This window comes from Mesorhizobium sp. WSM4828, from assembly GCF_055811175.1.
In genome coordinates, this window is sequence record NZ_JBVVQK010000004.1 from 1 (window position 1) to 56,051 (window position 56,051).

At 61.4% G+C, this 56,051-nt stretch carries 56 protein-coding genes and 3 pseudogenes (1 of these 59 running past the window's edge); 36 read left to right on the top strand and 23 right to left on the bottom strand.

Annotated features, from left to right (window positions below):
• The 3 genes from AC0L2X_RS06355 to AC0L2X_RS06365 form a co-directional block, all read right to left on the bottom strand.
• The coding region (locus tag AC0L2X_RS06355) for a helix-turn-helix domain-containing protein (RefSeq protein WP_473599551.1) at positions 1-144 on the bottom strand (144 nt) is incomplete at its 3' end.
• Between the two features lie 53 nt (positions 145-197).
• A complete protein-coding gene (locus AC0L2X_RS06360; RefSeq protein WP_473558725.1) occupies positions 198-587 on the bottom strand; it encodes a hypothetical protein in 390 nt (129 codons plus the stop codon).
• Positions 588-683: 96 nt separating this feature from the next.
• Positions 684-926, bottom strand: a complete 243-nt coding sequence (locus AC0L2X_RS06365; RefSeq protein WP_473558934.1) for a recombinase zinc beta ribbon domain-containing protein — start codon at positions 924-926, stop codon at positions 684-686.
• A gap of 525 nt (positions 927-1,451) precedes the next feature.
• On the opposite strand from AC0L2X_RS06365, the gene AC0L2X_RS06370 reads away from it, so the two are divergent.
• On the top strand, positions 1,452-2,396 hold the full coding sequence (locus AC0L2X_RS06370; protein WP_473558727.1) for a tetratricopeptide repeat protein: 945 nt from the start codon (positions 1,452-1,454) through the stop codon (positions 2,394-2,396).
• A gap of 396 nt (positions 2,397-2,792) precedes the next feature.
• Here AC0L2X_RS06370 and AC0L2X_RS06375 read toward each other — a convergent pair whose 3' ends face one another.
• Complete coding sequence (locus tag AC0L2X_RS06375; RefSeq protein ID WP_473558729.1) at positions 2,793-3,734, bottom strand: DUF4268 domain-containing protein; 942 nt, start codon at positions 3,732-3,734, stop codon at positions 2,793-2,795.
• 111 nt (positions 3,735-3,845) lie between these two features.
• Here AC0L2X_RS06375 and AC0L2X_RS06380 point away from each other — a divergent pair, with 111 nt between their 5' ends.
• Positions 3,846-4,514 carry a hypothetical protein gene (locus AC0L2X_RS06380; RefSeq protein ID WP_473558731.1) on the top strand — a complete coding sequence of 223 codons (669 nt, stop codon included), beginning with the start codon at positions 3,846-3,848 and terminating at the stop codon, positions 4,512-4,514.
• 436 nt (positions 4,515-4,950) lie between these two features.
• Here AC0L2X_RS06380 and AC0L2X_RS06385 read toward each other — a convergent pair whose 3' ends face one another.
• Positions 4,951-5,250, bottom strand: coding sequence for a hypothetical protein (locus tag AC0L2X_RS06385; RefSeq protein WP_473558733.1), 300 nt, complete (start codon positions 5,248-5,250; stop codon positions 4,951-4,953).
• A gap of 178 nt (positions 5,251-5,428) precedes the next feature.
• On the bottom strand, positions 5,429-5,824 hold the full coding sequence (locus AC0L2X_RS06390) for a VOC family protein (RefSeq protein WP_352488917.1): 396 nt from the start codon (positions 5,822-5,824) through the stop codon (positions 5,429-5,431).
• 219 nt (positions 5,825-6,043) lie between these two features.
• Here AC0L2X_RS06390 and AC0L2X_RS06395 point away from each other — a divergent pair, with 219 nt between their 5' ends.
• The 3 genes from AC0L2X_RS06395 (at position 6,044) to AC0L2X_RS06405 (ending at position 9,177) form a co-directional block, all read left to right on the top strand.
• Complete coding sequence (locus AC0L2X_RS06395; protein ID WP_473558736.1) at positions 6,044-6,349, top strand: ribbon-helix-helix domain-containing protein; 306 nt, start codon at positions 6,044-6,046, stop codon at positions 6,347-6,349.
• A 126-nt stretch (positions 6,350-6,475) separates the two neighbouring features.
• The gene (locus tag AC0L2X_RS06400; RefSeq protein ID WP_376703437.1) at positions 6,476-7,003 is read left to right on the top strand and encodes a hypothetical protein; all 528 of its coding nucleotides are present in this window, start codon (positions 6,476-6,478) and stop codon (positions 7,001-7,003) included.
• A gap of 161 nt (positions 7,004-7,164) precedes the next feature.
• Entirely contained in the window at positions 7,165-9,177 is a 2,013-nt protein-coding gene (locus AC0L2X_RS06405) for a sigma-54-dependent Fis family transcriptional regulator (protein WP_473558738.1), read from the top strand.
• A gap of 102 nt (positions 9,178-9,279) precedes the next feature.
• On the opposite strand, the gene AC0L2X_RS06410 is transcribed toward AC0L2X_RS06405, so the two are convergent.
• The 9 genes from AC0L2X_RS06410 to AC0L2X_RS06450 form a co-directional block, all read right to left on the bottom strand.
• Complete coding sequence (locus tag AC0L2X_RS06410) at positions 9,280-9,864, bottom strand: DUF1097 domain-containing protein (protein ID WP_473558741.1); 585 nt, start codon at positions 9,862-9,864, stop codon at positions 9,280-9,282.
• A 93-nt stretch (positions 9,865-9,957) separates the two neighbouring features.
• Positions 9,958-11,001, bottom strand: coding sequence for an NAD(P)-dependent alcohol dehydrogenase (locus tag AC0L2X_RS06415; RefSeq protein WP_023760304.1), 1,044 nt, complete (start codon positions 10,999-11,001; stop codon positions 9,958-9,960).
• Positions 11,002-11,037: 36 nt separating this feature from the next.
• On the bottom strand, positions 11,038-12,669 hold the full coding sequence (gene groEL, locus AC0L2X_RS06420; RefSeq protein WP_473599438.1) for a chaperonin GroEL: 1,632 nt from the start codon (positions 12,667-12,669) through the stop codon (positions 11,038-11,040).
• 76 nt (positions 12,670-12,745) lie between these two features.
• Positions 12,746-13,540: an iron-sulfur cluster assembly protein gene (locus tag AC0L2X_RS06425; protein WP_352488910.1), complete on the bottom strand. Its 795-nt coding sequence runs from the start codon at positions 13,538-13,540 to the stop codon at positions 12,746-12,748.
• 5 nt (positions 13,541-13,545) lie between these two features.
• Positions 13,546-14,568: an amidohydrolase family protein gene (locus tag AC0L2X_RS06430; RefSeq protein ID WP_352488909.1), complete on the bottom strand. Its 1,023-nt coding sequence runs from the start codon at positions 14,566-14,568 to the stop codon at positions 13,546-13,548.
• Between the two features lie 73 nt (positions 14,569-14,641).
• Complete coding sequence (locus AC0L2X_RS06435; RefSeq protein ID WP_236388125.1) at positions 14,642-15,013, bottom strand: MmoB/DmpM family protein; 372 nt, start codon at positions 15,011-15,013, stop codon at positions 14,642-14,644.
• A gap of 17 nt (positions 15,014-15,030) precedes the next feature.
• The gene (locus tag AC0L2X_RS06440) at positions 15,031-16,089 is read right to left on the bottom strand and encodes an aromatic/alkene monooxygenase hydroxylase subunit beta (protein WP_473558745.1); all 1,059 of its coding nucleotides are present in this window, start codon (positions 16,087-16,089) and stop codon (positions 15,031-15,033) included.
• Between the two features lie 50 nt (positions 16,090-16,139).
• The gene (locus tag AC0L2X_RS06445) at positions 16,140-17,201 is read right to left on the bottom strand and encodes a 2Fe-2S iron-sulfur cluster-binding protein (RefSeq protein WP_473558748.1); all 1,062 of its coding nucleotides are present in this window, start codon (positions 17,199-17,201) and stop codon (positions 16,140-16,142) included.
• Between the two features lie 52 nt (positions 17,202-17,253).
• Positions 17,254-18,927, bottom strand: a complete 1,674-nt coding sequence (locus tag AC0L2X_RS06450) for an aromatic/alkene/methane monooxygenase hydroxylase/oxygenase subunit alpha (RefSeq protein WP_473558750.1) — start codon at positions 18,925-18,927, stop codon at positions 17,254-17,256.
• Between the two features lie 464 nt (positions 18,928-19,391).
• Here AC0L2X_RS06450 and AC0L2X_RS06455 point away from each other — a divergent pair, with 464 nt between their 5' ends.
• The 4 genes from AC0L2X_RS06455 to AC0L2X_RS06470 are packed head-to-tail and all read left to right on the top strand — an operon-like array spanning position 19,392 to position 21,642.
• Positions 19,392-19,970, top strand: coding sequence for a hypothetical protein (locus AC0L2X_RS06455; protein ID WP_473558754.1), 579 nt, complete (start codon positions 19,392-19,394; stop codon positions 19,968-19,970).
• Positions 19,971-19,982: 12 nt separating this feature from the next.
• Entirely contained in the window at positions 19,983-20,294 is a 312-nt protein-coding gene (locus AC0L2X_RS06460; RefSeq protein WP_352488904.1) for a hypothetical protein, read from the top strand.
• A gap of 44 nt (positions 20,295-20,338) precedes the next feature.
• Positions 20,339-21,436, top strand: coding sequence for a WD40 repeat domain-containing protein (locus AC0L2X_RS06465; protein WP_473599439.1), 1,098 nt, complete (start codon positions 20,339-20,341; stop codon positions 21,434-21,436).
• Positions 21,437-21,468: 32 nt separating this feature from the next.
• A complete protein-coding gene (locus AC0L2X_RS06470; protein ID WP_352488902.1) occupies positions 21,469-21,642 on the top strand; it encodes a hypothetical protein in 174 nt (57 codons plus the stop codon).
• Between the two features lie 505 nt (positions 21,643-22,147).
• On the opposite strand, the gene AC0L2X_RS06475 is transcribed toward AC0L2X_RS06470, so the two are convergent.
• Together AC0L2X_RS06475 and AC0L2X_RS06480 are read right to left on the bottom strand one after the other, a co-directional pair.
• Positions 22,148-23,434 carry a D-tagatose-bisphosphate aldolase, class II, non-catalytic subunit gene (locus AC0L2X_RS06475; protein WP_352488901.1) on the bottom strand — a complete coding sequence of 429 codons (1,287 nt, stop codon included), beginning with the start codon at positions 23,432-23,434 and terminating at the stop codon, positions 22,148-22,150.
• The gene (locus AC0L2X_RS06480) at positions 23,431-24,381 is read right to left on the bottom strand and encodes a sugar kinase (RefSeq protein ID WP_352488900.1); all 951 of its coding nucleotides are present in this window, start codon (positions 24,379-24,381) and stop codon (positions 23,431-23,433) included. The genes AC0L2X_RS06475 and AC0L2X_RS06480 overlap by 4 nt, the downstream gene beginning before the upstream one ends.
• A gap of 263 nt (positions 24,382-24,644) precedes the next feature.
• On the opposite strand from AC0L2X_RS06480, the gene AC0L2X_RS06485 reads away from it, so the two are divergent.
• Positions 24,645-25,667 (top strand): LacI family DNA-binding transcriptional regulator, encoded by a 1,023-nt coding sequence (locus tag AC0L2X_RS06485; protein WP_352488899.1) that lies wholly within the window; start codon positions 24,645-24,647, stop codon positions 25,665-25,667.
• On the opposite strand, the gene AC0L2X_RS06490 is transcribed toward AC0L2X_RS06485, so the two are convergent.
• From AC0L2X_RS06490 to AC0L2X_RS06500, 3 genes are all read right to left on the bottom strand, one after another.
• A complete protein-coding gene (locus AC0L2X_RS06490) occupies positions 25,655-26,644 on the bottom strand; it encodes an alpha/beta hydrolase (protein WP_473599440.1) in 990 nt (329 codons plus the stop codon). The two genes, AC0L2X_RS06485 and AC0L2X_RS06490, sit on opposite strands and share 13 nt — an antisense overlap.
• Positions 26,645-26,657: 13 nt before the next feature.
• Positions 26,658-27,806, bottom strand: coding sequence for a Gfo/Idh/MocA family protein (locus AC0L2X_RS06495; protein WP_473599441.1), 1,149 nt, complete (start codon positions 27,804-27,806; stop codon positions 26,658-26,660).
• Positions 27,807-28,073: 267 nt separating this feature from the next.
• Positions 28,074-28,835, bottom strand: a complete 762-nt coding sequence (locus AC0L2X_RS06500) for a DeoR/GlpR family DNA-binding transcription regulator (protein ID WP_352565166.1) — start codon at positions 28,833-28,835, stop codon at positions 28,074-28,076.
• 162 nt (positions 28,836-28,997) lie between these two features.
• On the opposite strand from AC0L2X_RS06500, the gene AC0L2X_RS06505 reads away from it, so the two are divergent.
• The 13 genes and pseudogenes from AC0L2X_RS06505 to AC0L2X_RS06565 all read left to right on the top strand — a co-directional run.
• On the top strand, positions 28,998-29,798 hold the full coding sequence (locus AC0L2X_RS06505) for a class I fructose-bisphosphate aldolase (protein ID WP_352488896.1): 801 nt from the start codon (positions 28,998-29,000) through the stop codon (positions 29,796-29,798).
• A gap of 3 nt (positions 29,799-29,801) precedes the next feature.
• The gene (locus tag AC0L2X_RS06510; RefSeq protein WP_473599442.1) at positions 29,802-30,752 is read left to right on the top strand and encodes a PfkB family carbohydrate kinase; all 951 of its coding nucleotides are present in this window, start codon (positions 29,802-29,804) and stop codon (positions 30,750-30,752) included.
• A gap of 89 nt (positions 30,753-30,841) precedes the next feature.
• Positions 30,842-31,986 (top strand): annotated as a pseudogene (locus AC0L2X_RS06515) (ABC transporter ATP-binding protein).
• A gap of 123 nt (positions 31,987-32,109) precedes the next feature.
• A complete protein-coding gene (locus AC0L2X_RS06520) occupies positions 32,110-33,354 on the top strand; it encodes an ABC transporter substrate-binding protein (RefSeq protein ID WP_473599443.1) in 1,245 nt (414 codons plus the stop codon).
• A gap of 108 nt (positions 33,355-33,462) precedes the next feature.
• Positions 33,463-34,359 carry a carbohydrate ABC transporter permease gene (locus AC0L2X_RS06525; protein ID WP_473558772.1) on the top strand — a complete coding sequence of 299 codons (897 nt, stop codon included), beginning with the start codon at positions 33,463-33,465 and terminating at the stop codon, positions 34,357-34,359.
• A 5-nt stretch (positions 34,360-34,364) separates the two neighbouring features.
• Positions 34,365-35,207 carry a carbohydrate ABC transporter permease gene (locus tag AC0L2X_RS06530; protein WP_023797144.1) on the top strand — a complete coding sequence of 281 codons (843 nt, stop codon included), beginning with the start codon at positions 34,365-34,367 and terminating at the stop codon, positions 35,205-35,207.
• A 185-nt stretch (positions 35,208-35,392) separates the two neighbouring features.
• The gene (locus AC0L2X_RS06535) at positions 35,393-36,214 is read left to right on the top strand and encodes a sugar phosphate isomerase/epimerase family protein (RefSeq protein WP_473599444.1); all 822 of its coding nucleotides are present in this window, start codon (positions 35,393-35,395) and stop codon (positions 36,212-36,214) included.
• A 4-nt stretch (positions 36,215-36,218) separates the two neighbouring features.
• Entirely contained in the window at positions 36,219-37,295 is a 1,077-nt protein-coding gene (locus AC0L2X_RS06540) for a Gfo/Idh/MocA family protein (protein ID WP_473558778.1), read from the top strand.
• Positions 37,295-38,113 carry a sugar phosphate isomerase/epimerase family protein gene (locus AC0L2X_RS06545; RefSeq protein ID WP_473599445.1) on the top strand — a complete coding sequence of 273 codons (819 nt, stop codon included), beginning with the start codon at positions 37,295-37,297 and terminating at the stop codon, positions 38,111-38,113. The genes AC0L2X_RS06540 and AC0L2X_RS06545 overlap by 1 nt, the downstream gene beginning before the upstream one ends.
• Entirely contained in the window at positions 38,113-38,946 is an 834-nt protein-coding gene (locus AC0L2X_RS06550) for an alpha/beta hydrolase (RefSeq protein WP_473558783.1), read from the top strand. The genes AC0L2X_RS06545 and AC0L2X_RS06550 overlap by 1 nt, the downstream gene beginning before the upstream one ends.
• Positions 38,943-39,665 carry a ribulose-phosphate 3-epimerase gene (locus AC0L2X_RS06555; RefSeq protein ID WP_473599446.1) on the top strand — a complete coding sequence of 241 codons (723 nt, stop codon included), beginning with the start codon at positions 38,943-38,945 and terminating at the stop codon, positions 39,663-39,665. The genes AC0L2X_RS06550 and AC0L2X_RS06555 overlap by 4 nt, the downstream gene beginning before the upstream one ends.
• Positions 39,665-40,684 carry an ROK family protein gene (locus tag AC0L2X_RS06560; RefSeq protein WP_352488886.1) on the top strand — a complete coding sequence of 340 codons (1,020 nt, stop codon included), beginning with the start codon at positions 39,665-39,667 and terminating at the stop codon, positions 40,682-40,684. The genes AC0L2X_RS06555 and AC0L2X_RS06560 overlap by 1 nt, the downstream gene beginning before the upstream one ends.
• Positions 40,685-40,691: 7 nt before the next feature.
• A pseudogene (locus AC0L2X_RS06565) lies at positions 40,692-41,009 on the top strand (ATP-binding cassette domain-containing protein); the annotation flags it as partial.
• A gap of 680 nt (positions 41,010-41,689) precedes the next feature.
• Here AC0L2X_RS06565 and AC0L2X_RS06570 read toward each other — a convergent pair.
• The 3 genes from AC0L2X_RS06570 to AC0L2X_RS06580 all read right to left on the bottom strand — a co-directional run bounded on the left by AC0L2X_RS06570 (position 41,690) and on the right by AC0L2X_RS06580 (position 43,756).
• Positions 41,690-42,127: a hypothetical protein gene (locus AC0L2X_RS06570; RefSeq protein ID WP_352488885.1), complete on the bottom strand. Its 438-nt coding sequence runs from the start codon at positions 42,125-42,127 to the stop codon at positions 41,690-41,692.
• Between the two features lie 665 nt (positions 42,128-42,792).
• On the bottom strand, positions 42,793-43,467 hold the full coding sequence (locus tag AC0L2X_RS06575; RefSeq protein WP_352488884.1) for a protein-L-isoaspartate(D-aspartate) O-methyltransferase: 675 nt from the start codon (positions 43,465-43,467) through the stop codon (positions 42,793-42,795).
• Between the two features lie 118 nt (positions 43,468-43,585).
• Positions 43,586-43,756, bottom strand: coding sequence for a hypothetical protein (locus AC0L2X_RS06580; RefSeq protein WP_473599447.1), 171 nt, complete (start codon positions 43,754-43,756; stop codon positions 43,586-43,588).
• A 600-nt stretch (positions 43,757-44,356) separates the two neighbouring features.
• Here AC0L2X_RS06580 and AC0L2X_RS06585 point away from each other — a divergent pair.
• From AC0L2X_RS06585 to AC0L2X_RS06645, 13 genes and pseudogenes are all read left to right on the top strand, one after another.
• Positions 44,357-45,559: an ABC transporter substrate-binding protein gene (locus AC0L2X_RS06585; RefSeq protein ID WP_473599448.1), complete on the top strand. Its 1,203-nt coding sequence runs from the start codon at positions 44,357-44,359 to the stop codon at positions 45,557-45,559.
• 76 nt (positions 45,560-45,635) lie between these two features.
• A complete protein-coding gene (locus AC0L2X_RS06590) occupies positions 45,636-46,502 on the top strand; it encodes a branched-chain amino acid ABC transporter permease (protein WP_352466754.1) in 867 nt (288 codons plus the stop codon).
• A 5-nt stretch (positions 46,503-46,507) separates the two neighbouring features.
• Positions 46,508-47,482, top strand: a complete 975-nt coding sequence (locus AC0L2X_RS06595; RefSeq protein ID WP_292659991.1) for a branched-chain amino acid ABC transporter permease — start codon at positions 46,508-46,510, stop codon at positions 47,480-47,482.
• 4 nt (positions 47,483-47,486) lie between these two features.
• Positions 47,487-48,266 (top strand): ABC transporter ATP-binding protein, encoded by a 780-nt coding sequence (locus AC0L2X_RS06600; protein ID WP_352488882.1) that lies wholly within the window; start codon positions 47,487-47,489, stop codon positions 48,264-48,266.
• Between the two features lie 2 nt (positions 48,267-48,268).
• Positions 48,269-48,991 carry an ABC transporter ATP-binding protein gene (locus AC0L2X_RS06605; RefSeq protein WP_352466752.1) on the top strand — a complete coding sequence of 241 codons (723 nt, stop codon included), beginning with the start codon at positions 48,269-48,271 and terminating at the stop codon, positions 48,989-48,991.
• 8 nt (positions 48,992-48,999) lie between these two features.
• On the top strand, positions 49,000-49,740 hold the full coding sequence (locus tag AC0L2X_RS06610; RefSeq protein WP_023722329.1) for an aspartate/glutamate racemase family protein: 741 nt from the start codon (positions 49,000-49,002) through the stop codon (positions 49,738-49,740).
• 102 nt (positions 49,741-49,842) lie between these two features.
• Complete coding sequence (locus AC0L2X_RS06615) at positions 49,843-50,547, top strand: GntR family transcriptional regulator (RefSeq protein ID WP_473558937.1); 705 nt, start codon at positions 49,843-49,845, stop codon at positions 50,545-50,547.
• A 423-nt stretch (positions 50,548-50,970) separates the two neighbouring features.
• Complete coding sequence (locus AC0L2X_RS06620; RefSeq protein WP_352488880.1) at positions 50,971-51,243, top strand: helix-turn-helix domain-containing protein; 273 nt, start codon at positions 50,971-50,973, stop codon at positions 51,241-51,243.
• Positions 51,244-51,358: 115 nt separating this feature from the next.
• Positions 51,359-52,126, top strand: a pseudogene (locus tag AC0L2X_RS06625) (YoaK family protein); the annotation flags it as partial.
• A gap of 377 nt (positions 52,127-52,503) precedes the next feature.
• Complete coding sequence (locus AC0L2X_RS06630) at positions 52,504-52,818, top strand: helix-turn-helix domain-containing protein (RefSeq protein ID WP_023675522.1); 315 nt, start codon at positions 52,504-52,506, stop codon at positions 52,816-52,818.
• Positions 52,815-54,836, top strand: a complete 2,022-nt coding sequence (hyfB, locus tag AC0L2X_RS06635) for a hydrogenase 4 subunit B (protein WP_473599449.1) — start codon at positions 52,815-52,817, stop codon at positions 54,834-54,836. The genes AC0L2X_RS06630 and hyfB overlap by 4 nt, the downstream gene beginning before the upstream one ends.
• Positions 54,827-55,783, top strand: a complete 957-nt coding sequence (locus tag AC0L2X_RS06640; RefSeq protein WP_352488879.1) for a respiratory chain complex I subunit 1 family protein — start codon at positions 54,827-54,829, stop codon at positions 55,781-55,783. The genes hyfB and AC0L2X_RS06640 overlap by 10 nt, the downstream gene beginning before the upstream one ends.
• Positions 55,783-56,051 carry the 5' end (the start) of a hydrogenase-4 component E gene (locus AC0L2X_RS06645; protein WP_352488877.1) on the top strand. Its footprint extends 394 nt past the window's final position, so the window shows 269 of its 663 coding nt (coding positions 1-269); its start codon is at positions 55,783-55,785; the stop codon falls past the right edge of the window. Before AC0L2X_RS06640 ends, AC0L2X_RS06645 begins: the two co-directional genes overlap by 1 nt.

The window sequence follows — 56,051 nt, forward strand, 5'->3', positions numbered from 1 at the left end:
ATCCTTGTAGCGATTGAAGATCTTGTAGCCCGTCTTGCGCGAGATGCCGAACTCCCGGCACACATCGCTCATGCCTTGCCCGTCGAGAAGGCGAGCGACAAAACGAAGACGTTCCTCCATCACCGAACACTCTTTCCACGGCATCAACACCTCCGGCCAAAAGCCAAAAGTGTTACCCATGTGTCCGGTACAAAACGTCACCTATGTCTCGGGTCGCTCACACTGACGAATGTACTCCTGCCTTCGTCAGCGGGCCGTGTGGTGAGAAGGCCGTTCAGATAGCCTTTGACCTCCACCTCAACACCCGTCCCGTCATCCTTGCGGAACAGCGTTGCGGTCGAAATGATCTCCCGAAGGAAGTCAGCGCTCTCCGCGATGCCGGCGAGTCCTCCGGTCCTGAATGCTTCGTGCAAATCGCGCATTGCTCGCTCAAACCGCAGTTGCGCAGCGGGAAGAGACGACACCGTTTTCTCCGGCTCCGGCTGCACTGCCAGTTCGGCCTCTATAGCTTTTCGCCTGTCTCTCAGCGGCGGTAATTCCTTGGCAAGTTCAACGTCCTCGATCATGCCTTCGCGCGCCAACTTCATAGTGCGCGTCCACTCCCGTTCGACAATCTCTAAGTCTCGCTCCAACCTGATACGCTTCGCCGCCTTATCCCCAATCAGGCGCTGGCGTTCTCCCTGCTAGGCCGAGATGTAGGCGGTCAGATTTTCCGGTGACCGGAGCTTCGCTACGAGGCTTCCGACGACAAGTTGCTCAACCGTATCGAGGTAGAATGTTTTAGGGTCCGGGCACGTCCCGCTTTCGTGGTGGCCTGAACAGCGGAGTCGCGTCCGGCCGCTCTTGTCCTTCCCGGCCGTAGACATTCCCGCACCGCAAGCACCGCACTTAAGGAGACCTGTCAGCAGGTGCTTTGCCTTCCGCATTTTTGATGCGATGGCCGGCGTCACCTTCTCGCGGCGATGGGCCTGTGCGACCTCCCAGAGATCATCCGAGACGATGCGCAACTCTGGCACTGGAGTGCGCTTCCATTCGCTTTCCGGCTTTGACCTATCCAATCGATTGTTCGGCAAAATGCTTGGTAATTACCGGATTTGCACTATTTCGCATTCTGCGAGTTCTTCCCCACCAAAAATCATACCCTGCATGGAACAAAGTTCCTGCCCGGCGCAATTCGTACGCCGGGGCAAAAAAGCAGTAGGCTATGTGGGACAATGAAAGCGACCGGCCGGAGCACAGCTTTGTCCGGCATCTCGTACGTCAGACAGGCATTAGGGAGATCGAGGCGCGCAAACTCGTTGAGGCGATCGGCACCGAGTGGCGGTTACTCGTTCGGGAGGCTCGGAAGCTAAGCCGCACAAAATGGCTGCGCAGCCGTTCCGGTGGGCAGCAGCCCTGCTACGCCGTGAACTCACAAATACGGAATGACCGGGACGGGGTGGCAAGCGGAAATGGCCGCTTTCGGGGGGCAGCGCAAAAAAGCCGTCGCTCATGAGGCTTCTGCTGAAACGAATTGCCAATTAAGTTTCATATTGTTAGTGCCATCCGTGAAAGCCGATGGTACGCATCTCTACAAAAACTGGGAGAGGAAGAATATTGCCGTGCTGAAGCGTATTCTTGCCGGGTTCATCGTCGTTATAATGCTAGTCGGTCCGACGATTGCCGGGCCATTCGAGGATGGCGTTGCTGCTGATAAGCATGGCGATTATGCCGAGGCGGCAAAGTCGTATCGTCTAGCAGCCGACCAAGGCCATGCCCATGCCCAATTCAACCTCGGTCATATGTACGCCACCGGCCGAGGCGTCCCGAAGGACTATGTTGAGGCGATGAAGTGGTTTCGTCTGGCAGCCGGCCAAGGTCATCTGAAGGCCATTGCCAGCTTAGGCATCCTGTATGCCCAAGGCCATGGCGCCCCGCAGGACTATGCCGAGGCGGCAAAGTGGTGTCGTCTGGCGGCCGAACAAGGCAATGCCGAGGCCCAATACTTGCTCGGTTACATGACCGCCACCGGCCAAGGCGTCCCGCAGGACCGTGCCGAGGCGGCAAAGTGGTATCGTCTGGCGGCCGAACAAGGCAATGCCGAGGCCCAATACTTCCTCGGTTACATGGTCGCCAACGGTCAAGCCGTCCCGCAGGACTATGCCGAGGCGGCAAAGTTATATCGACTGGCGGCCGGACAAGGCCATGTCTATGCTCAGTTCGAACTCGGATTTTTGTATGCTACCGGCCAAGGCGTCCCGCAGGACTACGTGCTTGCATACATGTGGTCCAATTTAGCGGCGGCGCAGGGGCACGAGGTTGCGGTTCTGAACAGGGATGGGGCCGCCAGAAAAATGTCTCCCGACCAGATCGCCGAAGCACAGCGCCTGGCGCGAGATTGGAAACCCACGAACTGACAAGGCCTCTCCCGCTTCCACAAAGGCGTCGCATCGCAAGTCGATATGACAAGCTGGCAGAAAACTACCTCGCTGCCCTCAAACTCGTCTCCGTCCGAATTACGCGGTAATGCTTCTACCTCCCTGAATGCAGCGCCGCCTTCCCGATCAGAAACTTTGAGCTTAAAGGTGCTCAAATGCATGACGACGACACAGACCGGCAAGAGGCTGACTACGCCCGGCATCTTGCACGGCAGATCGGAATCTCGGAAACCGATGCACGGCATCTGGTTGACATGCTTGGTCCTAATTGGCCGCCGCTCATACGTGAGGCACGGGATATCAAAGCCTGCCGTAACTCGCCGGAAAGCCGTGAACCAGTGCATTGATCTCGTGACCCGCTGTGGGGCACGATGCTCATGAACCGATGTTGAGCTTCTTGATATACGGCTGAAGTGCAGCATTGAGGCGGTTCATTGCTGCAACTAGCGCTTTCTGAATACCCTCCCAATCCGCATCGGGAGAACGGTAGCCCCCCGCGATGTTGGCTCGTATGCGGCTACCGTGCTTTCCATCCAGCCGCTCCCAGCTAAGCGGGCCACCAAAAGCCGCTTCGATCTCAGATTTGTGTGCGGCAAGCTGATCAAAGATGGCTTTGTTGGCGGCCTCCGAACTCTTGCCACGATAGATGAAGAGTTCGGCCCCGGCATTGTCCTGGGTAACTACGTAGTTCAAGCTCAGACCACGGACGCCGGATGAGGCCGCGATCCAGGTCGTTTGGTTTGGCGTGAGATGCGCATGCAACTTTGCCTCAGGAAGCGCCAGCAAGCGGCTCCACCAATCGTGTCGAATGTTATGGCGCTCCGCGATTTCTTTCTTGGTACGCCCAATGTCCTTCGTCTCTTCCGAGGGACCTACGATAACTGTGAGCAACGGCGCGGCTGGTGAGACTCCTATGCGAACAGCCTCCACCTTGACCAAATAAAAATTGGCGCTGCTTGCCTCGTTGAGCCATGTGATTGCTGCGACGTGTTCTGGTCTCGGCTCCGACACAATCCACACGGCTGTCTTAGCCCCCATGGCCGTCAGATACGTGATCACCTTGCCAAGGTGGTCGTGATTGCTCTTCTCTAATTGGTTTTCAATGATGACGGTCGCCCCGAATTCGTCTTCGCCCACAAGATCGATGCTGAATGACCCGGCTGCCCGTTCGCGCTCCAGAGAGACCAGATTGAGGTCCATGACATCGTTGAGCACGTCGATGTTTTGCTGGAGCCATTGCGTGAAGTCATAGGCTTCGTGTTTCCAGACTTCGCGGAGCGCCACGCGTTCAAGTCGGCCGATACCTAGGTGATCCATAACTGCCCCTACGATGTAACAACGGCAGCACTATGGAGGCGATCCGTAAACGAACCGATCACGTTACTGGCGTAATTATTCGCAATCGAATGAACAATGCGGAGCAGTATCATGACGCGTGTGCAGCAGCCGGCGGGCCAAAGAGGTAGCCTGAAATGGATACAGCTTGCCATAAATCAGCACGCCCAAATCCTCGATCATCAAATCACGGCATTGATGGGCGAAACAGGGCCGATCACATGGCTATCGCCTCGGAGTGATGACGCCTACGCCGAATACCGCGATAGCGCGTTTCTCGACCTCATTGATCATGGAGGTCTCCGCGATCGGCTGTCGGAATTTTGGCCCCGGCATGGACCTCAATGGGACGCGCTCGGCAGGACAGCGTCCGGCTGCATCTTACTTGTTGAAGCCAAAGCGCACGTCGATGAAATCTGTTCGCCGGGGTCCAGCGCCAGCCAGTTAACGCGCTCGCTGATCGAGAAGTCGTTGGCAGCTACGGCAGTCCACATGGGTGCGAAGCCGCGAGCGACGTGGATCGACACTTTCTATCAACTCGCCAATCGCTATGCATATCTGCACTTCTTGCGCGCGAACGGTGTCGATGCCCGGCTGGTCCTTGTCAATTTCATCGACGACACCGAAAGAAAAGGCCCGACGAGTGTGGCAGAGTGGCAAGCTGTTTATCAGATCGTGGACCACGTCATGGGCGTGCCAAAGCGGCACCCGCTGGGCAAGTTCGTGCTGCACGTTTATCCGTCTGTTGCCGGATGGATGTAGTGGGCCGCGCATCTTGCGAAGGCAAATGAGAGTATGTGTCAGTCGTCGTGGGGACGTAACAACTGATCGTCAATTTGGCGGATGCGCCTCCGAATGACACCGACCTCGGAGAGGACGACGGCCGCCAACGCTTTACGCCAAGCAAGCAACACCGCCGTTACGAAGATGAACACGCTAACGAAGACGATAGCCGTCGAATTGCCCCGCACCGCATCCCCCCATGGCTGCCCCGCTAAGACCTAGCCCCAAGCTTCCACGGATGCGAGGCGCTTCTGACTAGGATGCTGCCCGATATGTGAACGGAACGCTTTCGGAGCGTTGGCTTTGGCTGTAGCGGCCACCCGATACCATCGGTCCCCATGTGTTTCTTCCCGGTTTGTTCGCTGTGGGGAACGCTTGTAGCGGTCTCCCGCTACCACCATTCCCCCCACTCCTTTTACGCCATGGGGAAGGCACCCTCGCCCAAGAGTGCCGTTAGACGTCCGGCGATTTCGACTTCGATTCCGCCGATCCTCGAAGGATCTCGAAACACCGTGACGGTTTCGATCAACTCCCGCATCGCTTCTGCGGACTCGGGATCGCCTGCCTCAAGGCCCTTGGCAAGCCCTGCTCGAAGTTGGTTTACTTGTTCCTCGTAGCGTGCCAGCACTGCAGGATGCAGCGCGATCACGCCGGTCGCCGCGGGCGCCTGATCCAGCTCAGCCACAATGCACTTGCGCTCTTCATTGAGCGTCATTGATTGCGGTCCCAACACGGTTGGGTCGCCATGGCCCTTGGCGATGGCGCTTGTTGGGCGCAGATCTGCCTGCAGGGGTCGTCATTGTTGTTCGGCTCTACCGCAGCGGCGCGTGGAGAGATTCACCAAAGCCACGATAGTCATAGGCGAGAACACCAATTCCGCTTGCCGCAGCCCTCTATTTGTAGCGGCCGTGGCGCTGCAGCACTTCGATCTGGTAACCGTCGGGGTCGCCCACGAAAAAGAACCGCGCAAACAGCCCGCCTTCGTGGTTGAACTCGACAATTTTTCGCGGATTGAGGCCTGCCGCCGCCAAGCGCTCGTGTTCTGCCTCTAGGTTGTCAACGCAAAGGGCGATGTGGCCATAGCCGTCGCCCAGCGAGTAAGGTTCTTCCCTGCCCTTGTTGATCGTCAGTTCGAGTTCGAAATCGGCTTCCGCATTGCGCAGGTAAACCAGTGTGAACGTGTCGAAATCCAACCGGTCCGCAACATCTAGTCCGAATGCGCTTCTGTAGAAATTGACCGACAGGTTCTCTTCCAGCACCCTGATCATCGAATGAATTACTTTCGCCAAAGGAGCCTCCGGTCTGCCGAGCGGTTTCGCATACAGTAGACCGTGGCCTATTGGCCGGAAAAAGGGTGGCAGCCGGTTAGCACGTCGAAAAATTGAGGCGTAAGGGCGGTTCACTCACGAAAGTCCGATTGCAGTCACCGCAAATTGAGCGGAAAATGCGCTGGTGGTCCCACGAATGGGTGCAGAAACTGCGCTTTCGCCAAAATGGGAGGTTTTCGCGTGTGTAAAGTCTTTGCGGGGCAGGATCCGGAAGGGTACCGGCTAATCAATCGCTCAGTTCGAATAGCTGGCCATTCGACAAGCATCCAGCTCGAGGCCGCCTTTTGGACGCTGTTGGACGAGATCGCCCACGGACAGGGGATGACGGCGCCGAAATTCCTCTCGACGCTTTACGACGAAGCACTGGAGATCAATGGCCATATCCCGAACTTTGCATCCATGCTGCGCACCACGTGCACACTCTACCTGCGCGACAGGCAACCGCTCGACAATGAATCCTCGGAACGCACGAACAAGGCAGCCTGACACGCGGCCATTACGTTCGAATGCCCGAAATCCCGTGTAGCAGCCGCCTGCTACCAGCGACCCGCATTTTGGCGCTATCTAATATCAATGGCGGATCTGGCGGGGGCGGTGTAGGCTTCGCCTCACATGAAGAAGAACGAGCCGTGTCAACGGCAACGCCGAGCGAATCTGGGAGGATTCATGGTCGAGATTATCTCCAAGCGGGATGGGCCGCGGCGCGAGGACGTACAGGTCAAAAGACTGATAGAGCAGAACCGCTCGACCATCGTTCGCCTTGCCGACCAGATTAGCGGCGGCGGCTATTCGGCTTCGAGGAAACCACGCCAGCAACCGAAAGCGGAAGGTCTGATCATCCATATTGGCGGCAGCGCGGCGCCTGTGGCCGAACCCAAGCCGTCCATCCAAGTCACCATGAACGGCCGTGTGATCTCCAAAGATCAGAACACAGGCCGCCAACTTCATCACATCGGCGATATCCGCAACCGGGACGGAGACCAGGTCTTCGTACTGGCGACGAAGCAGAATGGCTTCTTCTCGCCGGTCAACGAAACCGTCGCCGCAGCGCTTGCCGAGTTAGACGGATTCCGCCTCGCCGCCACCTACACCGAAGAACAGCTTGCCGCCGACATCGGGGCGAAACTCGGCATCTACTAACGGGAAGACACTTGGACGAAGCTTCTGTACGTCCAGGCCGCGACAGCTACAGCAATGGCATGCCCCAAAGGTTCCGTGATCGCTGAATGAAACGCGTGACAGGCCCTAATCAGATGAAGATAGATGCTCTTCCAGCGCGTGCGTCGGTGGCTGCTGGGCAGATGATTCTGGGCAACATCGACTATGATGAGCGTGCTACCATGCGCGCCTGGGAAAGTTTTCTGGCCGACGAGCCCACATGTGCGCGCGATCCAGTCCACCCACGCCACGTCCGCTCCCTCATTCACGATTCCTGGTACCGCAGCGCCACCGGCGGCATCAATGCTCAAGGAATTGAAGCGCCGCTGAGCAGCGATCGCGACGAGATAGAATACCTGACGCGGGCCAATGCAGAACTTCTTTCAGCGGCGCGGCGGTCGTTCGCCTCCCTTGGCCAGCTACTGGACGGCACAGGCGCGATGCTGGTTCTGGCCGACAGCGACGGCGTGTTGATCGACACCATCGGCGACAAGAAGACCCTGCATGACGGCATGGATATCCACCTCGCCATCGGCGGTAAGTGGAACGAAGAAGCCGTCGGCACCAACGGCATCGGCACTGCGCTGTGGACCGGCGAGCCAACTTTCGTCCATGCGGCAGAGCATTTCTGCGCCGGCATCAAATCCTGGACCTGTGCCGGCGCACCGATTCGCGATCCGCTGGACGGCAAGATCATCGGTGTGGTCGACCTGTCAGGCTATTCGCCGATCTTCCGGCCGCACAACACCGCGCTCGTTGCCGCCACGGCCCGGCAGATCGAAAAGGCGTTGGCCGAACAGCAGCAGGAACAGCGCACGCGCCTGCTCGAAGCCTTCATCTCGTCGGCTCCCAGCTACCGCCGAAAGGACGGCTTGGTCATCGTCGATCATCGCGGCCGTGCCATCTTCTGCAACAACGTGCCTGACGGCGAGACCACCGAGATGATGGACGGCCCGATGGAGCCGGGCCGTGGCCGCTGGCTGATGAACCTCCCGTCGTCCGGTTCCGACGCGGACCTCGCCAGGGCGCTACCGGCGCATCTGCGATCGTGCCACATCACGCCGCTCAAGCTCGATGGCGACCTCCGCGGCGCGGCGTTGGTATTCCCCCCTGTGCCAGCAGTCTCCAGCGTGGCGGTGGTCCACCGGGAAGTGAACAAACACCTTCAGGATGCTGTCGCTATGATCGTCGGTGAAAGCGAAGCGCTGGAGGCTGCCATCGACGTCACCTGCCGCGTCGCCCGGTCGACCAGCGTTGCATCGCTGTTGATCGAAGGCGAAACAGGTGTCGGGAAAGAATTGTTTGCGCGGCTTGTCCATGCCGGCAGCCGGCGCACAGCAAACGACCCGTTCATTGCGATGAATTGCGGGGCGATCACCAGGGATCTGTTCGGCAGCGAATTGTTCGGTCACGTCGCAGGCGCCTTTACCGGCGCCTCGCGTGAAGGCAAACCGGGCGTTTTCGAGCTCGCCAATGGCGGCGTCCTCAGTCTGGACGAGATCGGCGAATTGCCACTCGAGATCCAGCCGTTTCTGCTGCGCATCCTGGAAGAGCGCGTGGTCAACCGCATTGGCGACAGCCGCGGTCGCCCGGTGGATGTGCGCCTGGTCGCCTCGACCAATCGCGATCTCAAGCAGGAAGTTGCGGCAGGCCGCTTCCGTCGTGATCTCTATTACCGAATTGGCGCGGTTTCGATCACTGTCCCGCCGCTGCGCGAGCGCGGCGACGATGTGCTGCTGCTGATCGAACACTTCAACCGGCAGATCGCCACCGCATCAGGCGAGGACCCGCTGGAATTCTCGCACCAAGCGCTGGACGCGTTGCTCGCCTATCGTTGGCCAGGCAATGTGCGCGAACTGAAGAACCTCATGGCGCGGTTGCACATCTTGGCGCGCGGTGGGGCTGTCGGCGTCCAGGATCTTCCGGGGGAAATCAGTGCCGGCAATCGCCACAATGTGACCCTGCACAGCGATCATCCCGCAGCCATGCTCGAAGCCCCGGTGTGCACATTCGAAGATGCAGAATGCCAGGCGATCAAGAACGCGCTTGCCGCAGAGAGTGGCAATCTCAGCAAGGTCGCCCTGAGGCTCGGTATTTCGCGGCCGACGCTCTATCGCAAGCTGGGGCAATACGGCATCCGGCGCGGTTTCATTTAGACCCAGGTCCGTTCACCGGCACAAAAAACCCGCGGCATTCGCGCCGCGGGGTTGGGAGATTCGTCAACCGAGTTTGCCCTCAGGCAGCGGTCGCGGGCATGATCAGGCTTTTACGACAGCACCCGTCACTTTCTCGGAGACGTAGCCGAGGATGTTGCCGAGGATCAGCGAGATAACCACGGCGGCCGCAACCTTGGTGATGCCGCCGATGCCTTCGCCATAAGCGGCGGCACCAAGTAGAAAAAGGGCGGCAGTCGTTGCATAGCCATAGACTGCTGACGGAATGGCGCTCAGCAATGGCAGCTTGGCGGCGAGTATCAGGACGACGATTGAAATGCCGACGCAAAGCCCGGCCATGATCGCCGTAGCACCAATGGACGTCAGTGCTATCAGTGCGCCGGCGGCGCAGACCGCTCCCCAGAGGTTTGCAACCGCCGAATTCTTGAAACCGGCTTCCTTGCCGCCACAGTGATAAAAACTCCCCCAGCCTACAAACACCGCCCAGATCAGCAAATAGGGGTTGCCGATGGTGATGGCCGTCCACGTTGCAATGCCGCCCATAATGCCGATGACGACAGCCAACCCTGTGATAAGATCCAAATTGTCCTCCCGTTTTTCCAAAGCTCGAAGCAAACAAACTCGTTTCAGGATCGCGCTTCGCTGACGTCCCGACACGCAAATCGCCATGGCATCAGCCACACGGCTCAGGAAGAAAAGCTTGCCGGGTCAGGCAAGCAATCAGGCCGGCTGAGCCGCCGGTTCGCTCGTGTCCCCAATGTTTCAGGGAACGATGACGCCACGTCCGGTGAACCGCCGGTTCTTGAAATCATCAAGCGCGGTGTTGATGCTGGCGAGGTTGTATTCGGTGTAGTGCATCTTCACCTTGCCGTCGGCGTTGAGCTCCATCAGTTCGACCAGCTCGGTAAAATTTCCGACCAGGCTGCCGCCAATGTTGATCTCCTCGATGACCAGATGCGCGGTCGGCACGTTGATGTTGCCGCCATAGCCGACGACGAACAGTTGCCCGCCCTTGCGCACCATCTTCCAGCAGATGTTCTCGACGCCGAGTTCGCCAACGAAATCGATCACCACATGTGCACCGCCACCGGTGATCTGGGCGACCTCCTCGACGACGTTCGGCCCGCCATCGAGGATGAAGTCGGCGCCCAGATCCTTGGCCAGCACGCGCGCCGCCGGCTCGCGATCGACGGCGATGATGCGGCAGCCCGAAATCGCGTGCAGCGATTGCAGCGCGATGTGACCTAGCCCGCCAATGCCGAGCAGCACGCAGTAACTCCCCGGGCGAAGGAGTTTTGCCGCGCGCTTGGCGGCGCGGTAAGCGGTGATGCCGGCATCGGCCAGCGGCGCCACCTCGATCGGCGTGATGTTGGCGTTGAGTTTGATCAACGAGCGTTCGCTGGTGATGAAATATTCGGCAAAGCCGCCATTCATGCCAAGGCCGGGAAACTGGCCGTTGTCGCAGTACATATCCTCGCCGTGCCGACAGTTTAAGCAGATGCCGCAAGAGCGGAACGGATGGCAGATCACGGCGTCGCCGCGCTTGACCGATCGGACGCCGCTGCCGACCTCCTCGACCCAGCCGGCATTTTCATGGCCCATGATGTAAGGCAACAGCGTGCCTTCGGGATCCATGGTCGGCTTCCACACGCCTTCGATGATGTGCAGGTCGGTGCGGCAAAGGCCGGCGGCACCGACCCGTACGATCACTTCGTCGGGGGCGGTGATCGTCGGTGCCTTGACCTCCTCGATCCTGAGCTGGACGTTCATCTTCGGATCGTATTCGTACAGTCTGGCAGCTTTCATCGTCCTATCCTTTCACGTCGAGATTGTTCGGATTGCTCAGGCGCGGCCGAGCTTCTCAGAGCCGCCGCCGCGAGCCGGTCCGGCCGTCGGGTCCTCATCCTCGGCGAGATGGCCAATCAGCGTTTCGGTGGTCAGGATCAGCGTCGCCACCGAAGCCGCGTTGGCGAGCGCTGTGTAGGTGACGCGGACCGGATCGATGATCCCCGCCTCGAACATGTTCTGGTAGCTGCCGGCAGACGCGTTGTAGCCGTAGCCGCCGTTGATGCGCGTGACTTCGGCCACGACTGCTTCGGGATCGGCGCCGGCGTTGGCGGCGATGCGCCAGAGCGGCCTCGACAGCACCGACCGCACTAGGCGCACGCCTTCGGCGACATCGCCCTCGACGCCGTTCGCCACCTTGTCGAGCAGCGGCGCAATCTGGGCAAGAGCTGAGCCGCCGCCGGCGACCACGCCCTCTTCGGATGCGGCGCGTACGGCATTTAGCGAATCCTCGATAAGCTGGATGGTTCGCTTCTGCTCCACTGGCGTGACACCGCCGGCATAAAGAATCGCGGTGCCGCCGGACAGCTTGGCCAGGCGTTCGCGCAGCTTGTCCTGATCGATGTTCGGCGGCGAGGCTTCATACTGCCGCTGCACCTGGGCGCGGCGCGATGCGATCGCCGCATGATTGCCGCCGCCGCGAATGATCGAGGTGGAGGACGAACTGGTCTTCACCCGGTCAGCCGTCCCGAGATCGTCAGCGGTGATGTCTTCCAGCCGGCCGCCGAGGTCGCGTGCGATCACCTTGCCGCCGGTGATGATCGCCAAATCCTCCATCATCGCCTTGCGCCAATGGCCATATTCCGGCGGATGGACAACGAGGTATTTTCCAGGTCCCTGCTTGCCGAGCAGCGTCACCACCACTTCCGGCGACATTTCCTCGGACACGACCAGCAACGGCCGACCACTCTGGTCGACAATGCGGCGAACCGCATCGAGCTGCTCGGGCTCCTTGATCTTGAGATCGGTCATCAGGATATAGGGCCGTTCGAGAACCGCCTCCATCTTCTCCTGATCGGTCACCATGTGATGAGAGAGATAACCGCGGTCGAAGGACATGCCCTCGACCACATCGAGCGTGGTCTCTGTGGTGACGCTGAAGTCTGTGGTGATGACACCTTCGGCTCCCACGCGCTGATGGGCTTCCGCCACCAGTGCGCCAAGCTTGGCATCGGTCGCCGCGATGTTGGCGACCGAAGCGAGAATGCCGTTGCCCTTGGCGGGCTTGGCCGAAGCCTTGAGCGCGGCCACGACCGCCGCCACGGCAAGGTCGATGCCCTTGCACAGATCGACGGATTTCACCCCGCGTTCATTCGCGTCCACGCCACCCTGGATAAGAGCGTTGGCGAGCACGATGGCAGTCGTAGTACCGTCGCCGGCCACCTCGTTGGTCTGCATCGAGACCTCGCGGACCACCTGTGCGCCCATGTTTTCGAAACGGTCGTGCAGTTCGATCTCGGAGGCGATGCTGACACCGTCACGGGTCACCATCGGCGTGCCGATCGGCCGGTCGATCATGGCGTTCATGCCCTTGGGGCCGAGTGTCGGCTCGACGGCGGCGGCCAGGCGAAAGACGCCGCGGGCGAGAGCACGGCGGGCTTCCGAGTTGTGAAGCATTATTTTGGGCATGATTCCTCCTTCCGCCTTACGGGCGGGTTGTTGGTTCGGGGCCTCGTGCAAGGGAGGCCGTTGTGTCAGCTCTGCTTCAGGCGGTCGGCGCAGTTCGTGCCGGCACGCGATCCATGATGAAGTCGACCAGCGTCGGCTCGCCGTCGACCACATCCAGTTCCTTGTATCTCGTCTGCTTGAGCCCACGGCACAGCGCGCCGTTGAACTCCATGTTGACGCGCACGCCGCGCAGTTCGGCGAGATGGGCACCGAGCGCGGTGGGCAATATGTGTTGCCCTTCCCATGTCACGAAGACAGGATCATCCACCCGGCGGTCGGGAAAGCGTTCAAGAAGAGCCGCCCTGTATCTCGGCTTCTGGTTGGCCGCTTCGCCCGGTTCGAACCGCGCGACGTCGTATGCCGGCAGGTCCATATCGAGCATTTCCCGATCTGTCAGACCGTGCTGCCGCAGCCCGCGCAAGACCGCCTCCTGGCGGCGCTTGAATGCCTTCATGCTGAAGGTTTCGCGCAAGGCGCCGAGATCCTGATCGGCGGCAAGCTCGGCGAATATATCACCGAACGTCTTGCCGGCTTCCATGCCACGATTGACCTCTTCCGCGAACATGTGATCGTGCAGCTTGACGCTATAGGCGGGCGACCACGATAGCTGGTCGAGCGCCTTGCGGACGCCATCCAGCATGAGGAACGCGAAGTTGGGCGAGCACCAGTAGGTCGGCAGGCGGAAGTCGATCTCCACGCTGCCATCGCTCCTAACCTCGGCCCGTTCGACAAAGCCCATCTCGGTCACCGGTTCGTCGAGTTCCGGGTCATTGACCTCGGTCAGCCGCCGCCAGACCTCTGCCTGGCGGCTTGGTATTCTGGCGGCGCCCATCGTGGTTACTCCGCTGCGATGCTGAAGGGGGAGCCCGCGAGTGCCTTCTTCTTGGCATCGATGTCGATGTCATAAAGACGCGCGGCGTTGAGGCCGAGGATCTTCTCCTTGATCTCGTCGGTGAGTTGAACTCCGCGTTCGGCAGCGATGTCGTCGGGGATCTGATAGGCCCAAAATTTCTCGACAAGCCAGCGCGGCGTCCAGATCGCGTAATCGGAACCGAACAGGATCTTCTCCGGCCCGAGCCAGAAGAGCAGTTCGGCGATGACCTCGCCGAAATAGCGCGGGCGGGAATGGATGAAAGGCAGCGCTACCGCGAGCCCACCGTAGACGTTGGTTTCCTGCGTCGCGATCCAGCAGAAATCGTCGAGGCGCGGCAGGCCGCAATGCTCGATGATCCAGTTGAGGCCCTGGAAGTCCGTCGCCGCGTGATCGACGTCATGTACGTCGAAGGCATCCTTGCTGAGCGGCAGGATCGTCGGGCCCTTGTGGACGTGGATATTCCTGATGCCGAGCTTGTCGCAGAGTTCGAAGCATTTGTAGGCATCGGGGTCGGTGAGCTTCCAGCCCTTGGAGGCGCCGTTCCATTCGGCCGTGTACATCTTCACGCCCTTGACGTCGTATGTCTCCTTGAGGAAGTGGATGTACTCAAGCGCCTTTTCACCATCGCGCGGATCGAAGGCCCCATTGACGATGAATCGCTCGGGATAGAGCTTGGCCACCCCGGCGTTGCGCTCGATCGTGTTGAAACCGTTCTTGTAGAAGTCCTTGAGATAGGTCGACTGGACGATCGCCACATCATCGGGACCATCGATGAACAGATCGCGATAGAGATCGTCGGCACTGTATTTCTCGAACTTGCTCTTCTCCCACAGCTGGTCTTTGGGGCTCAGCCCCGTGTGATAGGCGTAGAAGCAATCAATGAACTGCTTGCCGTGGACATTCTTCTGGTTCTCCGGGCTGCCGTCCCAGAAATGGGTGTGGCCGTCGACCACGAAAATGTCCTTGCCTTCCGGTGTCCTAAACATTCTTTCCTCCGCAAGATGCGTGTTGATCGGTTGGGCGTGCCGCAAACAGGCGGCACGCCTGATTTTTTGCCGGCTATTCGATGTATTCGAACATCTCGTCCATGTTGCCGAACAGGATCACGGTGTTGTCGTCGATGCGCACCATCCTCCCGTAGTGGGTGGAACTGTTGACCTCGAAGGTTTCCGCCGTCATCTCGCGGCCGAGATACTCGCTGATTTCGTCCATCTTGAAGATCAGCTTGCCGGTTCCATCGATCCGGATCATCGCCGGTTGGTAGGTTACGATCACGTTCGGCTTCAGGCCCATGAATTCGGCGATGGCTCTGGCCTCGACCGAGTCGTTCATGGTGACGCCGCACTGATGCGAAATCGTTTGTTCGAAGGTGATATCCTTCATCGACCTGAAGATGTTGGATTGCGATGCGTCGCGTGCTGCAGTTGACATGACGGTTTCTCCCTGTGTCAGCGCTTGAGGCCGAGTTCGCCGAGGATCTGGCCAATCCGCTCTTCGGATTTGGCGCGGACGTCCGCGAACGCGACTGGCTTGGAATGCGGCATCGACCAGATCGGCTGCAGGCCGGTGGCTGCCTTGTCGGCGAGCGCGCCGTGCTTCTTGACCCAGCCCTGGAAGAGCTTCTTGTTGGCGGCGCCATGCTTCTCGTCATTGGCGAGCAGGTGCATGAGGTCGATCGTGTTGGCGAGGTTGCGCTCATAGTCGGCCTCGGCCGCCGAAATCACCGCCGGCGTGATGAAGTCATGGTTGGCGGCTGCGATCTGCATCAGGAAGCCGGAGCGGAACACTTCGCCCACCAGCGGCTCGAAGATGATGTTGATGGCAAAATACTGCTCGAGATAGTCGGTCGCGCCCATAATGGTCTCGACCGCTTCGCGCGTGCCTTGCCAGTTCTTGTCCTCGAGCCAGGCCTTCTTGCCGAGCTCGTCGTCCCAGTCGGGAAGATCCATGCCGATCTCGGCAAGGTAGAGCGTGATGTCCTGGGCAAGCCGCAGCTTGTAGGACGAGTTGGTCAGCGTCGCGTTGTTGATCATCTGGGTGTAGCCGTAACGCTGCGCCTGCATCAGCGAGGTGCCGAGCCCGAATTCGGCATGTTTCCAGGCGCCGAGCTGTCTCTGCAGGATCTTGACCCAGGCCTTGTCGAAGGTCTTCGGGGTGCCCGACTTGCGCGCGTTGTTGATGACGCTCTGCACCATCGTCTCGATCTTTGACTGGCGCTGGTAGTGCGTGCGCTCCCACTCCTGGTCGGGGGCGCGGAAGGCATGCCAGTTGGAGCTCTGCGCGGCGGTGTTCTGCTTGACATAGGCGCCCTTGCCGTCAGCGAAGGAGATGATCCAGTCCTGGATCAGGTAGCGTTCCGGGTCGGGCTGCACGTCGACCGTCATGTCCTCGTAGTGAGTGGCGCGCTGGCCTTTCGGGTCGAAATACCGGTACTTCCGGCTGTCGGAGTCGGCGAAGACCGCCGCGCCGGCGGCTCCGGATCCGACTGAACTCGAGGTTGCAGGCATAGTCTCTCTCCCTTGTTGCAGTTGTCGTTGGCCGTGCGTCGGCCGCCCCCTCAATGGGCCGGCGTTGCACCTGCCGATGTGGTGAACTTGTCGAAGAAGATCCGCTCGGTTTCGAAGCCGTTCATAAACAGGACCGGCTGCAGCGCATCGATCATCGGCGGCGGACCACAGGCATGGACATCGCCCTGCCCGTCGACCGCCAGTTGCTTGAGCTTGGCGTCGACACTCTGGTGCACGAAGCCACGTTCGCCTTGCCATTCGGCGTCGTCATTCGCGTGCGACAGCACAGGGATGAACGTGACCTCCGAATGCTGGCCGACCAGCTCGGCGATCCTGTCGAGATAGAACAGGTCGTTGCGGGTGCGGGCGCCGTAGAAGAAATAGACCGGACGCTTCTCGCCGCTCTTCAGATGGTCGTTGAGGATCGACCAGATCGGCGACATGCCCGAGCCGGCGCCGACCAGGATCAGGGGTCCTTGCCGTTCGTCGCGGCGGAAACAGGTTCCGTAAGGTCCGACGACGGTGACTTCGGCTCCGGCTTCGATGCCCCCGGAATCGAGTTGTCCGGAAAACTTTCCCTCAGGGTATTTTTTGATGATGAAGGAGAGTTTTTCGGTTTGGTCCGGCGTATTTGCCATGGAGAACGAGCGCGTAATCGTCTCCCCTTTTTGCGTGGTAACCGTGATGTCGACATATTGCCCCGCCCAGAACTTCATCGGCGAGCCGAGTGCGATCTCGATGCCGCGAATGTCGTGGGTCAGGTGCTCGATCCGAGCAATCCGGCCCTTGTACGTCTTCACGGCGATCGCTTTCGCCAGAATCTCCTCGTCGTAGTTGAGAAGCTCGACTTCCAGGTCGGAGAAGGCGATGCAGCGGCACAACAGCACGTGCCCGCTCTCCTTCTCCATGTCGTTCAGCGCGAAGGTCGAGTATTTCAGCATGTCGACTTCGCCGTCGAGCAACACGCTTTTGCAGGCCGAGCATTGCCCTTCCTTGCAGCCGTGCGGCAGGGCAATGCCCTGGCGGAACGCGGCGTTGAGCACCGTTTCCCCATGCTCGACATCGAACTCGACGCCGACCGGGCTGAGCCTGACCGTGTGGGTTTCCGACATGCGGGACCTCCAGTGAAAGCAAGGGGCGGGACGAACCCGCCCCTTGGCCTGATCAGTTGCAGGGGGCGATGGTGAAGCCCTTGGCGTATTCCGCCAAGTGCTTCTCGCGGTCCGCGGGCGACATGGCACGCAGCGCGTTGAGCGGCGATCCGAGCGTGTTTCCGCGCACATCGTCGAGCGTCCACATCTCCTTGTCGTCGAAGCGCAGATGCGGCTGCGGAACCAGCGTCTTGCCGTCGGAACGAACGAAGTTCAGATCCTTGATCGCATCGGCCAGATCCCAGCCGTCATAGAGCGTCTCCCACTCGCGCTTGCCGCTGAAGCGGCCCATCGCGGGCGTCGGACGGCCCTGATACTCGTCAGCGAAGGCGACCGTTGCGGTCCACTTGTCGAGTTCGTGGGCGAAGGTGTGCAACTGGCCATCGATCTCGCCGACAACCATGTCCTCGCGGATCAGGCAGGGTACGAGGCAGGACCAGCAGCGGTGCGGGTAGACGTAGCCGACGTCGCTGTTGAACAGCAGCACCTTCTCGCCCTTGTGGCTAAGCTTGGCGTACCATTTCCAGAAGTCGCCGAACTCAGCGTACCAGCCTGGATACTTGTGCTCGAACCACTCGAAGTCCTTGTCGGTCTGGGCCTCGATGCGCCAGAAATTGACTGGCCAGCCGACTGCGAAGAACTGTCCGACCTTGTGGACATAGTTCTTCTTGGTGATGCGCTCCCAGGCCGCCTGGACGTCGTCGTGATGGACCTTGATGCCGTATTTCTCGAGCGGCAGCATGTAGGTGCGGTAGTAGTCCTCATAAATCCAGCGGTGCCACATTTCCGCGTACGATTCCTTGTTCTTGTCGCGGTTGGTGGTGCCGTATTCAATGAAGGTGCCGATGGCGGCGTCGACGATCGCATGGTTCTGCCAGAAGGCGTATCGCAGGTCGCGCTCAAGCAAGAGGTGGTTCTCCGGCTCCTTGAGCGCCGCCATCAGCAGCGAATGGCCATTGCCGATATGCCGGCTCTCGTCCGACTGCACCGACAGGAAGACGGTCGGCAGCGCATAGTCGCCGTTGCGGGCGGCTTCCGAAGGCATGGCGACGAACAGCGTGTTGGTGAAGGCGGTCTCGGCGACCACGGTCAGGTACATGCAGGCGGCGGTCATCGTGTCGCCGGTGATGAAGCCTTCCGCGAACTGCCGGCCGATGGTCGTGGCATAGCATTTTCCGAAGGCTTCCTCGGTGATGTCGAAGCCGGCCGGATCGATGTAGTTCTCCATGTACCATTTCTTCAAATTCATCTGGATCGTCGAGTGGCGGAACTCGTCGATCATCTGCATGGTGAACCCGGTCCTGAGTTCCTCGCCCGGCGCGATACGGGCGACCATCGCCATCGAGCGCGCGGCCGAGATTTCCGGGAAGGGGATGATAGCCAGGAAGAGCTTCATCCACTCGACCCAGCGCGGCTCGACGTTGCGGAACATGTCACCGCGCAGCGCCGCATCAAGCGCGCCGTAGACCCGGTTGTCCTTCTCTTCCTGCATTGGAAAATAGGACCGCAGAACCTGCTTCATCGGGTCGCGCGGCGTCTTGTTGATCTTGTAGTCCGTCGGAAACGTCATCGCCTCCTGCACGTAGGAAGGATTCCAGCCGAGATCGGCAATCTTCTTGGTCGCCTCGCCGACGGAGATTCCGCGTTGCGAGGTAATCTTGTTGAGCGTCAGAGACGTCATGGTCATAAGCCTCCACCAGGTTGAGCCGCAGGTCCTTGACCCCGGCATGAAGCGGCGCACAGCACCGCAAGTGAGAGTGCGAATGGCACGGCAAAGGGTTGCGCAGTCAGGCGCGACTCATGGTCCGGCCATTCAAGTGGATCGCGGCAAAGGTTTTAGAGGCGTCTGGCAGGGATCCCCGGAGCCGACCGAATGTGCGATAGGCGTCTCGAAGCGGACGTGACTGGTTCCCTGCTTCCTCCGTTCCCTCGTTCTTTTGGCACCGCGTTGAAAGCGCGATGGGCTTCTTATGGGATTTACAAAGCAAGTGCCGTGCCAATTCAAAAATGACGTCCATGTCCGGCATTAAAACAAAAACTGCGCGCTTTCGTTGAGGGATATAATTTCCAACTGTAACGTTCTTTTACAATTGTAACGTACGGATGTAATAGTTGATATCTATTCGCAATTGCGATATATCTAGTTAGCAGATGCAGCAAATACGAAAAGCGCACGTCATCTATTTAATTTATCTCCTTTCTCTATTATTTAAGGGCGATGGCTCACGGGCGGGGCCTGCACTGGAGAAAGACGTGGCAAACGACAGTGACAGCAGGCGGCCGCCTGGGCCGATGTCCAACCGGGCCGACGGCGTCACAGGTGATCTTGTCAGGCTGATGCCCCGCGACCTGGTCTTTGTCATGCGCTTCCTGGGAGAGAGCCAATATCGCCTGCAGAGCCATTTCCAGGACTTCATCCGGGCTGAGCTTGCCGCCGGCGGCGTCACCACGGACACACATCCGATGATCCATCTGTTCATCGAGAACCATGCGACCCTGTTACGAGACTTCGTGTTTTCTGGCGTTTCGCTGTCCCGCCAGTTCCGCGTCGACGAGATCGAGCGCCTCACCGGCGATACGACATCGATGATCCGCGTCGACATCTGGGATCAGCTCAAGAGCCACATCGAAACGGCCGAACAGCAGTTCCATTCGCAGGCCGGCACATTGCCCAAATTGCTGTCGGCTTTTGAAAAACCTCCCGGACCGATGACTGGGAGCGAAAAATGACAGGAGGACAAGATGGGCCATCCTGCCAGGCGTGACGTGCTGCTCGCTCGCCGGCTCGACCTTGTCGCCAATGTCTCCGCGCTCACCGCCGAGGCGCTGCGGCTCAATCAGAAGCGCGCCGGCATTGAGATGGATGTGTTGCGCCTGGAGCTCGAAATCGGCAGAAGCGCCGCCAGCGCGCAACTGGTGCAGGACTTGCATGAAGCCGAGGAGAGAGCCGCTGCCATCATGCAAGCATGCGCGGCGTGCGAGGAACGCATCGTCGCTGCGGAAGGCGAGGTCGAGGACGTCGATCGCAGCCTCGCGGCGACGGATGGGAATTGAAGGAGGAACCAGCCATGAACCAGCACGCGATACAGAACCTGACCTTGTTCGACCTGCTGGCGCGAAGCTGGCGTCGTCTGTCGGCGATCGCTGATCTGCGCTTCAGCACCGACGGCATGGCTGTTGCGTTCACGTGCGTGGACGGAACGGTCGCAATCGCCGCAATCGCTGACAATGAACCACCGGAGACGCGGATCAGAGTGAGCGGCGATCTCGGCCAGACGACGATCCGGCCTCGGGAAAGGTTACCGGCGCCGTTGATCGCCACCGTCACATTGGGAGATGGCGATCTCCCGCTCGCCAGCTACCTTCGGTCCAGCTTCCTCGTGGGAACGGCGGCAGGCGAAGCAGTGCATCTGACCGCGGACGGCAACACGATGGAAACGTTGGTCACGGTTGACGGACCGATCGTCGCCATCGACCACAGCCCCCGGACGGCCATGACTGCCGTCAGCAACGGACAGGATATCTTCCTGTCACGCGGCCACAGCGATGCGGGGAGGCTGCGACACGGCACGACATCGTCCACGGAAGCGATTGCCTTCTCGCCAGACGGACGGCACCTCGCCTGCGGCTTCGATGATCGACTGTCGATCTGGGCGTTGGAAGACCGCGCTACCCCGATGCGCGACATTTCCCTTCCGGCGCGTCCGGTGTCCATACGCTGGAGTGACGACGGCACGCGGCTGGCCTGCGGACTCGAAACCGGAGGCTTTGCCCTGGTCAGGATGATGGAGGGCCGCGCCGATGTCGTCGCGGGATTTCCATCTCCGGTCCGGACAGTGTGCTGGAGCCTGCCGGGAAACGCGCTGTTTGCCTCTGGCGCCTTCCGGATCGCCGGCTGGTCGATGGTCGCCCCGCCGCTTGACGGCGAAACCTCGGGCGCGCTTGAGACAGGTCGCGCTGGGCTGGTCCTAGTTGAGGCGGTAGCGGCGCATCCGGAGAAAAAACTGATTGCGGCCGGCTATGCCAACGGACGGATCACCATCGCCGGGATCGGCGCGCGAGACGAACTCCTTGTCAGACCTTTGGGGAGTGCGGTCACCGCGCTCGCATGGTCCGGCGACGGACGGCATCTGGCGGTAGGCGCTGTCGACGGCACCGCCGCGATCGTTACCTTTCCCGCGCAGATGTTCAAATAGCGAACGCAATCCGTATGAAACAGGAGGATGAAATGCAGACCGAACTCACCGTGGAGGACGAGAGCAAGGACGAATTTTTCGAACGGCTGGCCAAGCTGTCGGAAGAGATGGTGGCCAAGCATGGCAAGGACTTTAGCATGGGCGCGCTGGTACTTGCCGCCCGCTGGATCGCTGAAAATCGCGTTGGCAAGCTGAAGACCAACTAGACTCGCAGCCAACCAATTGAGCTCGCAGGCCACAGTTCCGAAGGAGATCCAGGCGACGGTGTAGCCAGCGTCGCCTTGATCTGAAAATCGATCCAGGACAATCAGAATACCAGGTCAATGATGACGATGCGGTGGCCGCCCTGCAGGCAGCGCTCGATGCTGGCGTCTTCAGCCATGGCCGCACGTGAGCTACGTGTGAAAGGTGCCTTGAGAAGGAGAAAATCGAGACGAGGCCCAAATCATTTCCTTCAAAACTTGCTGACTTGTCCGTCGACGCTCAATTCAGTGTTGAACAAGTGGACGTAGCGAAGGGACCGTTCCGTATGGTTCCGCGATGCTCTCACCATCGAATTGGCTATGCCCTGCTTCTATTAGTCCAACAGCAGCCCACCTTCGAAGGTCCGGCATAGCCTCCGCGTGTGTCGGCTGAGCGCACATCTTAGATCACGCGCGCGTCCTCCGGGCGCGGCTCGACCCTGCAACGGTGAATGTAGGACGATCCGCGCTACTGTAACGTCGCACGCCCATAGGAATCGAGGACACGGGTGATGCTGCCAATCAGCAGGTCATGCGCAACGGGCTCGATCCGACCTGCCGCAACGTCGGCATCGAGTTGCCCCAGATACTGGCTGACCAAAGGGCGGGGAATGTCCCTGTCGCCCAGAAAATCCAGCAGCGTCTGTGTCGCGTGTTGTGCGTCGGGCGTCGGCCAGTAGTAACGGATGCGGTCGCTGAAGGAGAAGTGCCGCTGCACGCGCTGCTCGTCCGGCGGACCCGGATAGTATTTCTGCCAATTGTCCGGCGAGGCCAGCATGACGCGCTCCATCGCCGCCGGCAGGCTTTCACGGGACGGGTCTGGCGCAAGCACGTCGGCGACGTGGCTCAGCCCGTACAACGCCTCGCGCAGCGCGAAGGTGAGCCAGGGGCCAACCTTGAGGATGGCGAAGCCGTCGCGCACCAGAGCCCCAAGCGCCTCGTTTGGCTGGTAGTCGGTCGAATGCGCCTCGAAGACGAATTGCGGCATGCGCCCGAGCACGGCGACCAGCTGCGTCGCCTTCCGCGGCGCGTACGCGATGATCTCGGCATTGCCGAATTCGACGCCCGGCTGGACGACGACGCCGACCGCACGGGCAAAGGCAGCGTCGAGGCCGGCGCGCGAAAATGCCTGTCGGTGGATCTCGACGGTGCGCAGGGCGTCATCGGGTTCGGTGACATGCATATGGTCGAGCGCTTCGAGCGCGCCGCCCGGCACCGGAACTTCGGTGCCGATGATGTAGACCGGTTTCTCGCCGCCAATGCGTTCGACCGCCGCCTCGGCGACGGCCGCAAGCGCGGCGGCGCGGGCAGCGATGGTCTCGTCGGCAAGCTGGGCGGGATCGTCGGCGCAAGCCATGCTGGTGTCGAGATGCAGCTTGGTGAAGCCAGCGCCGGCATAGGCGTCGATCATCGCCTTCGCCTTCGTCATCGCCTCGGCGGAAGGAAGATGCTTCCACGGATTGGGACCGAGATGGTCGCCGCCGAGGATCAGGCGATCGAGCGGAAAGCCGGCCCTTTTCGCATGGCCCTCGACGAAGCTGCGGAAGCCGGCGGGCGTCATGCCGGTGTAGCCGCCTTCGTGATTGACCTGGTTGCAGGTCGCCTCGATCAGCACATCGGAACCGCGCGACGCGCCGTGGCGGAGCGCGGCCTCGATCACCAGCGGATGCGCCGAACAGATCGAGGCGATGCCGCCTTTCTCACCCGCGGCGCGCTTCACCGCGATGTTGGCAAATCTCTGCGTCGCGGCGCTCATGGCTGGCCCTTTCCGGCGGTGGTTGCGAAAGCCTCAACCTCGGCCAGCGGAAAGATACCTTCCATTGGCCCCTTGCGAGTAACGGCTAGCGCGCCACAGGCATTGGCGATCCTGAGCGCCTGGGCGGGTGCAGCACCACGAAGCCAGAACGAGACGAAGGCAGCGCCGAAACAGTCGCCGGCACCGGTCGGATCGACCTCGTTAACGGCAAAGCCCGGCAAGGCCACCGTGCCGTGACGGTCGTGGTAGGCGGCGCCGTCGGCGCCCTTCTTGAGGACGACGCAGGAAACGCCGCGCTGCAGGAGTTCGTCGACCGCGCCCTTTTCGTCGCCGGCCGACGAAAACAGGAACAGTTCGTTGCCGCTCGGCAGGAAGACATCGGTTTGCTTGAGCACTTGGTCGAGCGCTTCGCGCATGCCGGAGGCCTGCATGATCTCGCGGCGAATGTTGGGGTCGAAGGACACCGTCCCGCCCTTGGCCTTCACCGTTTGGATCGCCGACAACGCGACATCGGTGGCGCGGTCGGAGAATAGTGACGAGCCCATGAGATGGACATGGTCGGTGCCGGCCAGCATGCTTGTCGCAGCAGCATCGATCCCGACCAGGCCGGCGGCGCTGTTGCGGATGTTGAAGACAAAGTGCCGGCTGCCGTCCGCCCGGTAGGTGACGAAGGCGGTGCCCGTCGCATGGCCCTTGTGAACCGCGATCGCCGACACGTCAGCTCCCAGGTTCCGCAGCCGCTCGATGTTCAACTGGCCGAAATCGTCCTCGCCGACCGCGCCGATCAGGCCGGCGGGTTGGCCGAGCGCTGCGGCCTGGCCGATGAAGATGGCGGGCGCGCCGGACGGATAAGGCCCCAGCAGCGGGCCCGGCTCGAGAAAGCTCTGGCCGATACGCTCGGCCATGATCTCGACGAGGATCTCGCCGGCTGAGACCAGCTTCTTCATCGCGGAATTCCTCCCGGCGTGTCGCTCCAGTCCGACTGCGGACTTCAGTCGCGCACAATTGTGCCTGGCGGCAACCGACATCCAGAGTCAATACGGCTTGCACTTTTTGCGCCAATTAACAAATTTACGCGTGGAATAATTTTATTATACGCGTTGAAACAGCTGGAGTTTTCTGTAAAATTTTGTCTTGCGGTTGCACGCCGGCGCACCGTAAGTAGGTGCCGGGCAGCACAAGGAACGAGGTTTCCGGAAGGCGGAAATCGGTGGCGATGAAGCACAAGACGATGGAGGATTTCGCCCGCTCCTGTGGCGTCTCCAGGCCGACCTTGTCGAAATATTTCGACGATCCGACCAGCGTCAAGCCGGCGACGCGAAAGCGCATCGAGGAAGCGCTGCGCTCGTCCGACTACCAGCCCAATTTGTTCGCGCGCAACCTCAACCGCAAGCGTACCCGCAGCATCGGCATCATGGTGCCGACGGTGGCCGATCCCTTCTATTCGGAGATGGTCAGCCGCATAGAACTCCGGCTGCGCGACGAGGGCTACTGGCCGATCGTGATCTCCTCGCACGGCTCGCGCGAACTCGAAGTTGAGGCAACGCGAACGATCCTGTCGCTGAAAGTCTCCGGCGCGCTGATCGCGCCGCTCGGCGTGCGCTCGGACCACCGCACGCTGGAGAAGCTGACGCAGGCGATCCCGGTCGTCTATTTCGACACCTATCTCGAAGGCGGGACGCCGTTCGTCGGCAACAACAACGCACAGAGCGTCTCGACCATCGTCGATTATCTTTGCCGGTCCGGCGGCGCCCCGGTCTATTTCGACATCCCGCATGTCAACCACAACTCGCCGGAACGGCTGGAGAGCTATGTCGCCTCGATGAAGCGGCTCGGGCATGAGCCGGTCGTCATCGGCAACACCGAGGACTACACTTGGGATTTCGAACGGATCGGCTACGAGCAGACGGAAACGATGCTCGACAATGGCGGCCTGGCGGGAAAGACCATCCTGTGCAACAACGACCGCTTGGCCTTTGGCGTGATGGCCGCCGCCTATGCGCGCGGACTCAAGATCGGCCGCAAGGGCGATTGCGACCTGCGGGTAGCCGCCCATGACGATCATCCACTGAGCCGCTACACCTGCCCCGGCCTCACCACCATGGCGCAGGACTTCGCCTCGATGGCCGGGCGCAGCGTCGAGACGCTGCTGGCGCTGCTTGAGGAGGACGACACGGCGGTCGCACCCAAAGTCAGTCTCGATGCGACGCTGGTGATGCGTCAGTCGGCCTGATCTTTCCCAAAAGCCGGATCGAAGCCGCGCCATGCGGCGACCGCAGCGCCAACGGCCTGTCGCGCTGCCGCGCCATGGCGGCCCATGGAAACAAAACCATGGATCTGGCCTGGCCAACGCCGCAGCACGACCGGCACACCGTCATCTTGCAGACGCCCGGCGTAGGCCTCGCCTTCATCTGCGAGGATGTCATGACCGGCGATGGCGACGAAGGCTGGCGCCGCGCCGGCGAGGCTCTCCGCCCTGAGTGGCGAGGCGCGCCAGTCGTCGATGTCGGCGGCATAGCGGACATAGTGATCGCGAAGCCAGGCCATGGTCGAGGCGGTCAGGCCAAAACCTTCGGCGAAGCGGCGATAGCTGTCCGCCGTCTGCGCGGCATCAGTGTTGGGATAGAACAGCAGCTGCGCGGTCAACGCAATAGGATCGCCCCGCGCGAGAAGACTGAGCACCGTGGCGAGATTGCCGCCGGCGCTGTCGCCGGCAACGGCAATGCGCCGAGCGTCGATGCCGAGATCGCCAGGCGCCTCTTGCATGAAGGAGAGCACGGCGCGGCAATCCTCGACCGCGGCCGGGAATTTGTGCTCCGGCGCCAGCCGGTAGGCGGGCGAAACGACGACGCAAGCCGCCATATTGGCGAACCAGCGGCAGATCTCGTCATGGGAATCGAGATTGCCGATCACCCAGCCGCCGCCATGCAGGTAAAGCAGCGCCGGGGCAGTTGCATCAGGCGCGTCCTGCCCGCGATAGATCCTGAGCGTCAGCGAACCGCCGGGTCCAATGATGGCGCGCTCAGTGACCGAAGCCACCGGCTCGCGCTCACCCTGCTGGTCCGGAAGGCCTTCTTCGTAGGCACGGCGTGCCTGTTGCGGTGTACCGGTCTCGAATGGCAAGGCGTCGGCCTGCCGGCCGAGCTCGAGCACATGCCGGGCTTCCGGGTCGAGTGGGGACAGGGACGGCGCTGAAGGCGATGTCATCATGGATCTCTCTCCGTCAGGCAAGCAGACCTGCCGCCTCGTCCTCTTCGAGCAGCGGCGGCTGGTCGACGGTCCCATTGACGGCAATTGAGCCGCGGCTTTCGCCCGAAGCGAGGATCGCCTCCATGATCTCCAGAACATGCAGCGCCAGATCGCCGGAGGCGCGGGGCTTGCGCCCATCGGCCAGCGCCCGCGCAAGATCGGCGACGCCTAGCATGCGGTAGTTGGCGCGGTCGGGTGCGGCATAGGGCCAGTTGCGCACACCGTAGAGTTCGGCCTCGCTAGCGAAATCGGCCCAGTCGTCGCCGCGCGCCGAGAGCGAGACTGTGCCGCCGAATGTGTCGGGATCGGGCAATCGCAGCGAGCCTTCGGTGCCGTGCAGTTCGATCGGATGGTTGGAGTGCTTGAACACGTCCCAGGAGGCGCCGAAGGTGACGGTGGCGCCGGAGCGGAACTCCAGCAGCGACAGAATGTTGGTCGCCGTGCCGACTTTGAAGCTGGTGTTCTTGTAAGGACCTTCGGCTGATATCAGCCGTTCCTCCTGGCCGCGCGTCGCCATCGCCATGACACGCTCGACCGGGCCGAGCAGGTTGACCAGCATCGTCAGGTAGTAAGGGCCCATGTCGAAGACCGGGCCGCCGCCGGGCTGATAGTAGAATTGCGGATTGGGATGCCAGTGCTCCATGCCGCGCCCCATCATGAAGGCGGTGCCGGTCACAGCCCGGCCGATCGCACCCTCGTCCATCAGCCGGCGCGCCCGCCGTCCGGCAGCGCCGAGGAAGGTGTCGGGAGCCGAGCCGAGCTGCAACCCGCGCGCCCTCGCCTCTTCGACCAGCCGGCGGCCGTCGGCGGCCGACGTCGCCAGAGGCTTTTCGGTAAAGACGTGCTTTCCCGCCGAAAGCGCCGAAAGCGAAATGTCGAAATGCGCCGCCGGTATCGTCAAATTGAGAACAAGGTCGATGTCCTGGTCGGCCAGCAGCGCGTCGACGCCGAGTGCGCGGATGCCATACTCCCTGGCGCGCAGCGCAGCCATATCGGCCGAAATGTCGGAGCAGGCGCTGAGCTCTACCCCGCCGAACAGAGCCGCATTGCGCAAATAGGTCATCGAGATGTTGCCGCATCCGATGACGCCGATGCCGAGCTTTGTCTTTGATTTTCCGTGCATTTCAGATCGTACCTCCCAACGCGGTCATGGCCTGGCTGCACCCTTGCGTCAGCAACGGTTCATAGTCGAAAGCCGCTATACAACATTTTAAATCTTGACGCGCGTAAAATTCTTATAGAGCATGTGAAAACGCTGGCGCAGCATTGGAGGCCGCCAGCCTTGAGGAGGAGAACATGACTGACATGAAAACCGGCCAACGGCCGATGCGAATCCCGTGGCTCATGCGCGCACTGGATCTTTCCGTCGCGGCCAGGGACCGAGACGGGTTCAGGCATAGATCACCTTGACCCTGGTCCTATCAAGCTGGCTGCGTATTGGACCGGGCAGGCCATCGTCGGTGATCACCACATCGACGGCCGACAGCGAAAATGCCTTGGAGGTCCCGCTGACGCCCCATTTGCTCGAATCGGCAAGGAGGACAACGCGCCGCGCCATGCGAACGAGGTTTCGCTTCGTTCGCGCCATGTCTTCGTTCACGTCGACCACATCCAGTGACGAGTCTATCGCATGCGCTCCAACAAAGACCTGATGCGCTACCAAGCCGCCGAGAGCCGTATCGGCATCGGTGATCAGTGTGCTCACCGTGTCGGGATAGACCCGGCCGCCGATCATATGAACGTCGAGCCCGGGACGATGCATAAGATGCTGCACGATATTCATGGCCGTGGCCGCGACCACGACATTGCTGAGCGGCGGTAACTGCATGGCAAGCTGCATCAATGTCGAGCCGCCGTCGAAGATGACCGATTGGTTGTCCTCGAACAGGTCTACCGCCGCCCGGGCGATGCGCTTCTTTGCGTCGAGGTTCGTTTGCATCCGCCGGGCGAACGCGGCCGTAGTCGAATCGGTGGTACGGGTCACCGCCCCTCCACGGGTCTTGGTCAGTAGTCCCTTTCGGTCCAGTATCTCGAGGTCGGAGCGCACCGTGACTTCCGACACGCCGAACCCGTCTGACAGGTCCTTCGTGCGAACCTGTCCGCTGCGTTGCACCTCGCCCAAGATCGATTGGCGTCTCTGCTCCGACAACATTGCCCTGCCCTTGCCTCCCTGCGTCAAGCAACCGCTCTGGCCGCGGCTCACCTTACCAAAAATACGCGAATTCGAAAGCTTTCGAAAGATTGTTTTTCTTGTTTCTTTCGGAAACACTGGATCCTGGATTTTGAAATCAAACGATTGGGGAATTTTGCACTCATGAGCCTAGGAACCAAGGTGCGTCTTGCGCGCCTCTTCTCGCATCCATCGGGGAAGCTTTTTGGCGGCGCGGTCGACCACTTCGTCGGCTATGGCGACGTGCGCAAAGGCGGCCTTGCCGACCTGCCGGGTGCGCTTGCACGCGTCATGGCGGGCAGACCCGACTACGTCAGCATCCAGCCTGGCACCGCGCGCCATCTGTGGCCGCAATATGCGGGCAAGGCTTCCCTGGTGATTCAGGCGGGCTGCTTCACTCCGGACGATCGCATCAGCGAGTTGATCGCAACGCCCGAGGATGCGGTGCGCGCCGGGGCCGATGCGTTGGCCGTCGCCATTCCGGTGCGCGGCGCGACCGAGGGCAAATACATACGCTGGCTCACTGATTCGGTAAATGCAGCGGCGCGCTACGGCATGCCTGTGGTGGCACATATCTACCCACGCGATTTCACTGACGGAGCAAAAATCGTCTTCACCCCCGACGAGATCGCCTATGCGGCGCGCATCGGCTACGAGTCCGGCGTCGACGTGATCAAGATCGGCTACACGGGCGATTTCGAGTCGTTCCGAGAGACCGTCCGGACTTGCCCGGTGCCGGTTGTGATCGCGGGTGGTCCGAAGACCGATACGCTGCTCGGCGCGCTTCAGCAGACGGCGGACGCCATCCGTGCTGGCGCACGCGGTGCCGTGGTGGGCCGCAATCTCTGGGGGCATGGCGATCCGGAGAAGGCAGCGCTTGCCTTTCGCGGCGTCATCCATGACGGCCTTTCGGCGCAAGACGCCTTGGCGAAGGCGGGTGCCTGAACGATGCCCGCCGTCCCCTCGATCCTCGGCTTCGGCGCTATTGCGATCGACGACATCGTCTATGTCGATCAGCCGTTGTCGGCGGGCAAGGGGAAGGTCCTGCAAAATGCCCGCGCTTTTGGGGGAAATATCGCGACGGCGCTGGCCGCAGTCGTGCGGCTCGGCGGAACAGCCGGGTTCGTCGGATGGCTGGGCAGTGCGGCGGACGACGCCGTGCTGCGCGATCTCGTTGCGAGCGGTGTTGAAACCGCATTCGCGCCGCGCCATCCCGACGCGCGCCCGGTGCGCTCACGGATCACCGTCGGCTCGGACGGGGAACGGTTCATCGCGTATGACGACGATGCGATGCTGGGCACCGCTCCCGACTTTCCGGACGATATCCTCAGCCGCGCGACCGTCCTCATCGTCGATAGCTACGCGATCCGGTCGCTGGATGTCGTGGCTCGGGCTCGCGATCTCGGCCTTGGGATTCTCGGCGATATCGAATGGAGCAGCGGCCCAGCCACGGAGCGGCTGATCGCGCTCTGCGACCATCTCATTCTTCCACTCGGCTTTGCGCGGACTGCCACGGGGTGCCGATCGCCTGCCGAGATGCTCGAGGCATTATGGTTGCCGTCGCGGTCCGCCGTGGTTCTGACCGATGGTGGCAGGGGCGTGTACTATCGCGGGCGTGAAGAGACAGGTCTCTGGCACTTGCCCCCGCACCGGGTTGTGGTCGTCGACTCGACCGGCGCGGGTGACTGCTTTCATGGCGCCTATGCCCTTGCGTTGACGCGCGGAGCCGACACCGCAGGCCGGGTGGCATTCGCGGCCGCGGCGGCGGCCCTTTCGATAACGGGGCGTGGCGGGCGCGAGGCGCTTCCGACCGACGACCAGGTCACGGAACTCCTGGCATCGACGAACGCGCCGTCAGCAGTCGAACTGAAAAATGCGCATGTCGATACTGGAACATAGCCTGAAGCTATCGGAGGAAATATTTCGGACGTGAACATAAGCCGAGAACAATTATAAAATCAGCGGCTTATACTTGTGGAGGGAGGAAGATGGCAGAAGTCATTCTTGAGAGTATCTGCAAAACCTACGGGAACAATTTTCGCGCAATCGACCAATTGAACCTATCGGTCGAGAACGGCGAGTTCTTGATTCTCGTCGGGCCGTCCGGCTGCGGCAAATCCACCGCATTGCGAATGATCGCGGGATTGGAGGACATCAGCAGCGGCAGCCTTCGGATCGGCGGAGTCGACGTCGTCGACATGCCGCCCAAGGACCGCGACATAGCGATGGTCTTCCAGAGCTACGCGCTCTACCCACATATGACGGTGTTCGAAAACATCGCCTTTTCGATGCGGCTGGCAGGCAAGCCGAAGGCCGAGCGCAAGAAGCGCGTGGACGAGATCGCCAAAACCCTTCAGCTGACGTCTTTGCTGGACAGCAACCCGCGAACCTTTCAGGCGGACAGCGTCAACGGGTTGCCATGGGCCGCGCTATGGTGCGCGAGCCGGCCGCCTTTCTCATGGACGAACCCCTTTCCAATCTGGACGCGAAACTGCGCGTGCAAATGCGCGCCGAAATCACCCGTCTGCAAAAGCAACTCGGCGTCACGACCATATACGTGACCCACGACCAGACCGAAGCGATGACGATGGGGGACAGGGTCGCGGTGTTGAAAGGCGGCGTGCTGCAGCAGGTCGACACACCCAAGAGGCTCTATGAATCGCCGGTGAACGCCTTCGTTGCCGGCTTCATCGGCTCTCCTTCGATGAACCTCTTCGAGGCGACCCTGACCGGCGACGAACTGATGTCCGGCACCTTCGCCATCCGGCTGCAGGATGCAGCCTTCGTGCGCAGGCCGGGCTTGAGGTCGTATGCGGGGCGCAAGGTCGTGTTCGGCATACGACCGGAGGATCTTTATGACAGCAGCCTCGAATCCGGTCGCAAGTATCAGACGATACCCGCAAAGGTGACTTCGATCGAAGAACTCGGCTCTGAACATATCGTCCACCTGAACATCGACGCGGCCCGGGTGGATTCCGGCGATCCGGACGCGGTCGACGATTTTGGCCTGACATCGAACGCGGTGGCGAGATTCGAGCCGACCAGCGCCGTCCACTCCGGCTCGGAAATCCGGTTGGCCGTGGATGATGCCAAGTTCCATTTCTTCGATCCCGAGACGCATCTGGCGATCTGAATATCTGCAGCAGACCGCAGGCGAGAGCGAGGCGCCTGCGAAAGATACTCGCAAGAAGACTTCTGAATAAACCAGACGATCGGCCGCATTGTGCGGTCGATCTTGAAGAAGGAGGAGAAAGTGATGTTTCGGATACAACCCGCGATGCTGAAAATAGCCGCGGCCGCATGGTTGCTTGGCGCAACCGGCGCCATGGCGGATACGACGCTGGAGTTCACCCAATGGTGGGAGCCCGAATTGCCGGCCGGCTCGCTCAGGGCGATCATGAATGACTTCGAGGCTGCAAACCCCGGAATCAAGGTGACGCTGGTCAGCGGCCCCTATGCGACCACGCGAGACCAGATCTCGGTTGGTGCTGCAACCGGAACGCTTAGCGACGTCGTTGGTCTCGACGGCGCCTGGGTGAACAATTTGAACGCGCAGAATGCGCTGGCCGACATGAACCCGATGATGGATGCGAGCGGCTTCGACAAGAGCCAGGTCGCGGATATCATCAAGGTGGACGGCAAGGCGGTGATGTTTCCCGTGGCTTCGTTCGTCTATCCGGTCTTCGTGAATTTGGACCTCGCCGCCCAGGCAGGCGTGACCAAGCTGCCGTCGGCCCGCGCGGAGTTTCTCGAAGCCGCCAAGAAGATGACGCATGCCGACAAGAACCAGTATGGCTGGGTGCTACCCCTGTCGCTGCAAACGCCGTCCGGTGTCCAGAACGACATGATGTCGTGGGTCTGGGCATCGGGTCAATCGATGATGGCTGACGGCAAGCCGGCTCTCGAGGGCAAGCCGGTGGTGGATATGCTCACCTTCGTCAAATCGCTGAACGACGCCGGCGTCATCTCGCCCGGCATTGCCACCAAGACCGAGCAGGAAAAGGTCGAGGAATTCGTCAACGATCGGGTCGGAATGATGATCGACTCGCTTGCGCATGTGAACCTCATCCGCAAACGCAATCCCAAACTGAACTTCGATCTCATCCCGGTCCCGGTCGTGGAGAACTACAACGGCAAGCGCGGCCTTCCCTACGCCTCCTGGGGCATCGGCATCTCTGCGGCCTCGAAACATCAGGAGGAAGCCTGGAAGCTCGTCCAATATCTGATGAGTGAAAAGGTGAACGCCAAACTGGTGTCGCTGGCCAACGCCTTCCCGGGCAACGTCAACGCCAAGCCCGATTTCGTGACCTCGGACAAGGCTTTCGGCAAGGCTTTCGAAATCTTCAAGACCGGTTATCTCGCCAACGAGTTCACGGGCCTGCCGGTGGCTGAAGACCTGATGACCCAGTTCGACGTGGAAGCCCAGAAGATGCTCGCCGGCGAGCAGTCTCCGGAACAAGCCGCAGCCAACGCTCAAAAGGGCTGGACGGCGAAATTCTGATCGGCGTCTTGCTCTCTTTTGATCCTTTTGCGGTTGGCCTGCCTTCGGGTGGGCCAACCGGCACCAACAGACCTGAACGTGAGACGACCGGTTCGCGAAGGCTTCCACATGACCCAAAAGAAGCGCTCCCACCATAGACTGAAACGAGCGGTCGCACCCTATCTCTACCTGTCGCCCTCGCTCCTCATAGTCGGCCTGCTGATGCTGCTGCCGATGGTGACGGTGATTGGCTATTCGTTCCAGAACAGCGCAGTGCTGCGTCGCGACCCGTCCTTTGCCGGACTGAAACACTACCAGGCGATCTTTAACGATCCAGTGTTCTGGGCTTCGCTGTGGCACACGCTCTACTTCACATGTATGAGTGTCGTCTTTCACATGACCATCGGCATGATCTTCGCGCTCATGCTGAACAGCGACCGCATCAATCCGACGCTGCGCAATATCCTGCGCGTGCTCTACATACTGCCTTGGCTGTTCACCGCGGTGATTATCGCCGTGATCTGGCGCCTCCTGCTCGAGCCGAACGGTGTCGTGAACAGCGTTCTCATGCAGATGGGCATCATCGGTTCCAAGGTCGAGTGGTTTTCCTCGCCCGAGACCGCGCTGCACGCCGTCACCTTCGCCAATATCTGGGCGGGCTACCCGCTTTTCATGGTCAGCCTGCTCGCAGGCTTGCAGGGCATTCCCAAGGATTTCTACGAGGCCGCCGATATCGACGGGGCGAAGGCCTACCAGAAGCTGATCTTCATCACGATCCCGCAGCTGATGCCGATCATCATCAGCATCTCGCTGCTCGACTTCATCTGGACCATGCAGGTCTTTCCATTGATCTGGATAACGACGGGCGGCGGTCCGATCTATTCGACCGAGGTCCTCAGCACCTACACGTACAAGCTGGCGTTTTCGAGCTACAACCTGTCGCAGGCGTCGGCAAGCGCCGTGGTCATCCTGCTGATCTCACTCGGCCTGACGCTGTTCTACATCCGCTATCAAAAGGCTCGGTAGTCACCATGAGGAAAAGGCACACGCCGAAAGACAGACTGATCACCGTCGCGCTCCATGTCGCGCTTGCCGCAGGGCTCTTTTTCGCGGCCTTCCCGATCTACTGGATGCTGAGCAGCTCGTTCAAGTCGAATACCGAAATCTTTGCCCTGCCACCAACCGTCCTGCCGAAGGCCTTCACGCTGGAAGCATATGCGGCCATCCTTGGCGACCCGGTAAAGCTGCGCTTCTTCTTCAACAGCTACTTCGTGGCCGGAGCGGTGACCGTGCTGACGGTGCTGATCGCCTTGCTGGCGGCCTATGGGTTCAGTCGTTTCAATTTCCGCGGCAAGGGCAGCCTCAACACACTCATCATCAGCACGCAGACGATCCCGCCGATCACGCTTTTGATCCCCTTCTTCGGGCTTGTCGTCTCGTATGGCATCTTCGACACCTACGTCGCACTGATCCTGACTTACCTGGTGTTTACGCTGCCCTACGCGATCCTGCTGATGACGGGATATCTGAACACCTTGCCCCGCGATCTCGATGAAGCGGTGGCTGTCGACGGCGGCACCAGCTGGACCGCACTCTGGCGGGTGATCGTCCCGATTTCACTGCCTGGTATCGTGGCGACGTCGGTCTACACCTTTCTGTTGTGCTGGAACGAATTTCTCTTTGCGCTGACGCTGACGAAGTCAACGTCCATGCGCACCGTCCCGATCGGTATCCAGCTGTTGATGGGGCAGCACGCCTTCGAGTGGAACCAGATGATGGCGATGAGCGTGCTCGGCTCGCTACCGCTCTTGCTCATCTACCTCGTTGCCCAGAGGTTCTTTCTCGCCGGTATGACCGCGGGCTCGGTCAAGTAGGATGTCCCTCCCACGGAGAACTGATGGAGTAGGCCGCGCACCGCAATCGATGGATTGGACCTTCTCTGCTGGCAGGTGATATCGCCGCGGCCTCAGGCGTCGTAGCGTCGCTGATCGTGCTGGTTCCGTTCTTCCAGCGCCACATCATCGAAGGGCCTGCGCAGGTGGAATCAAGGAATGAAAGGATGAACGTGAAAGACCTCAAAGTCGGCTGCCAGACCTTCACCTGGGAAATGCTCGGAGACCGTTTTGGCGGCGGCCCCGACGACCTGCTCAAAGCGATCGCCGATGGCGGCTATGCCGGCATCGAGATCACCGACACGATGATCGGCCGCTATGCCGGCAAACCGGCGCAATTCGCGACGGCGCTGAAGACATCCGGCCTGACGCTCGTCTCCTTCGCCTTCGGTTCGAATAGCGGCTTCACACTCAAGGAGAAGATCGGCGCCGATGTCGAGACCGCCAGGCGCTGGATCGATTTTGCCGCCGCCTTTCCGGGCGCGCTGGTCTCCATGGGCTCGGCCACCGTCGTGTCGGACGGTCCGCGCTACGACAAGTTCGCCATTGCGGCCGAGGTCTACAACAAGGCTGGTGAACTCGGCAGCAAGGCCGGCGTCCAGGTCACGGTGCATCCGAGCTCGCACCACAATACGCTGCTCTACGATCGCACCGATTACGACCGCATCTTCGGGCTGCTCGATGCCTCGCTGGTCGGCTGGGTGCCGGACACCGGCCACATTTTGCGCGGCCACAAGGACATGGCCGACACGCTCACCACCTATCGCGATCGCATCCGCTACGTGCACCTGAAGGATGTCGATGCGAGCGGCACCTGGGCGATGCTCGGCAAGGGTGTCTGCGACACGGCGAAAGTGATCGAGATCGCTAGCGTGGCGCCCAACTTCAACGGCTGGCTGGTGCTGGAGGAGGAATCCGAAACCGCCGCCGCCGATCCGGCCGGAGCGGTCAAGACCAATCGCCAGACCATGCGCGGCTACGGAGCCTGAGACAATGATCCGCAAGAAAGACCGTCGTCTTCGTGTCGGTGTGCTTGGCTGCGGGCCGATCGCGCAATTCGCGCATCTGGAATCCTGCGTGAAGGCCAGCAATGCCGACCTCTATGCGATCTGCGATGCCGCGCCCGATCTGCTGGCACGCATGGGCGCCACCTATGAGCCGCAGAAGATGTATGGCGACTTTGATGAAATGCTGGCCGACCCTGAACTCGAGGCGGTGATTGTCGCCACCTCCGATGCCTATCACGTGCCGATGTCGATCAAGGCGCTCGAGGCCGGCAAGCACGTTCTGTGCGAAAAGCCGATCGGCGTCTCGGTCGAGGAAGGCCAGAAGCTTGCCGATGCGGTCAAGCGCTCGGACAAGGTGCTGCAGGTCGGGCACATGAAGCGCTTCGACCCGGCGCTGGAAGCGGCGCGCGATTTCGTCCGCGACGAGATGGGCGACATCCTGGCGCTGAAGGCCTGGTATTGCGATTCCACCCATCGCTACACCAACACCGACGCGATCCAACCTCTGCCCGTCACCAGCAAGCTGGCGAGGAAGCCGGCCGGAAATCCGAAGGCCGATCTCAGGCAATATTTCATGCTGGCGCATGGCTCGCATCTCGTCGACACGGCGCGCTTCCTGTGCGGCGAGATCACCGCTGTGCGTGCCCGCCTCAACGAAAAATTCGGCGCATATTGCTGGTTCGTCGAGACCGAGTTCGCCAATGGCGCGCTCGGCCATCTCGACCTCACGGTTGCCGTGCGCATGGACTGGCACGAGGGTTTCCAGCTCTACGGCGAAAACGGCTCGGTGATCGCGAAGACCTTCAATCCCTGGTATTTCCGCGCCAGCGAGGTCGACATCTTCCACGAGAAGGATGCGACGTCGCGCAAGCCGCTTGGCGCCGACGGCCATTTCTTCCGGCGCCAGCTCGAGGGCCTCGCCGAGACGGTGCTCGACGGCGAACCGATGCGCGGCGCCAACGTCGATGACGGCCTTGCCTCGATCCGCGCCATGGTGGCGATCGCCCGCTCGGTCGAAAGCGGCGAACGCGTCGAGATCGCCACTGTGGCGGGAGCGGTCTGATGCAGATCGGGGTGTTCGCCAAGACTTTTCCTGGCAGCGAGCCAGCCGGCGTGCTGGCCGCGGTGCGCGACGCGGGATTTGCCGTCACCCAGTTCAACCTCGCCTGCGCCGGGCTGCCGTCGACGCCGGATGCGGTCCCGGACGATGTCATCCGTGCCATTGCAGCCGCGTCTGATGCCTCCGGTGTCGCGCTGGTGGCACTGTCAGGCACCTACAACATGGCGCATCCGCACAACGCCGTGCGCGACGATGGCTTGCGCCGGCTGAAGGTGGTGATCGAGGCCGCCGCCAAGCTTTCCACGCCGCTCGTCACGCTGTGCACGGGAACGCGCAACCGCGATGACCAGTGGGCGCATCATCCCGACAATGCCGATCCCTCGGCCTGGGCCGACATGGCGCGCGAAATGGAAAAGGCATTGCAACTCGCCGATCGCCACGGCGTCGATCTCGGCATCGAGCCGGAACAGGCCAACATCGTGACGTCGGCGCAGGACGCGATGCAGTTGATCGCCGAAATGGGTTCGAAGCGGCTGCGCATCGTCCTCGATCCGGCGAACCTGTTCGAGCAGGCGGATGCCTCGCAGGCCCGCGCCATCGTCGCCGCCGCCATCGAAACCACGGCCGGCCATGTCGCCATGGCGCACGCCAAGGACCGTTTTGCCCACGGCTGCTTCGCCACCGCCGGGCAAGGCGTGGTCGACTTCGCCGATTTCATCGCACGGCTCAAGGTGACAGGCTTCGACGGTCCGTTGGTGACGCATGGGCTTTCGGCCGAAGAGGCGCCCGGCGTCGCCCGCTTTCTGAAAGGGCTCCTGTGATGAAGCGCCCGACGACCTTGCTCCGCGATGGTGGCACGCTACGGGTTTCCGACGCGGGCGACGGGCTGACGGTCGTCTTCCAGCATGGTCTTGGCGGCGGCGAGGCGCAGGTCGCCCAGTCCTTCCCGGCCGGCACCGGCTTGCGGCGCGTCACGCTCGAATGCCGCGGGCATGGCGGCTCGGCACTCGGCAAGCATCGGCCATTCTCCTTCCAGATGTTCGCCGACGATGTGCTCGCCGCCGCCGACCAGGCCGGCCTCGAGCGCTTCGTTGCCGGCGGCGTGTCGATGGGCGCGGGAATCGCGCTGCGCCTCGCCTGCCGCCATCGCGATCGCGTCGCCGGCCTCGTGCTGGTGCGCCCGGCCTGGACGTTTGGCAAGGCACCGGCGAACATGCGGCCGATCGCGGAAGTCGCCGGCCTCATGCTGGATCACGGCCCGGACAAAGCGCGGGCGCTTTTCGCGCAGTCCGAGACCGCCGTACGCCTCTATCGCGAGGCGCCCGACAATCTCGCTTCGCTGCTGGGCTATTTCGACCGGCCGGACGCCATGACGTTCGCGCAAGTGCTCGCTGACATCGCCGCCGACGGACCGGGCGTCTCGGCAAGGGATGCCGAGTCTCTCGATATTCCGACTTTGGTCATCGGCAACGCCATGGATGCCGTGCATCCGCTGTCCTCCGCCTATACGCTGGCGGCCGCCATTCCCAGCGCCGCCTTTGCCGATATCGCGCCCAAAGCGCTCGACAGCTCCAGGCATTTCGCCGAGCTGCACGCGCAGGTCACGGCCTTCCTTCACGCCCATGCCAACTTCCGGAGCCTCATTCCGTCATGACCACCAAACCCCTGTCCGGCCCCTCGGCAATAGCCGCCTTGCCGCGCAACCGGCTGATCGGCGAGTTCTCGCTGTGGTCGGCCGACCTCGCCAATATGGAGCGCGACCTGAAGCGCATCGACGCTCATGTCGACCTCCACCATATCGACGTTGCCGATGCCCGCTTCACGCCGGGCTTCCTGTTCTTCCCCGACCTGGTGGCTCGCATCGCCAAGCTGACGACGAAGCCTATCCATGTGCATCTGATGGTCGAGGCAGAGATCGTCGAGGAGCAGACGCGGCAGTTCATCGCGGCCGGCGCTGACCTGATCAGCGTGCATGCCGAGAATGGTGAAGCGGGGCTTCGCGCCGTGCGGCTGGCGCCTGAGCTTGGCGCCGAAGCCGGCGTGGTGCTCAGGCTGGAAACGCCTCTCAGCGTCGTCACGCCTTTCCTGCCTGAAGTGGCGTTCGTGACGTTGCTCGGCACCTCCATCGGCGTCAAAGGGCAGCGCCTGTCCGACCAGGCCTGTCCGCGCCTGATCGAGGCCCGCGCGCTGATGCGGAAGGCCGGCCGTGAGGCCGACATCGTGCTTGCCGCCGATGGCGGCATCCGCCACGAGACAGTGCCGCTGCTGCGCGCCGCCGGCGCCGAGACGGTTGTGCTGGGCTCGCTTGCCTTCGGCGATCCCGACCTCGCGCAGCGCATGGCCTGGCTGCACGGACTGAAGGTCGCCGCCTGATGAGCACGCTTGCGCTTGCCTTCGATCTCGGCGGCACGGAGCTGCGCGGCGCGCTCGTCGAATGCAGCGGTGATGTCATCGCCCGGGTTTCGGCACCGACGATGGCAGGCGCTGGATCGGAGGCGGTGATCGGCCAGATCATTGCGCTGGCAGGCACCCTGCTGGCGGAGTATCCGCGGGCAAAGGTGGTCGGCATCGGCATGTGCGCGCCGGGGCCGCTCGATCCCAAGGCGGGCATCGTCATCGGGCCGCCGACCCTGGCCGGCTGGCACAATGTGCCGCTGATCGACATCCTCAGCCGGCAGTTCGGCCTGCCGGTGCGACTGGAGAACGACGCCAATGCGGCAGCCCTCGGCGAATGGCGCTTCGGAGCCGGCCGCGGCACCGGATCGCTGGTGTTCGTCACCGTGTCGACCGGCATTGGCGGCGGCGTCGTCGCTGACGGTCACATCTATCACGGCAGGCGCGGGCTGGCGGCCGAGATCGGCCACATGACCATCACCGGCGAAGGGGACCGCTGCTTCTGCGGTACCGTCGGCTGCTTCGAGGCGGTCGCCTCCGGCACCGCGCTTGGACGGCGGGCGACACAACTGACCGCGCCGAGCGACGGCTCGCTGCTCAGGCGCCTTTCGAACAATGGCGATGTCTCGGCGCGGCATGTCGTGGATGCCGCGCGGACGGGTGATGTGGCGGCTCGCCAACTGGTCGAGGCGGAAGCCAAGTGGCTCGGCATCGGCTTCACCAACCTCCTGCATCTCTATTCGCCCGACCTGATCGTGATGGGCGGCGGCCTTTCCAACGGCTTCGATCTCCTGGCGCCGACGATCCGGGCGACCGTCGAGGAGCGCGCAATGCAAGCCTATCGCGACGTGCCAATCGTGCCGGCCGAGCTCGGCGATCGGGCGGGCCTGGTCGGCGCGGCGAGCCTGATCTTGTGGGAGGGCGAACCTGGCACGGCGCTGGCGATGGTGCAGGACGACGAGCCGAAAAACGGGGCCAGGGAGGTAAGCCAAGGCTGAGCTCAAGCTGCGCGGTGCGCGCAAATTCTATGGAGCCGCCGAGATCATCAAGGGCATCGACCTCGACGTCGAGGACCGCGAATTCATCGTCTTCGTCGGTCCGTCCGGCAGTGGCAAGTCCACGCTGCCGCGCATGATCGCCGGGCTGGAGAGGATCAGCGCAGGCGACCTCATGATCGACGGCGTGCGCGCCAACGGCATCGACCCGTCCGCGCGCGGGTTGGCCATGGTGTTCCAGTCCTATGCGCCCTATCCGCGTATGAGCGTGGCCGAAAATATGGGCTTCGCACCGAAGATCGCTGGGGTGCCGGCACTGGACAAACAGGCTATCTGCGGCGGGTCTCGCAGCCGGACACACAAGCTATCGGGCCGAGGCTCGACCGCAGTTAAGTCAACTACGGCAACGTTCGTCGGCGACCAACTGTTGGGCGAATGAATCGCCGCGAACACTGCCTCTGCCGCAACATTCGCGTCACGGTCGCTACGCATTGCAACGTCATTCCGGATGTCGCCCGTGCGCCAAAACCGGCGAATGGAGGGCGCTCGCCTCGTCCGCTCCCTGCCGAGAGCGCGTCGAAATGGAAACCGCACCATTGATCAGCGATGCGCGCAGCTTCCCGGAAACCTTGGATCAGCGGATAAGATCGTGCTGCTGGAGCGCGCCCGCCATTCACCATGCGTGGGAGGTTCCGCGCAAATAGCCGACGCCGAATGGGTGAGCCAAGCATGCAGACATCATTGTCATGGTGCTGCGGACGACAGTGCATATCCGGCGCGCATGTCGCTCTGTTCGAGCCTTTGAACCACCGCGCTGACCACGGATGTACTGGCAGCATTGGGATCTTTCCGGTTCGGATGGAAAAGATGCAGGTCGGCGTGCTCCTGCGGAAAGCCGCACCCCCTCATGCAACGCAGCCTCCCCGCGTGGGGAGCGCTTGCCTGCACTACGGCGGCGGCTTTCCATGCGAGCCGCTTCAAAAATGATGCTGCGAAACGGCTCCGGCTTTATCCGACGAACGCCTCACGCATCCGAGCGAACATGCCGGGCTGTCTCCCGGCAATCGCCGCACGGATGTGACGGGCGGCCGTTGCGGCGCTCACCGTCGCGCCGAAATGACAATAGCAGATGATCTCATGCAATTGCCTGTCGGTCAGTTCGAAGAACCGCTTCGCTTCGCCGTAGTTGTCGTTTTCCAACCCGGCGGCGCGGAGGACAGGATCCTCGAAAGCGACTGAGATCGGCGAGCCGTCGCCGCGCATGGCCCCGCGTGATCTAACCGGCTGATACTCGGTCTGGTGTAGCGTCGAGAGTCGCCGGTCAGGGTTCCGTTCAAGGAGCTCCGCCCAGCGTTCAAGACGTTTGCTGCGCGACATGGCCTGGCGCAGGTAGTCCTGATCGATCTCGGCGACGATCTGCAGTTGCTCAAGCGTCTGGTGCTTCATTTTAGCCTCCTATTCGGACGATAGTTGGCCCACCCATATCCTTCTTATACCTGCGGCCAGCGTGACTCCGACCGATCGTGAAGTCCAATCACGATGATGCTGGGAGGGCTTCCCCCCACGAAAATGCGGAGGCTTCGCAAAGATCCGGCCATTAATTTGGCGAACGCGGTCAAATGCGCGGCTGTTCGACGATGTCGGTCTGGAGTCCGTGCCGATCGAGGTGATCGACGGGCAGAGTCTGTGCTGGAGATGACGATCGCTCTCACTGCTGCGGCGCTGGTATCGGTGTGCCGCCAAACCAACTAGCCGCATACGCAATCACGACCACGCCGTACCAGAGGCGCCTGTCCTTGGGATCCATCGTTACCTCCTGCCCGCTACATGTTGGCCACTGGGCGAATTCCTTGAGCCTTTGGCCGCATGAGCGACCCATTTGCCGTCTGGCAGGCACACAGTAGGCTGGATAAGGGGTCTTTGAGAAGCGCGCGATACGACCGCGCCGGCATGATCGCCAGCGGCTGCGACCGGCGGCTGCAGGCGTGCTCGACGAGTAGCGTTGCGGCATGGATGTCAAAAGATCGGCGATGCCATCCAGCGCCTGTGTGATCGATGCGGCGCGCGTTATCCTGATCTTCCAGCACGGCTCCGCGCAGCCGCACCCCTCATTAGACCGTTTCGAGACGGCTGAACCGAACCGGGATGAGTTTGCGAGTCTTCAGTTGCGCTGCCGCATCCTTGTCGATGACCGTCAGCAACTGCGCTTCTCCAGGTCCCACGGGCAGGACCAGGCGTCCCCCGGGTTTGAGCTGCTCAAGCAAAGCCGGCGGTGTCCGCTCAGCGGCCGCGGTGACCAGGATCTTGTCGAATGGGGCGTGCTCAGGCCAGCCGCGAGACCCGTCTCCGACACGAATGCCGACATTGGAGAAGCCGAGACCCCGCAGGAGAGCCTCGGCATGGCTTGCGAATTCCTCGATGATTTCGACGCTCCAAACTTGCCCGGCAAGGTCCGCGAGGATTGCGGTTTGGTAGCCTAGGCCGGTGCCGATCTCGAGCACTACCTCGTGCGGTTGCGGCGCAAGGAGATCGGTCATGAGAGCAACGATGAAGGGCTGCGAGACGGTTTTATCAAAGCCGATCGGCAGCGGCATGTCTTGGTAGGCATAAGGCGCAACTGATGCTGGCACGAAGAGGTGCCGCGGTATCCGCCTCATCGCCGCCAATACCCGCTCGTCCAGCGCCACCTTGCCAAGTTCTTCGCTTGCAAGATCGGTGTGAATCGCAATCATCTCGACCATGTGCCTGCGTAGAACCGCGAGGTGCTCTTCGTTCATCGGCTTCATGACGGTGGGGCGCTCCTCAACCAGTCTGCTGCCTGATAGCCTTATACCCTGTTCGTCTTGTCACAGTAACCATGTCGTCGAGAACGCGGCTTCGGTTGGGGTGGGTTGTACCGCCCTGCTATTTCGTCGCCGTCTTTGGTGCTCTCCCGTTCCTCGCACCGGGGTGGAACGGCGTGCGCATCAGAAGCTCGCCAGCCCAGGCGACAACATCGATATAGCGGATCGCCAGCCAGTTGAGCACCAATAGGCCGAAGGCCAAAACGACGCCGAACCCTGCGCTGTCGCTCACCGGCTCCATCCCGTGCTGATCGTGCGTGATCTGGCGATTGACGATGACCGAACCTGGGCGAGCCAGCAGCGCTATTCGCGCTGCAGGCCGGCCATACGATAATCAGCGTTAGCCCGCGTGGCGCTGCTGAGAAGAACCGGAATTTCGTGATGGCTTGCCGCCGCCATTGGCGCGGCACTGGGAGACTGGCTGTCCTTCTGGATCGGCAAACGGCTTGGAAAGCGGGTTTCGCACTATTGGCCCCTCTCCTGTTCTTCGAGCGGTGGGGGGTCGCCGGCGCTTCTTCGGTCCCTTGCGTGCATCCGTACCCTTGGTGGCGGGCATCTGCGCGATGCCGCTCTGACGTTTCAGTTTGCCAATATCGCTTCACGTCGCTCGGACCACCATGCGAGCTTCAGGAATTCCGACACCACGAACCTCTCGAGCAAAGCACCGAACCGCGATCGGTCCTACGTTCTTCGTCTACGGCCGCTCACAAGATTGTCAACAATCTGAGAAAGTTTTGTTGACAGGTGATTGATTTGAGCCTTCACTCACAAAAGTCCGCGTATCGATCGAGTTCTGTCGCAACAATGCGCGGCCTCCAAAGGGGAAAGAACAATGATCAACAGACGTTCAATAATCACATCCGCGGCGCGCGGCGCCGTCTCCGCGCTGGCAATCATGGCCGGCGGCACAATCGCGGTGCACGCCGCCAACAAGGAACTCAAGATCGGCTTTGTCGGCGTGACGAGTGGCGCGGCCGCTGCGTGGGGCACATCCAACGTCCGCTCGATGCAGACGCGCGCCGCCTGGATCAACGAAACCGGCGGTGTGAAGATTGGTGACGAGACCTATGACATCAAAATCGTCACCTTCGACGACCAGAAGGACCCGAAGCGGGCGATCGCCGGCATGGAGAAGATGGCCCAGGAGGGCATCCACTATGTCGTCGGTCCGAATGTCGACGACGGCGCGGCGGCGGTGCGTCCCGTGGCAGAATCCAAGGGCATCATCTATTTTCCCTACGCATTCCCGAAGGAACTCTACACCCCGCCGGCGTCCAACGCCGTGCTCGGCATGATCGCCAACTACCAGTCGGCTCCGGCGATCTACAAATATCTCAAGGAAAACAGGGGCGTGAAAAAAGTTGCCTTTGTCGCCGCCAACGAATCCGATCCGCTGAGCCAGCGGGATGGCGGTGTTGCCGCGGCAAAGGCGCTCGGGCTCGAGGTTGTGGCTGCCACGGATGTCTACCAAAACGATACCCGCGATTTCACGCCGGTACTGACGCCGATCGTTTTGCAAAAACCGGACCTGCTGGTGCTTTCGGGCGTCGCGCCGGGCAATGCGCCGCTGCTGATCCGCGCCGCGCGCGAGCTCGGCTACGAAGGCCTGATCTCCACCGAAACGGCGCAGGATGCCAAGGTGCTGGAAGAGGGCGCGGGCGAGTTGGCCAACGGCTTCATCTCGGTCGGCGGCGCATCGACGCCCGAAATCGCGTCCGACACGATGAAGGAGTTCGTCGAACGCTATACGAAAATGTTCGGCGAATACAATGACGAGTCCAACACCAAGGTCTACGCGCTCGAATACATCATCGAGACGCTGAAGGCGAACCCGGCCGCGATCGACAATGTCGAGGAGTTCAAGAAGACGATCGACACTTTCTCGGCGCCCAATCCCTATCTGAAGGGCGATGCCAAGCTGACCTATGTCGGAATTACGTCGTTTGGCCAGAAGCGCCAGCTTTCGGTCCCGATGGTGGTCACGGAATACCGCGACGGCAAGTTCGAGACGCTCTTCGTCGCTCAAGTCGATTGACGCAACTGCACCGAAGCGGATTGCCGCAGAGGCTCGAGCATTCGTCTTCAGCCTCTGAACGGCCGGAACCATCCTGATGGAACAAGTCATCGCCAACGGGCTTTATCTTGGCGCGCAATACGCCTTGATCGCGCTCGGTCTGACCCTGATCTTCGCGCTGATGAACGTGCTTAACTTTGCCCATGGGCAGATGTACGTTCTCGGCGGCTTCGTCACTTACACCGTCTATGGCCAGCTCGGCATGCCTTTCGTCGTCGCGCTCGTCGCGTCCGGGATCACGCTGCTGGTCATTGGAGCGCTTGTCGAGAAATTCCTTTTCAGGACGGTGATTAAGCGAAGCGTGCGGGAGGAAAGTACGATGCTTCTCGCGGCGGCGGTCGCATTCTTCCTCGACGCCGTGATCCTCCTCCTGTTCGGCGAAAAGCAGCGCGGCGTGCCGAAGATCGTCAAAGGCGTCTTCGTCTCCGACAGCCTCATAATGCCTTACGACCGGCTGCTGGTCGGCGCACTCGCCATACTGTTCATCGCCTCCTTCGTGCTTTTCATGCAGTACAGCAAGCCGGGACGCGCCATGCGGGCGCTGGCGCAGGACCGGGTCGCGGCGCAGCTGATGGGCGTCGAGGTCGACCGCTATTCGATGATCGGCTTTGCGCTCGGCGCCATGCTTGCCGGCATAGTCGGGGGGCTGCTGGTCGCCATCACCGGCGTCAATTCGGGCATCGGTGGGCCGATCTCGATCAAGGCGTTCTTGATGGTGATGATCGGCGGGGCCGGCGTGGTCAGCGGAGCGATCGCCGGCGGCTTCATCCTCGGCATGATGGAATCGGTCGGCCTGACGGTCCTACGCCAATATGGCGACGTCACTTATCTCGTCATCTTCGCCGCGCTGATGGTGTTCCTGAGCATCCGCCCGAACGGGCTCATGGGCAAGCCGTGGGGATGATGGACATGAAGCGTACACGCAACATCCTCGCCGTCGCTGTCTTCCTGCTGGTCGTACTCGTCGGCGTGCCCTGGCTGATCGAGGCGACCGGTCGGCTCGACCTCTACTACACGCTGACCTCGGTCGCGCTGCTCAGCATCGCCAGCGCCGGGGTGTGGGTGACTTTCTACATCGGCCGCATCAATATCGGCCAGGGGGCCTTCGCGCTTATGGGCGGCTATGTTTCGGCCATTCTTGTCGTCCAGTATGGTGTGTCGTTCTGGCTGACACTGCCGCTGGCTGGGCTATTCTGCGCCGCTGCAAGCGTGCTGATCGGACTGCCCATCCTCAGGCTTCGCGGCGTCTATTTCGCCATGGTCACGCTGGTTTTAACCGAAGTGGCGCGGCTGCTCGCGCTGGCGCTGCCGATCACCAACGGCGCCAAGGGCATGGTCAGCATTCCGCTCCCCGGCGGCATCTCGATCTTCGGGCTGACCATCCTTCCAGATTTCGCGACGCTCGCCAATCCGCGTCCCGCCTTCTATCTGGTGTCGGTTGTGCTGATGGTGCTGTGCTTTGCGGCGCTCTACCGCCTAGTCCATTCGCGCATTGGCAAACTCTGCCAGTCGTTGCAGCAGAACGAGGAACTGGCCTCCTCGATCGGCGTCAACATCGCCTATCTGCGCGTTATCGCCTACGCCTTCTCCTCATTCCTCGGCGGTCTCGGCGGTGCGATGTTCGTCGCCATCTCGCAGTCGATCTATCCGTCGAGCTTCACCGTCACCGACTCGGTGAACTTCATGCTGAACTGCTTCCTCGGCGGGCTCGGCCACGTCTTCGGGCCGATGATCGGCACCTTCGTGCTCTATTTCGGCTGGGATTTCCTGTTCGAGACCGGCGAGTTCCAGTTGCTGATCTTCTCTTCGGTGCTGATCGCGCTGATGCTGTTCCTTCCCAACGGCCTGCTCAGCCTCAGGCTGTTCGGCAAGAAGCAGGGCTAGGACCATGACTGAGCTTCTCCAGATCAAGGCCGTGACCAAACGCTTCGGCGGGCTGGTCGCGGTCAACAATGTTTCCTTCGCGGTCCGCGAACGCGAAATCCTCTCGGTCATCGGCCCCAACGGCGCCGGCAAGTCGACGCTGTTCAAGTTGATTTCCTCTTTCCTCAATCCGACCTCGGGCGAAGTGCTATTCCGGGGAGAGCGGATTTCAGGCCTGGCGCCGCATATCGTCGCCCGGAAGGGCGTGGTGCGCACGTTCCAGGAGACGACGATCTTCAAGGGCATGACGGTGCGCGACAATGTCATCATCGCGCATCACCTGCGTTCCAACGCCAGCCTTGCCGGCTTCTATCTCGGCACGAACACCGCACGGCGCGACGAGGATGAATTCGGCCGCTCGGCCGACGAGATCATCGACTTCCTCGATCTCGGCGCGCAACGGCATGAGATCGCCAGCACGCTGCCGCACGGCCATCTGCGCGCGCTCGGGATTGCCATCGGGCTCGCTACCAACCCGACCGTGCTTCTGCTCGACGAGCCCTTCGCCGGCATGAACCATGACGAAACCGTGCGCGCGGTGGAGATGGTGCGCGACGTGCGGAAGCGCGGCGTGACTGTCCTGCTGGTCGAGCACGATATGCCCGCCGTCATGAACATTTCCGACCGCATCGTCGTCCTGAACTTCGGTGTGAAAATCGCCGAGGGAACGCCGAAGGAAATCCAGGAGAACGAAAAGGTCATCGAGGCCTATCTCGGCGCCGAAGATGAGGCGATCGGATTTTAGCCATGAGCGAACTGCTGAAAGTCTCCGACGTCGAACTCTACTACGACCATGTCTATGCACTGAAGGGCGTGTCGCTCAACGTCAACGAGGGCGAGACCGTCGCGCTGATCGGCGCGAACGGCGCGGGCAAATCCTCGATCCTGCGCGCCATCACCGGCCTGAAGAAAGTGCGCAGCGGCGAGATTCATTTCCGGGGCCACCGCATCGACGGAACGCGCCCGGACGAGCTGGTCAGGATGGGCATCGCCATGGTGCCGGAGGGTCGGCGCGTCTTTTCCTACATGACGGTGCGCGACAATCTGATGATGGGCGCCTTCACCCGCACCGACAAGGCCGAAATCGCAAGGACGCTGGACATGGTGCTCACGCGCTTTCCGCGCCTGAAGGAACGCTATTCCCAGACGGCGGGCACGATGAGCGGCGGCGAACAGCAGATGCTGGTGATCGGGCGGGCGCTGATGGCCAAACCGAAGCTTCTGCTGCTCGATGAACCCTCGCTCGGCGTCGCGCCGAAGCTCGTCCAGGACATCGCCCGCTCCATCGTGGCGATCAATCGCGACGAAAAGGTCAGCGTTCTCTTGGTCGAGCAGAATTCGCGCATGGCGCTGCGCATCTCGCAGCGCGCCTACGCACTGACGACCGGAAAGATCGCGCTGGCCGGACATTCGGCCGAGCTGCTTGGCGACGACCGGGTCAAGAAACTCTATCTCGGCGGGGAAATATGAAAGCGCAAATGGACATACTCGTCGTCAATCCCAACACCACTGCGTCCATGACCGAAAAGATCGGCGAGGCGGCGCGCGGCGCGGCTTCGGCCGGCACCAGGATCATCGCCGTCAATCCGAAGGACGGGCCGCCGAGCGTCGAAGGCTATTTCGACGAGGTCTTCGCCATCCCGGGAATGATCGGCGAGATCCAGAGACATCCGGCGGCGAGCGCCTGCGTTATCGCCTGCTTCGACGACACCGGCCTCGACGCAGTACGCTGCGTCGGCGAGATGCCGGTGGTCGGCATCGGCGAAGCGGCGTTTCACATGGCGAGCCTAATTGCCGGCAAGTTCAGCGTGGTGACGACGCTGTCGCGTTCGGTGCCGGCGATCGAGCACAATCTGGTGCGCTACGGCCTCGCCAGCCGCTGCGCCAGGGTGCGGGCAAGCGACGTTCCCGTTCTGGAGCTCGAAGTGCCCGGCTCCAATGCCCGCCATCGAATTTCGGAGGAGATCGAGCGCGCCATCCGCGACGACCGGGCCGAAGCGATTGTGCTGGGATGCGCCGGCATGGCCGACCTCGCCGCCGCGCTCAGCCGCGAACATGGCCTTCCCGTGCTCGACGGCGTCGCCTGCGCCGTACAACTCTGCGAGAGCCTCGTCAGCCTTGGCCTGTCGACCTCGAAGCGCGGCGGCTACCAGGTTCCACTCGAAAAATCCTTCGCCGGAATCTTTGCGCCCTTTTCGCCCTCCGGCCGTGTATCCTGATGCGTGCAAAATTGTTGACACTCCCACACAGGATGTTCGATGTCCGGCCGGAAACGCGGTGTTCGCGCCGCTATGCGATCCGGCCGCCGGGACAATGAGACGATGGACCTGCTTGGACCAAAGACACGGGATGGCGACAAGCCGACGATGCGCTGGTTTCCGGTCTATGCCGGCCTGCGCGACGCCATCGTCAGCCACCGCCTCGCACCGGGCACAAAGCTGCCCGAGGACGAGCTCGCCTCGATCTATTCGGTGAGCCGCGCGGTGATACGCGCGGCGCTGCAGGCGCTGTCGCATGACCGCTTGGCTCGGCTCGAGCCGAACCGCGGCGCGTTCGTCGCTCAGCCGACCAAGCAGGAAGCGCGCGAGGTGTTCGAAGCGCGGGCGCTGATCGAGCCCAAAGTCGCGGCGCTTGCCGCCGAAGTGGCAAAGCCGGCCGAGATCGCGCAACTGCGGCTTCATCTCGAAAAAGAGCACGAGGCCCTGCATGCCGGCCGCGACAGCGACGCCATAATGCTGTCGGCAAAATTCCATGTCGGCATCGCTGAAATCGCCGGCCATTCGATCCTGACCGGCTTCGTCAAGGACCTGTTGTCGCGGTCGTCGCTGATCATCGCGCTCTACTGGCGCCGCCGCGAAACCACCTGCGAAAGCCACGCCCATCACGCCCTCGTTGATTCCATCGAAAAGCACGACGCAAAAAACGCGTCCGACCTGATGCAAAGTCATCTCGTCGACCTTCTGTCGGGCCTTGATCTGTCGCTTGGCGAGAAGAAGCCCGAGAGCCTGTCGGACATCTTGCGCTGATCTCCGCTGTCAAACTCTTCGCCGGAGTTCGCCCATGTCCGCACGTGCTGGGCGTGATCGAAGCAATGCATGGCATGCATCGGTCCATGAGGACTGCTTCTTCGTTCCTGCCGTCATAACAGTAGCGCTCGTTGAGTCCGCGGCGCTGCCCTCTCCGGCGTCGCGACCCCCGACATGCCGCAGCAACCTGTCGGCTGCGGCGAGGCCTCGATGCCAAGCTATGACGTTTCGGTGCTCTAGATTGCACTCCCGGACAAGCCTCAGATCCTGAAAAGGTCTGTAGCGTTGAGTCATGCGGGCACGATAATCGCCAAGGTTCTCTCCACCAAGGGCAGATCATTATTTTTCGCCTAGTATTGATGTTTGATACGTCAATGATACTATTGTGAATATCATTTCTCATATTCAGACACCGACGCCTCGATGATCACTGCTTCCCAGCTTCGTACCGCCCGCGGCCTTCTCAACATCGACCAGAAAACCCTGGCGGAAATGGCAGGCCTCTCGCTGCCGACGATCCAACGAATGGAAGCCAGCCAAGGCAATGTGCGAGGCGTTGTCGATAGTTTGGTGAAAGTGATCAACGCGCTGAACCGCGGCGGTGTCGACCTTCTCAGCGAACATATGCGTAGCGACGATGGCGGCCGTGGCGTCAGGTTCCGGCATCCAGATACGCTGTTGGGCACGCCAAACTAGATCATGCAAAGCACGCTCTCGGCGCCACGCATTCACCGTCCTTCGTCTTCCTTTTCTTCTCGAAACACCCAATGAGCCTCTCCCGGCATGTCAGCTTGCGGTCCCGCTTTTCCGCATGGAAAGGCAAGGTTCGCTCATGATTCTGTACCTGCGCCGGCTAACCGGCAAAGAGCGTAGCGAAAGAGCCGACCGGCACCTCGCTCGCTTTCTGACGCTCATCGCAGGAGCCGCCAATGCTGGCGGCTTTCTGGCGGTCCAACAGTACACTTCCCACATGTCAGGCATCGTTTCGTCGATGGCTGATCACCTGGCACTCGGCAATGTCGAACTGGCGCTTTCCGGATTGGGCGCCTTGTTGTCGTTTGTCGCAGGCGCCGCCTGCTCAGCGGTGCTGGTCAACTGGGGAAGGCGGCAGGGTCTGCAGGGCGAGTACGCGTTCCCGCTTGTCCTGGAAGCGGTTCTGCTGATCTGCTTCGGTCTGCTCGGCAGCCATCTTGCGCGTCATGAAGCCCTGTTTGTGCCGATGACGGTGATGCTGCTTTGCTTCATCATGGGCTTGCAGAACGCCATCATCACCAAGCTGTCGGAAGCCAGAATCCGGACAACGCATGTCACTGGCCTGGTGACTGACATGGGCATCGAGCTCGGCAAGCTGCTTTATTGGAACATCTCGGGGAGTGACTCGGACGAACTGTTCGTGAAGGCAGATCGAAGAAAGCTGAGGCTGCTGGCGTCGCTTGTGGCATTGTTCTTTCTCGGCGGCGTCATCGGCGCTGTGGGTTTCAAGCATGTCGGTTTCGCGGCGACATTGTTTCTCGCGGCCATTCTCCTCGTGCTGGCCTCCATGCCAGTCCTGGAGGACGTCTCCGTTCGCATGAGGCGGCTTTGGCAGTAGCGCTACAGAGCTTTGCCGCATGCCAGATTTGGCAGCACATTCGCGAAGGCGCGGTTCCTAGATTTCGGCAGCTATTCCGTTGGGCTGATCCTGAAGCACGATGAGACCGGCCCCAACGGCAAGAGCCGGCCGAGATAAGGCCCATTTCCAGCCCCATCACGCGCAATCCGAGATGGCTGGCGACAACACTGGCCGTGACGGGAATGGTCGCATGCTTTGGTTCGAGGCGCAGGACGTATCGCCCGGTTTTCTACAACTTCAAGACAGATGCGTCACGCATCATTAATTGAATACGCCGCATTTTAATATATGCTGCAAGGCGTAGAGATAATATCTCAAAGCTGATCAAAAAGGGGGATGCGACCGTGATAACTGCTCCACAGTTGCGTGCCGCGAGGGCACTCCTTGGCATCGACCAGCGCAGGCTTGCCGAATTGTCCGGTCTTTCCGTGCCGACAATTCAACGCATGGAAGCCAGCGAGTCGATTATTCGGGGTAACGTCGATTCTCTCATGAAGCTGATCGGGGCACTTGACCTCGCCGGCGTGGAATTGATCGCTGAAGGCGCCTCCAGCCAAATCGGCGGGCGCGGCGTGCGACTGAAAGCGGATTTTGACCCCGCCAAGATTCTGGGCGGGGTCGATACGGATGCCAAACTCCCCGTGAGGAGCGTGGCGTGATTTCGGGGGCCGCGGTCCTCCTGTGGGGCGTTGCTGCGCTCCTGGGGACTGCGGTGCTTGCGATTGCGGAAAGCCGCAGATCGGACTCGGGAACACGCCTGATCTACGGCTTGACGCTAGGTATATCGGCGGCTGTGCTCATGGTTCTGGCGAGCCGCATCGCCGACAATCCCGTCACCCCGTCGACTGTGGTGTTGCCTCTTGGATTGCCATGGATTGGCGCTCATTTCCGTTTGGATGCGCTCTCGACTTTCTTCCTCATCGTCGTCAACTTCGGCGGCTCCATGGCCAGTCTTTATGGCCTCGGCTACGGCAGGCATGAGTCTGCGCCGCATCGGGTGCTGCCGTTCTTCCCGGCTTTCCTAGCCGGAATGAACCTTGTCGTGGTGGCCGACGACGCCTTCACTTTCCTGCTTTCCTGGGAATTCATGTCGCTCGCCTCCTGGGCGCTCGTCATGGCGCACCATCGCGAGCAGGACAATGCGCGGGCGGGCTACATCTATCTGGTGATGGCGAGCTTCGGCACACTCGCGCTGCTGCTTGCGTTCGGCCTGCTCGCCGGATCCGATGGAACCTATACATTCGACGCGATGCGAGCTGCCGGCCCCACGCCGTTCGCCGCTGCTTTCGTCTTGGTTCTCATGCTGCTGGGTGCCGGCTCCAAGGCTGGACTCGTCCCGCTGCACGTTTGGCTACCACTCGCTCATCCGGCTGCGCCAAGCCACGTCTCGGCTCTCATGAGCGGCGTGATGACCAAGGTCGCAGTCTATGGCTTCATACGCGTTATTTTCGATCTGCTCGGTGAGCGGGCATGGTGGTCGGGCGTTGCCGTGCTTTTTCTTGGCGGCCTGACGGCGGTTCTCGGCATCCTCTACGCGCTGATGGAAAAGGACCTGAAGCGACTGCTCGCCTATAGCACCATTGAAAACATCGGCGTCATCTTCGTAAGCCTTGGTCTCGCGCTCGCATTCAAGGCGAACGCCATGCCATCGGCTGCAGCGCTGGCGCTCACCGCCGCGCTGTTCCACGTCCTCAATCATTCCTTTTTCAAAAGCCTGCTGTTTTTCGGCGCGGGCGCCGTGCTGACGGCAACCGGAGAGCGGGATATGGAGAAGCTGGGCGGTCTCATCCATCGCATGCCCTTTACAAGTTTTGCCTTTCTCGTCGGTTGCGTCGCGATCTCGGCACTTCCACCCTTCAACGGCTTCGTCTCCGAGTGGCTGGCCTTTCAGGCCATATTGCAGAGCCCCGATCTGCCACAATGGGGACTGAAGGTCATGGTGCCCGCCGTTGGCGGTCTGCTGGCGCTGTCAGCGGCACTGGCCGCGGCCTGCTTTGTAAAGGCGTTCGGGATTACATTCCTCGGCCGACCACGCTCGGCCGCGGTGGAACTGGCGCGTGAGGTCGACCGCCACTCGCTGGCGGCAATGTTCGTTCTCGCTGCCCTTTGTCTCCTGGCCGGCATTCTGCCCGGTCTTGTGATAGACGGCCTATCATCGGTGACACTGCCACTGATCGGCAGCCGGATGCCTGTGCAGATGGCGCAGCCCTGGCTGTCTATCGTGCCGATTGCAGCGAGCCGCAGTTCCTACAACGGCCTGTTGGTGTTCCTGTTCATCGCCATTTCCGCATCCGCTGCAGCATATGTGATCCATCGCTTTGCATCACATGCACTCCGTCGGGGTCCCGCCTGGGGTTGTGGCTTCCCGGATGTGGTCCCAAGCTCGCAGTACACGGCCGTCAGCTTCGCGCAGCCTATCCGCCGCGTCTTCGGCACGTTTGTATTCCGTGCAAGGGAAACCGTCGAAATGCCGGCACCTGGCGAGACCGGTCCGGCTCGTCTGAATGTCGAAATGCATGATGTGATCTGGGAGACGCTGTACCTGCCTATCGGCCGGGCCCTCGACTTTGCGACCGACCACCTCAACCATCTGCAGTTCCTGACGATCAGGCGCTACCTGACCCTCGTCTTTCTCTTTCTCATTGTCCTGCTCCTGGTGCTCGCACTATGGCCGTGACTCTCGAGTTGGCCGTTCAAGGCGCGCAGATGGCGCTGGTGCTTTTGCTGGCGCCGCTCCTGACCGGATTCGTGCGCAAGGTGAAGGCACGGCTCTTGCGCCGCCAGGGTCCTTCCCTGATCCAACCTTACCGCGATCTCTTGCGGCTGATGCGCAAGGAAGTCGTTCTGGCGGACAACGCATCCTGGCTGTTTCGCGTGACGCCCTATCTGATCTTTGCCACCACCTGGGTCGGCGCGGCGCTCATCCCGACATTCGCCGCCGGCCTCACATTCAGTTGGACCGCCGATCTCATAGCCATTGTCGCACTGCTGGGAAGCGCCCGGTTCTTCCTGGCGCTGGCAGGCATGGACGTCGGCACGAGCTTTGGCGGCATCGGCTCGAGCCGCGAGGTGATGATCGCTTCGCTGGCCGAACCCGCCATGCTGCTCATCGTGTTCAGCCTGGCGCTCGTCGCGGGTGCTACGCAACTCTCAACGGTCGCCGCCTTCATGGGGTCACCGGAGGTTGGCTTGCGGGTGTCGCTCGGGATGTCGCTTATCGCCCTCGTGATGGTGGCGATCGCCGAAAACGCCCGCATACCAGTGGACAACCCATCGACCCATCTGGAACTCACCATGGTTCATGAGGCGATGGTGCTGGAATATTCCGGTCGCCATCTGGCGATGATCGAGTTTGCCGCCTTCCTCAAGCTTCTGCTCTATGTGTCACTGATTTCCTGCGTCTTCCTACCTTGGGGACTGGCGAGCGCCGGGGCAGGACTGGAATCCCTTGCTCCGGGTGTCGTCGCCTATGTCGGCAAGCTTGCCGTCTGTGGCGTTCTCCTCGCCGTGTTTGAGACTGCCATCGCCAAGATGCGCGTCTTCCGCGTCCCGGATTTCCTCGGGGCAGCGCTGATGCTGGCCCTGCTCGGCACGCTCCTGCTGTTCGTCTCACGGAGCCTCTGATGAACGGCCTCACCTTCGACATCGCTCACCTGCTTGCCGGCGGCCTGGTGCTGGTCAGTTTCATGATGCTGTATCAGGATCGCCTCTTTGCGCTGATCAACGTTTTTGCGCTTCATGCAATCGTGCTGGCCCTGTCCGTAGCTTGGCAGGCATACATTCAGGACGCGCATCATCTCTACGTCACGGCGGCGATCGCCCTCGTCTTCAAGGCGATCGTCATTCCTGTCGGGCTTCATCGCATCATTCAGCGGCTCGGCATCCATCGTGA

Bases quoted from the DNA above. Each gene is read 5' to 3' on its own strand.
- AC0L2X_RS06360 (WP_473558725.1), bottom strand. From the start codon at position 587: ATGAAGTTGGCGCGCGAAGGCATGATCGAGGACGTTGAACTTGCCAAG.
- AC0L2X_RS06365 (WP_473558934.1), bottom strand. From the start codon at position 926: ATGCGGAAGGCAAAGCACCTGCTGACAGGTCTCCTTAAGTGCGGTGCT.
- AC0L2X_RS06370 (WP_473558727.1), top strand. From the start codon at position 1,452: ATGGCCGCTTTCGGGGGGCAGCGCAAAAAAGCCGTCGCTCATGAGGCT.
- AC0L2X_RS06375 (WP_473558729.1), bottom strand. From the start codon at position 3,734: ATGGATCACCTAGGTATCGGCCGACTTGAACGCGTGGCGCTCCGCGAA.
- AC0L2X_RS06380 (WP_473558731.1), top strand. From the start codon at position 3,846: ATGACGCGTGTGCAGCAGCCGGCGGGCCAAAGAGGTAGCCTGAAATGG.
- AC0L2X_RS06385 (WP_473558733.1), bottom strand. From the start codon at position 5,250: ATGACGCTCAATGAAGAGCGCAAGTGCATTGTGGCTGAGCTGGATCAG.
- AC0L2X_RS06400 (WP_376703437.1), top strand. From the start codon at position 6,476: ATGAAGAAGAACGAGCCGTGTCAACGGCAACGCCGAGCGAATCTGGGA.
- AC0L2X_RS06405 (WP_473558738.1), top strand. From the start codon at position 7,165: ATGATTCTGGGCAACATCGACTATGATGAGCGTGCTACCATGCGCGCC.
- AC0L2X_RS06410 (WP_473558741.1), bottom strand. From the start codon at position 9,864: ATGGCGATTTGCGTGTCGGGACGTCAGCGAAGCGCGATCCTGAAACGA.
- AC0L2X_RS06415 (WP_023760304.1), bottom strand. From the start codon at position 11,001: ATGAAAGCTGCCAGACTGTACGAATACGATCCGAAGATGAACGTCCAG.
- groEL (WP_473599438.1), bottom strand. From the start codon at position 12,669: ATGCCCAAAATAATGCTTCACAACTCGGAAGCCCGCCGTGCTCTCGCC.
- AC0L2X_RS06425 (WP_352488910.1), bottom strand. From the start codon at position 13,540: ATGGGCGCCGCCAGAATACCAAGCCGCCAGGCAGAGGTCTGGCGGCGG.
- AC0L2X_RS06430 (WP_352488909.1), bottom strand. From the start codon at position 14,568: ATGTTTAGGACACCGGAAGGCAAGGACATTTTCGTGGTCGACGGCCAC.
- AC0L2X_RS06435 (WP_236388125.1), bottom strand. From the start codon at position 15,013: ATGTCAACTGCAGCACGCGACGCATCGCAATCCAACATCTTCAGGTCG.
- AC0L2X_RS06440 (WP_473558745.1), bottom strand. From the start codon at position 16,089: ATGCCTGCAACCTCGAGTTCAGTCGGATCCGGAGCCGCCGGCGCGGCG.
- AC0L2X_RS06445 (WP_473558748.1), bottom strand. From the start codon at position 17,201: ATGTCGGAAACCCACACGGTCAGGCTCAGCCCGGTCGGCGTCGAGTTC.
- AC0L2X_RS06450 (WP_473558750.1), bottom strand. From the start codon at position 18,927: ATGACCATGACGTCTCTGACGCTCAACAAGATTACCTCGCAACGCGGA.
- AC0L2X_RS06455 (WP_473558754.1), top strand. From the start codon at position 19,392: ATGCAGCAAATACGAAAAGCGCACGTCATCTATTTAATTTATCTCCTT.
- AC0L2X_RS06460 (WP_352488904.1), top strand. From the start codon at position 19,983: ATGGGCCATCCTGCCAGGCGTGACGTGCTGCTCGCTCGCCGGCTCGAC.
- AC0L2X_RS06470 (WP_352488902.1), top strand. From the start codon at position 21,469: ATGCAGACCGAACTCACCGTGGAGGACGAGAGCAAGGACGAATTTTTC.
- AC0L2X_RS06475 (WP_352488901.1), bottom strand. From the start codon at position 23,434: ATGAGCGCCGCGACGCAGAGATTTGCCAACATCGCGGTGAAGCGCGCC.
- AC0L2X_RS06480 (WP_352488900.1), bottom strand. From the start codon at position 24,381: ATGAAGAAGCTGGTCTCAGCCGGCGAGATCCTCGTCGAGATCATGGCC.
- AC0L2X_RS06490 (WP_473599440.1), bottom strand. From the start codon at position 26,644: ATGATGACATCGCCTTCAGCGCCGTCCCTGTCCCCACTCGACCCGGAA.
- AC0L2X_RS06495 (WP_473599441.1), bottom strand. From the start codon at position 27,806: ATGCACGGAAAATCAAAGACAAAGCTCGGCATCGGCGTCATCGGATGC.
- AC0L2X_RS06500 (WP_352565166.1), bottom strand. From the start codon at position 28,835: ATGTTGTCGGAGCAGAGACGCCAATCGATCTTGGGCGAGGTGCAACGC.
- AC0L2X_RS06505 (WP_352488896.1), top strand. From the start codon at position 28,998: ATGAGCCTAGGAACCAAGGTGCGTCTTGCGCGCCTCTTCTCGCATCCA.
- AC0L2X_RS06510 (WP_473599442.1), top strand. From the start codon at position 29,802: ATGCCCGCCGTCCCCTCGATCCTCGGCTTCGGCGCTATTGCGATCGAC.
- AC0L2X_RS06520 (WP_473599443.1), top strand. From the start codon at position 32,110: ATGTTTCGGATACAACCCGCGATGCTGAAAATAGCCGCGGCCGCATGG.
- AC0L2X_RS06525 (WP_473558772.1), top strand. From the start codon at position 33,463: ATGACCCAAAAGAAGCGCTCCCACCATAGACTGAAACGAGCGGTCGCA.
- AC0L2X_RS06530 (WP_023797144.1), top strand. From the start codon at position 34,365: ATGAGGAAAAGGCACACGCCGAAAGACAGACTGATCACCGTCGCGCTC.
- AC0L2X_RS06535 (WP_473599444.1), top strand. From the start codon at position 35,393: ATGAACGTGAAAGACCTCAAAGTCGGCTGCCAGACCTTCACCTGGGAA.
- AC0L2X_RS06540 (WP_473558778.1), top strand. From the start codon at position 36,219: ATGATCCGCAAGAAAGACCGTCGTCTTCGTGTCGGTGTGCTTGGCTGC.
- AC0L2X_RS06545 (WP_473599445.1), top strand. From the start codon at position 37,295: ATGCAGATCGGGGTGTTCGCCAAGACTTTTCCTGGCAGCGAGCCAGCC.
- AC0L2X_RS06550 (WP_473558783.1), top strand. From the start codon at position 38,113: ATGAAGCGCCCGACGACCTTGCTCCGCGATGGTGGCACGCTACGGGTT.
- AC0L2X_RS06555 (WP_473599446.1), top strand. From the start codon at position 38,943: ATGACCACCAAACCCCTGTCCGGCCCCTCGGCAATAGCCGCCTTGCCG.
- AC0L2X_RS06560 (WP_352488886.1), top strand. From the start codon at position 39,665: ATGAGCACGCTTGCGCTTGCCTTCGATCTCGGCGGCACGGAGCTGCGC.
- AC0L2X_RS06570 (WP_352488885.1), bottom strand. From the start codon at position 42,127: ATGAAGCACCAGACGCTTGAGCAACTGCAGATCGTCGCCGAGATCGAT.
- AC0L2X_RS06575 (WP_352488884.1), bottom strand. From the start codon at position 43,467: ATGAAGCCGATGAACGAAGAGCACCTCGCGGTTCTACGCAGGCACATG.
- AC0L2X_RS06585 (WP_473599448.1), top strand. From the start codon at position 44,357: ATGATCAACAGACGTTCAATAATCACATCCGCGGCGCGCGGCGCCGTC.
- AC0L2X_RS06590 (WP_352466754.1), top strand. From the start codon at position 45,636: ATGGAACAAGTCATCGCCAACGGGCTTTATCTTGGCGCGCAATACGCC.
- AC0L2X_RS06595 (WP_292659991.1), top strand. From the start codon at position 46,508: ATGAAGCGTACACGCAACATCCTCGCCGTCGCTGTCTTCCTGCTGGTC.
- AC0L2X_RS06600 (WP_352488882.1), top strand. From the start codon at position 47,487: ATGACTGAGCTTCTCCAGATCAAGGCCGTGACCAAACGCTTCGGCGGG.
- AC0L2X_RS06605 (WP_352466752.1), top strand. From the start codon at position 48,269: ATGAGCGAACTGCTGAAAGTCTCCGACGTCGAACTCTACTACGACCAT.
- AC0L2X_RS06610 (WP_023722329.1), top strand. From the start codon at position 49,000: ATGGACATACTCGTCGTCAATCCCAACACCACTGCGTCCATGACCGAA.
- AC0L2X_RS06615 (WP_473558937.1), top strand. From the start codon at position 49,843: ATGGACCTGCTTGGACCAAAGACACGGGATGGCGACAAGCCGACGATG.
- AC0L2X_RS06620 (WP_352488880.1), top strand. From the start codon at position 50,971: ATGATCACTGCTTCCCAGCTTCGTACCGCCCGCGGCCTTCTCAACATC.
- AC0L2X_RS06640 (WP_352488879.1), top strand. From the start codon at position 54,827: ATGGCCGTGACTCTCGAGTTGGCCGTTCAAGGCGCGCAGATGGCGCTG.